Source organism: Pseudomonas sp. SCPG-7 (assembly GCF_002156405.1).
Lineage (GTDB): Bacteria > Pseudomonadota > Gammaproteobacteria > Pseudomonadales > Pseudomonadaceae > Aquipseudomonas > Aquipseudomonas parakoreensis.
Map to the genome: position 1 here is coordinate 1 of NZ_MVOO01000023.1, position 57,671 is coordinate 57,671.

The 57,671-nt window shown below is 60.4% G+C and carries 43 protein-coding genes, 1 tRNA gene and 2 pseudogenes (1 of these 46 running past the window's edge); 26 read left to right on the forward strand and 20 right to left on the reverse strand.

The window, feature by feature from the left end; genetic code table 11:
- Positions 1-45 precede the first annotated feature (45 nt).
- The 3 genes from B1722_RS26280 to proP form a co-directional block, all read right to left on the reverse strand.
- Positions 46-972 (reverse strand): alpha/beta hydrolase, encoded by a 927-nt coding sequence (locus B1722_RS26280; RefSeq protein ID WP_086794896.1) that lies wholly within the window; start codon positions 970-972, stop codon positions 46-48.
- Positions 973-1,062: 90 nt separating this feature from the next.
- Positions 1,063-2,325, reverse strand: a complete 1,263-nt coding sequence (locus tag B1722_RS26285) for an MFS transporter (RefSeq protein WP_086794870.1) — start codon at positions 2,323-2,325, stop codon at positions 1,063-1,065.
- Positions 2,326-2,461: 136 nt separating this feature from the next.
- The gene (gene proP, locus B1722_RS26290) at positions 2,462-3,964 is read right to left on the reverse strand and encodes a glycine betaine/L-proline transporter ProP (protein ID WP_041071723.1); all 1,503 of its coding nucleotides are present in this window, start codon (positions 3,962-3,964) and stop codon (positions 2,462-2,464) included.
- 230 nt (positions 3,965-4,194) lie between these two features.
- Between proP and B1722_RS26295 the strand changes: the two genes are divergently transcribed.
- A complete protein-coding gene (locus tag B1722_RS26295; protein ID WP_086794871.1) occupies positions 4,195-6,399 on the forward strand; it encodes an OsmC domain/YcaO domain-containing protein in 2,205 nt (734 codons plus the stop codon).
- Between the two features lie 116 nt (positions 6,400-6,515).
- Here the strand turns inward: B1722_RS26295 and B1722_RS26300 are convergent, their stop codons facing one another.
- Complete coding sequence (locus tag B1722_RS26300; protein ID WP_086794872.1) at positions 6,516-7,352, reverse strand: SDR family oxidoreductase; 837 nt, start codon at positions 7,350-7,352, stop codon at positions 6,516-6,518.
- A 105-nt stretch (positions 7,353-7,457) separates the two neighbouring features.
- Positions 7,458-7,739 (reverse strand): hypothetical protein, encoded by a 282-nt coding sequence (locus tag B1722_RS26305; protein ID WP_174377199.1) that lies wholly within the window; start codon positions 7,737-7,739, stop codon positions 7,458-7,460.
- 138 nt (positions 7,740-7,877) lie between these two features.
- Between B1722_RS26305 and B1722_RS29965 the strand changes: the two are divergent.
- Positions 7,878-8,038: pseudogene (locus B1722_RS29965) on the forward strand (ATP-binding protein); the annotation flags it as partial.
- A gap of 322 nt (positions 8,039-8,360) precedes the next feature.
- Complete coding sequence (locus tag B1722_RS26315; protein WP_086794874.1) at positions 8,361-10,280, forward strand: tyrosine-protein phosphatase; 1,920 nt, start codon at positions 8,361-8,363, stop codon at positions 10,278-10,280.
- 115 nt (positions 10,281-10,395) lie between these two features.
- Here the strand turns inward: B1722_RS26315 and B1722_RS26320 are convergent, their stop codons facing one another.
- The 3 genes from B1722_RS26320 to B1722_RS26330 all read right to left on the reverse strand — a co-directional run bounded on the left by B1722_RS26320 (position 10,396) and on the right by B1722_RS26330 (position 14,145).
- The gene (locus B1722_RS26320; protein ID WP_254616407.1) at positions 10,396-11,919 is read right to left on the reverse strand and encodes an EAL domain-containing protein; all 1,524 of its coding nucleotides are present in this window, start codon (positions 11,917-11,919) and stop codon (positions 10,396-10,398) included.
- A gap of 197 nt (positions 11,920-12,116) precedes the next feature.
- Complete coding sequence (locus tag B1722_RS26325; RefSeq protein WP_086794876.1) at positions 12,117-13,097, reverse strand: AraC family transcriptional regulator; 981 nt, start codon at positions 13,095-13,097, stop codon at positions 12,117-12,119.
- A 151-nt stretch (positions 13,098-13,248) separates the two neighbouring features.
- Positions 13,249-14,145 (reverse strand): AraC family transcriptional regulator, encoded by an 897-nt coding sequence (locus B1722_RS26330; RefSeq protein WP_086794877.1) that lies wholly within the window; start codon positions 14,143-14,145, stop codon positions 13,249-13,251.
- A 138-nt stretch (positions 14,146-14,283) separates the two neighbouring features.
- On the opposite strand from B1722_RS26330, the gene B1722_RS26335 reads away from it, so the two are divergent.
- The 3 genes from B1722_RS26335 to B1722_RS26345 are packed head-to-tail and all read left to right on the forward strand — an operon-like array spanning position 14,284 to position 16,437.
- The gene (locus B1722_RS26335) at positions 14,284-15,027 is read left to right on the forward strand and encodes an SDR family NAD(P)-dependent oxidoreductase (protein ID WP_041072745.1); all 744 of its coding nucleotides are present in this window, start codon (positions 14,284-14,286) and stop codon (positions 15,025-15,027) included.
- Positions 15,028-15,061: 34 nt separating this feature from the next.
- Complete coding sequence (locus tag B1722_RS26340) at positions 15,062-15,463, forward strand: VOC family protein (RefSeq protein WP_041072743.1); 402 nt, start codon at positions 15,062-15,064, stop codon at positions 15,461-15,463.
- Entirely contained in the window at positions 15,460-16,437 is a 978-nt protein-coding gene (locus tag B1722_RS26345; RefSeq protein ID WP_041072741.1) for a trans-acting enoyl reductase family protein, read from the forward strand. The genes B1722_RS26340 and B1722_RS26345 overlap by 4 nt, the downstream gene beginning before the upstream one ends.
- A 10-nt stretch (positions 16,438-16,447) precedes the next feature.
- Here the strand turns inward: B1722_RS26345 and B1722_RS26350 are convergent, their stop codons facing one another.
- Entirely contained in the window at positions 16,448-16,861 is a 414-nt protein-coding gene (locus B1722_RS26350) for a helix-turn-helix domain-containing protein (protein ID WP_041072739.1), read from the reverse strand.
- Positions 16,862-16,956: 95 nt separating this feature from the next.
- Here B1722_RS26350 and B1722_RS26355 point away from each other — a divergent pair, with 95 nt between their 5' ends.
- Complete coding sequence (locus B1722_RS26355; RefSeq protein WP_041072737.1) at positions 16,957-17,421, forward strand: nuclear transport factor 2 family protein; 465 nt, start codon at positions 16,957-16,959, stop codon at positions 17,419-17,421.
- 245 nt (positions 17,422-17,666) lie between these two features.
- Here B1722_RS26355 and B1722_RS26360 read toward each other — a convergent pair whose 3' ends face one another.
- Positions 17,667-18,029: a DUF6124 family protein gene (locus B1722_RS26360; protein WP_041072735.1), complete on the reverse strand. Its 363-nt coding sequence runs from the start codon at positions 18,027-18,029 to the stop codon at positions 17,667-17,669.
- 773 nt (positions 18,030-18,802) lie between these two features.
- Between B1722_RS26360 and B1722_RS26365 the strand changes: the two genes are divergently transcribed.
- Complete coding sequence (locus B1722_RS26365; RefSeq protein ID WP_041072733.1) at positions 18,803-19,054, forward strand: DUF2790 domain-containing protein; 252 nt, start codon at positions 18,803-18,805, stop codon at positions 19,052-19,054.
- Between the two features lie 44 nt (positions 19,055-19,098).
- Here the strand turns inward: B1722_RS26365 and B1722_RS26370 are convergent, their stop codons facing one another.
- Positions 19,099-20,043: a LysR family transcriptional regulator gene (locus B1722_RS26370; protein WP_041072731.1), complete on the reverse strand. Its 945-nt coding sequence runs from the start codon at positions 20,041-20,043 to the stop codon at positions 19,099-19,101.
- 87 nt (positions 20,044-20,130) lie between these two features.
- On the opposite strand from B1722_RS26370, the gene mug reads away from it, so the two are divergent.
- The 4 genes and pseudogenes from mug (at position 20,131) to B1722_RS26390 (ending at position 21,548) form a co-directional block, all read left to right on the forward strand.
- Positions 20,131-20,700, forward strand: coding sequence for a G/U mismatch-specific DNA glycosylase (gene mug, locus B1722_RS26375; protein WP_086794878.1), 570 nt, complete (start codon positions 20,131-20,133; stop codon positions 20,698-20,700).
- Positions 20,642-20,782, forward strand: a pseudogene (locus B1722_RS26380) (DUF1801 domain-containing protein); the annotation flags it as partial. The gene mug and the pseudogene B1722_RS26380, both read left to right, overlap by 59 nt.
- Before the next feature lie 138 nt (positions 20,783-20,920).
- Positions 20,921-20,995: transfer RNA gene (locus B1722_RS26385), tRNA-Gln, on the forward strand.
- A 172-nt stretch (positions 20,996-21,167) separates the two neighbouring features.
- Positions 21,168-21,548: a RidA family protein gene (locus B1722_RS26390; protein ID WP_025113298.1), complete on the forward strand. Its 381-nt coding sequence runs from the start codon at positions 21,168-21,170 to the stop codon at positions 21,546-21,548.
- 66 nt (positions 21,549-21,614) lie between these two features.
- Here the strand turns inward: B1722_RS26390 and B1722_RS26395 are convergent, their stop codons facing one another.
- The 4 genes from B1722_RS26395 to B1722_RS26410 form a co-directional block, all read right to left on the reverse strand.
- A complete protein-coding gene (locus B1722_RS26395; protein ID WP_086794879.1) occupies positions 21,615-22,685 on the reverse strand; it encodes an SMP-30/gluconolactonase/LRE family protein in 1,071 nt (356 codons plus the stop codon).
- Positions 22,682-23,827, reverse strand: a complete 1,146-nt coding sequence (locus B1722_RS26400; RefSeq protein ID WP_086794880.1) for an SRPBCC family protein — start codon at positions 23,825-23,827, stop codon at positions 22,682-22,684. The genes B1722_RS26395 and B1722_RS26400 overlap by 4 nt, the downstream gene beginning before the upstream one ends.
- A gap of 112 nt (positions 23,828-23,939) precedes the next feature.
- Positions 23,940-24,803, reverse strand: a complete 864-nt coding sequence (locus B1722_RS26405; protein ID WP_041072725.1) for a LysR family transcriptional regulator — start codon at positions 24,801-24,803, stop codon at positions 23,940-23,942.
- A gap of 267 nt (positions 24,804-25,070) precedes the next feature.
- A complete protein-coding gene (locus tag B1722_RS26410; protein ID WP_086794881.1) occupies positions 25,071-26,789 on the reverse strand; it encodes a hydrogenase maturation protein in 1,719 nt (572 codons plus the stop codon).
- 295 nt (positions 26,790-27,084) lie between these two features.
- On the opposite strand from B1722_RS26410, the gene B1722_RS26415 reads away from it, so the two are divergent.
- The 10 genes from B1722_RS26415 (at position 27,085) to B1722_RS26460 (ending at position 41,444) form a co-directional block, all read left to right on the forward strand.
- Positions 27,085-27,594 carry a sigma-70 family RNA polymerase sigma factor gene (locus B1722_RS26415; RefSeq protein WP_041072722.1) on the forward strand — a complete coding sequence of 170 codons (510 nt, stop codon included), beginning with the start codon at positions 27,085-27,087 and terminating at the stop codon, positions 27,592-27,594.
- Complete coding sequence (locus B1722_RS26420; RefSeq protein ID WP_086794882.1) at positions 27,591-28,538, forward strand: FecR domain-containing protein; 948 nt, start codon at positions 27,591-27,593, stop codon at positions 28,536-28,538. Before B1722_RS26415 ends, B1722_RS26420 begins: the two co-directional genes overlap by 4 nt.
- Before the next feature lie 211 nt (positions 28,539-28,749).
- The gene (locus tag B1722_RS26425; protein WP_086794883.1) at positions 28,750-31,677 is read left to right on the forward strand and encodes a TonB-dependent receptor; all 2,928 of its coding nucleotides are present in this window, start codon (positions 28,750-28,752) and stop codon (positions 31,675-31,677) included.
- Positions 31,678-31,946: 269 nt separating this feature from the next.
- Positions 31,947-32,423 (forward strand): MbcA/ParS/Xre antitoxin family protein, encoded by a 477-nt coding sequence (locus B1722_RS26430; protein ID WP_174377198.1) that lies wholly within the window; start codon positions 31,947-31,949, stop codon positions 32,421-32,423.
- Positions 32,420-32,923, forward strand: a complete 504-nt coding sequence (locus tag B1722_RS26435) for an RES family NAD+ phosphorylase (protein ID WP_086794885.1) — start codon at positions 32,420-32,422, stop codon at positions 32,921-32,923. Before B1722_RS26430 ends, B1722_RS26435 begins: the two co-directional genes overlap by 4 nt.
- A gap of 116 nt (positions 32,924-33,039) precedes the next feature.
- Entirely contained in the window at positions 33,040-35,682 is a 2,643-nt protein-coding gene (locus B1722_RS26440; protein WP_086794886.1) for a TonB-dependent receptor, read from the forward strand.
- A 226-nt stretch (positions 35,683-35,908) separates the two neighbouring features.
- Complete coding sequence (locus tag B1722_RS26445; RefSeq protein ID WP_086794887.1) at positions 35,909-37,759, forward strand: extracellular solute-binding protein; 1,851 nt, start codon at positions 35,909-35,911, stop codon at positions 37,757-37,759.
- Positions 37,746-38,810, forward strand: coding sequence for a microcin C ABC transporter permease YejB (locus B1722_RS26450; protein ID WP_086794888.1), 1,065 nt, complete (start codon positions 37,746-37,748; stop codon positions 38,808-38,810). The genes B1722_RS26445 and B1722_RS26450 overlap by 14 nt, the downstream gene beginning before the upstream one ends.
- Entirely contained in the window at positions 38,810-39,832 is a 1,023-nt protein-coding gene (locus B1722_RS26455; protein ID WP_041072706.1) for an ABC transporter permease, read from the forward strand. Before B1722_RS26450 ends, B1722_RS26455 begins: the two co-directional genes overlap by 1 nt.
- Position 39,833: 1 nt before the next feature.
- A complete protein-coding gene (locus B1722_RS26460) occupies positions 39,834-41,444 on the forward strand; it encodes an ABC transporter ATP-binding protein (protein WP_086794889.1) in 1,611 nt (536 codons plus the stop codon).
- Between the two features lie 134 nt (positions 41,445-41,578).
- Here the strand turns inward: B1722_RS26460 and B1722_RS26465 are convergent, their stop codons facing one another.
- Entirely contained in the window at positions 41,579-41,896 is a 318-nt protein-coding gene (locus B1722_RS26465) for an SCP2 sterol-binding domain-containing protein (protein ID WP_041072702.1), read from the reverse strand.
- Positions 41,897-41,945: 49 nt separating this feature from the next.
- Positions 41,946-42,656 (reverse strand): histidine phosphatase family protein, encoded by a 711-nt coding sequence (locus B1722_RS26470; RefSeq protein WP_086794890.1) that lies wholly within the window; start codon positions 42,654-42,656, stop codon positions 41,946-41,948.
- 206 nt (positions 42,657-42,862) lie between these two features.
- Here B1722_RS26470 and sohB point away from each other — a divergent pair, with 206 nt between their 5' ends.
- Positions 42,863-43,894, forward strand: coding sequence for a protease SohB (gene sohB / locus B1722_RS26475; protein WP_041072698.1), 1,032 nt, complete (start codon positions 42,863-42,865; stop codon positions 43,892-43,894).
- Positions 43,895-44,146: 252 nt separating this feature from the next.
- Positions 44,147-48,913, forward strand: coding sequence for an NEL-type E3 ubiquitin ligase domain-containing protein (locus tag B1722_RS26480; RefSeq protein WP_254616406.1), 4,767 nt, complete (start codon positions 44,147-44,149; stop codon positions 48,911-48,913).
- Positions 48,914-49,001: 88 nt separating this feature from the next.
- On the opposite strand, the gene B1722_RS26485 is transcribed toward B1722_RS26480, so the two are convergent.
- Positions 49,002-49,496, reverse strand: coding sequence for a DUF934 domain-containing protein (locus tag B1722_RS26485; RefSeq protein WP_041072696.1), 495 nt, complete (start codon positions 49,494-49,496; stop codon positions 49,002-49,004).
- The gene (locus B1722_RS26490) at positions 49,480-51,138 is read right to left on the reverse strand and encodes a nitrite/sulfite reductase (RefSeq protein ID WP_041072694.1); all 1,659 of its coding nucleotides are present in this window, start codon (positions 51,136-51,138) and stop codon (positions 49,480-49,482) included. Before B1722_RS26490 ends, B1722_RS26485 begins: the two co-directional genes overlap by 17 nt.
- Positions 51,139-51,662: 524 nt before the next feature.
- Here B1722_RS26490 and B1722_RS26495 point away from each other — a divergent pair.
- Positions 51,663-52,736, forward strand: coding sequence for an ABC transporter substrate-binding protein (locus B1722_RS26495; protein ID WP_086794892.1), 1,074 nt, complete (start codon positions 51,663-51,665; stop codon positions 52,734-52,736).
- Between the two features lie 6 nt (positions 52,737-52,742).
- Here the strand turns inward: B1722_RS26495 and B1722_RS26500 are convergent, their stop codons facing one another.
- Positions 52,743-52,961, reverse strand: coding sequence for a DUF2970 domain-containing protein (locus B1722_RS26500; protein WP_025112547.1), 219 nt, complete (start codon positions 52,959-52,961; stop codon positions 52,743-52,745).
- Positions 52,962-53,138: 177 nt separating this feature from the next.
- Here B1722_RS26500 and B1722_RS26505 point away from each other — a divergent pair, with 177 nt between their 5' ends.
- Positions 53,139-57,671: the 5' portion of an NEL-type E3 ubiquitin ligase domain-containing protein gene (locus B1722_RS26505; RefSeq protein ID WP_086794893.1), read on the forward strand. It continues 2,484 nt past the right edge of the window; the window shows 4,533 of its 7,017 coding nt (coding positions 1-4,533); it begins with the start codon at positions 53,139-53,141; the stop codon falls past the right edge of the window.

Consider the following 57,671-nt stretch of genomic DNA (forward strand, 5'->3'; position numbering starts at 1 on the left):
AGTTGGGGTTTTGTTTTGTCCGCAGGAAAGTGCTTGGCTCGCCAATTAGCCCTTAATTGCCCCGATCTGATGCGAAAGCCACGCCCGGCTGTAGTCCAGAACACGACTAGCCATGGTGGTAGGAAAATGAATAAAGCCATGGGCGGACGAGGGCAGTAGATGTACTTCAACCGGTGCCGATTGTTGCCAACGCTCAGCGAGTTCCAGCGTGTCATCGCGCAGCGGATCCAATTCGCCGGTGAACATCAACGCCGGTGGCAATCCGCTCAAATCGCCGTAAAGCGGAGACAGTGGCGCCTGCCGGCGTTCATCATCACTCAATCCTGGAGTCAGCAGGCGCAGCGCCTCAACCATGCCCGGGCCGTCGAGCACCAGCGTTTCTGCAGGTGCGGCGTGTACGCTTGGGGTGCCCGCGAGATCGTAGACGCCGTAATAGAGCAAGGCGCCGCAGACGCGCTGCAACAAACCGGGTGCTGGTTTGAGTGCCAATAACATTGCGGTTGCCAAGTGCGCACCCGCTGATTCGCCGACAACGATCACCGGCAGACCAACGAATTCCGTGCAATCGTCGCTCAGCAGCCAGCGTGCGGCGCAAAGACAATCCGCCATCAACGCCTCAACCGGTGTATTCACTGCCAACCGATAGTCAACTGACACCACTGCCACGTTGCAAGCCTTGACCGTTGCGATGTTAAGGTCATCGTTCATCTGTGCATTACCGATCACCCAGCCGCCACCGTGGTAATCAAGTACCACACCCTTGGGCTTTCCTTGTGGGCGGATGATTCGGACAGGCACTGAAGCAGCGTGCGAATGAACCACAGTGCTTTGCACTTGAAGGCCGTGTTTGACCGGTTTGTCCGCGCCGAGCATCTGACTGACGCGCAGCAATGTCTGGATCAAACGCGGCGTCAGCCGATTGCGAACGCGAAACCGCGGCAGCCAGGCGAGTTTGCGGTTGAAGCGCTGCATTTGCGCCAAATCACTCTCGCTGAACACAAGCTTGTTATCAGCCAAATCCTTCCTCCCTCGTCAGCAATTCTCACTTAACGATATAGGGTGTTACGGCGGAGCAGTGAAGGGCGCCTCACGGTCAAGAACATTCACATCATTCCCCACCTGCCGCAAGGTTTCCGGCACCGTCATCCACAACAGTACCAGCGCCACCCCGGCAATCACCGCCAGGGTCAGAAATGCCGCGTTGTAACCGGCTTCCTGCAATACAACACCCGCAACGCTGGCACTTAATGCTGCGCCCAGACCGAACACCGTCGATAGGGCACCCAGGCTGACGTTGAAGTGGCCGGTGCCCAAGGTCAGATCTTTCACTACCACCGGGAACAGCGCGCCGAAGATCCCTGCGCCGACGCCGTCGAGCATCTGTACCGGCACTAGCCAATAAGGGTCGGCGGACAAGGTGTAGAGCACACCGCGCAACGGCAGAATCAGGAAGCCCGCGAGCAGCAGCGGCTTGCGTCCCCACACATCGGCTTTGACCCCAACCAGCAGGGCGACCGGCACCATGACCAGTTGCGCGGCGACGATACAGGCCGAAGTCAGGGGCGTCGCCATTTGCAAGTTGACCTGCGCCAGCTTCTGGCTCACCAGTGGCAGCATTGCCGCGTTAGCCAAGTGGAAGAGGGCACAACAGATAGCGAACATCAGCAGCGCTTTGTTGGTCAGCAACACCGTCAATCCCGATGGCGTCTTGCCGTGGGCGGCGTCGCTTGGGTCGAGCCCACGGGCGAGATCATGGTTGATGGCGTTGCTGTCGACGAAGCTCACGGCGATCACGCTGCACAGCGCCATGACCGCCATCAGGTAGAACACCGCCACCGGCCCGAACAAGTAGGCAAACCCACCGGCCAGCAGCGCCGCGCAGGCGTTGCCAGCATGGTTGAAAGTCTCGTTGCGTCCGGTGCGCCGGGTGAACGCGCGCGGGCCGGTGATGCCCAGGGTGATCGCCGAGATGGCCGGTGCGAACACCGATGCCGCTGCGGCGCTCAGCGCTTGAGTGATCGCCACCAGACTGAAGGACGTCACGAAGGGCAATACCACGCAACTGCCGGTCACCAGCAACGCGGCAATCGCGATGACCGCTCGTTTACTGCGTGTGTTGTCGACCAGAGCACCGGCGGGTGTCTGGGTGACAAGGGCGGCGACGCCAGCGAGGGTCATCACCAGCCCAATGCTGGCCGGTTCCCAGTGATGCACGGCCAACAGGTAAATGGCCAGATACGGCCCGAGTCCGTCGCGCACATCGGCGAGGAAGAAGTTCAGGCTGTCCAGCGAGAGGTTGTTGCGACGATCGGAGTGAGTGTCCACGCTGGCACCTTCGATATCGAGGTTGCTTAGAATGGCGCAACCTTCGTCAATTCAGTGAGTGGTCGTCTACGGATTGAGTTGCACGGCGCTTATGCGGCCACTCGACTCTGTTTCGAGTGGCCGCGCTGCGAACGGCTCAGTTAATGCGCGGATGCTGCTGCACCAACTCCTTGCGTTTGGCTTCCAGTTCGGCGATTTCGGCGTCGATGTCTTCGATTTTCTGCTCGATGTGGTCGTGGTGTTCCTTGAGCAGTTCCTTGGCTTCCTCAAGGTCAGACGCCGCCGGTGCAGCACCCCGTAGCGGTTTGTTGGCGGTCTCTTTCATGGTCACGCCGGTGATCAGGCCAACCACGGCAATCACCATCAGGTAGTAGGCCGGCATGTACAGGTTGTTGGTACTTTCCACCAGCCAGGCCACGGCGGTCGGGGTCAGACCAGCGATCAGCACCGAGACGTTGAATGCAGCGGCCAGCGCGCTGTAGCGGATGTGCGTGGGGAACATCGCCGGCAGGGTCGAGGCCATGACGCCGATGAAGAAATTCAGCAACACCGCGAGGATCAGCAAACCGGAAAAGATCAGGCCGATCTTGCCGCTGTTGATCAGCATGAACGCCGGAATCGCCAGCAGAAACAGACCGATACTGCCGACAACAATGAAGGGCTTGCGGCCAATCTTGTCGCTGATAAAGCCGATCGCCGGCTGCACGAACAGCATGCCGACCATGATCGCGATGATGATCAGCACGCCACGGTTTTCGCTGTAGTGCAGGTTGTGCGACAAATAGCTCGGCATGTAGGTCAGCAGCATGTAATAGGTGACGTTAGTCACCGCCACCACGCCAATGCAGGTCATCAGGCTGCGCCAGTGCTTGGTCGCGACTTCCTTGAACGAGACTTTCGGCCCGCCCGCCAGACCTTCACGGTCGCCTTCTTCGAGTTTTTCGACGTGCTGCTGAAATGCCGGAGTTTCTTCCAGTGCATGCCGCAGATAGAGGCCGATCATACCCAGCGGCAGGGCGAGGAAGAACGGCAGGCGCCAGCCCCATTCAAGGAATTTCTCTTCGCCGATGATCGTCGAGATCAGCACCACCACGCCGGCACCGAGGACGAAGCCGGCAATCGAACCGAAGTCCAGCCAGCTGCCGAGGAAGCCGCGTTTGCGGTCGGGCGCGTATTCGGCAACGAAGATCGAGGCGCCGGTGTACTCACCGCCGACCGAAAAACCCTGAGCCATTTTCGCCAGCAACAGCAGGATCGGCGCCCAGATGCCGATCGACTCATAGGACGGTATCAGGCCGATGGCGAAGGTGCTCAGCGACATGATCACGATGGTCGCGGCCAGCACTTTCTGCCGCCCGTATTTGTCGCCCAGCGCACCGAAGAACAGCCCGCCCAGCGGACGAATCAGGAACGGCACCGAGAAGGTCGCCAGCGCTGCAATCATCTGTACACCAGGATCAGCCCCGGGGAAGAAGATCTTGCCGAGTGCATAGGCGACAAATCCGTAGACCCCGAAGTCGAACCATTCCATGGCATTGCCCAGCGCGGCGGCGGTGATCGCTTTGCGCATCTTGGCGTCGTCGACAATGGTGATGTCTTTCAATCCGATGGGATTGACCTTGTTTTTCCTTGATTTCATGCGGGTCACTCATAGCTGAACGGATTCGATGCCATTGTTTTGGTGGCATGGGTTCTTTCCGTCAGATACAAGAAGACACGAAATAATTCACTGCTCGTGGCATTTTTGTCGTCCGCAGCCGCACAGGCGCCGAACAGCCCACCCGGCGGTGATTACGCAAAAGCACAAGACGTCAGGCTGAAAACCCGGATAATGGCCGCCAATTCGTTTTTGCTCTCTGGTAAACCCGCATGGAAATCAAGGTCAACTTTCTCGACAACCTTCGACTTGAAGCCAAGTTCGACGACTTCACGGTGATCGCCGATCAGCCCATCCGCTACAAAGGCGATGGCTCGGCACCGGGGCCGTTCGACTACTTCCTGGCGTCGTCGGCCTTGTGCGCGGCTTACTTTGTGAAGCTGTATTGCGAGACGCGTAACATCCCGACCGACAATATTCGCCTGTCGCAGAACAACATCGTCGACCCGGAAAACCGCTACAACCAGATCTTCAAGATTCAGGTCGAATTGCCGGCGGACATCTCTGAAAAGGATCGCCTGGGCATTCTGCGTTCGATTGATCGCTGCACGGTGAAGAAGGTCGTGCAGACCGGTCCCGAGTTTGTGATCGAGGAAGTCGAAAACCTCGACGCCGACGCGCAGGCGCTGCTGATGCCGCATTCGACGTCGGAGGCGGGCACTTACATCGTTGGTAAAGACCTGCCGCTTGAGCAGACCATCGCCAATATGTCGGGGATTCTCGCGGATCTGGGGATGAAGATCGAGATCGCCTCGTGGCGCAATATTGTGCCTAACGTCTGGTCGCTGCACATCCGTGACGCGCACTCGCCGATGTGCTTCACCAACGGCAAGGGCGCGACCAAAGAGGGCGCACTGGCCTCGGCGCTGGGCGAGTTCATCGAGCGCCTGAACTGCAACTTCTTCTACAACGATCAATTCTGGGGCGAAGACATCGCCACCGCCGAGTTCGTGCATTACCCGAACGAGCGTTGGTTCAAGCCCGGCCCGCAAGACGAGCTGCCGGCAGAGATTCTCGACGACTACTGCCTGGACATTTACAACCGCGACGGCGAACTCAAAGGCTCGCACCTGTACGACACTAACTCCGGCAACACCCAGCGTGGCATCTGTTCGCTGCCGTTCGTGCGCCAGTCGGATGGTGAGGTGGTGTACTTCCCGTCGAATCTGATCGAAAACCTGTTCCTGAGTAACGGCATGAGCGCCGGCAACACGTTGGCTGAAGCCCAGGTGCAATGCCTGTCGGAGATCTTCGAGCGCGCGGTCAAACGCGAAATCCTCGAAGGCGAAATGGCCCTGCCGGACGTGCCGCAGGAAGTACTGGAAAAGTACCCGAGCATTCTCGCCGGGATCAAAGGCCTGGAAGAGCAGGGCTTCCCGGTGCTGGTGAAGGATGCGTCGCTGGGCGGTGAATTCCCGGTGATGTGCGTGACCCTGATGAACCCGCGCACCGGTGGCGTGTTCGCCTCGTTCGGCGCGCACCCGAGCCTGGAAGTGGCGCTGGAGCGCAGCCTGACCGAGCTGTTGCAAGGCCGCAGCTTCGAAGGCTTGAACGATTTGCCGCAACCGACGTTCTCCGGCCAGGCAGTGACCGAACCGAACAACTTCGTCGAGCACTTCATCGACTCCAGCGGTGTGGTGTCGTGGCGCTTCTTCAGTGCCAAGTCTGACTTCGAATTCGTCGAGTGGGACTTCTCGGGGCAGGGCGAAAACTCCAACGCCGAAGAAGCCGCAACGCTGTTCGGCATTCTCGAAAACCTGGGCAAAGAAGCCTACATGGCGGTCTACGACGATCTCGGCGCCAACGCTTGCCGGATCCTGGTGCCGGATTACTCGGAAATCTACCCGGTCGACGATCTGATCTGGGACAACACCAACAAAGCCCTGCAATTTCGTGCCGACATCCTCAACCTGCACAGCTTGAGCAAAGTCGGTCTGCGCAACCTCGCCCAAGGCCTGGAAAACAGCGAGCTGGATGATTACACCGACATCACCACGCTGATCGGCATCGAGTTCGACGACAACACGCCGTGGGGCAAGTTGACCATTCTGGAACTGCGCCTGCTGATCTACCTTGCCCTGCAGAAATTCGAGCAGGCCAAGGATCTGGTCGAAGCTTTCCTGCAATACAACGACAACACCGTCGAGCGCGGCTTGTTCTATCAGGCGGTGAATGTGTGTCTGGAAATGGAACTCGATGAAGACCTGGAACTGGCCGATTACGAAGCCAACTTCCGTCGCATGTTCGGCGACGAGCGCATGGACGCGGCGATTGGTTCGGTCAACGGCAGTGTGCGTTTTTACGGTCTGACACCGACCAGCATGAAGCTTGAGGGGCTGGATCGGCATCTGCGTCTGATCGACAGTTACAAGAAGCTGCACGCAGCAAGGGCGAATGCGGCGGCGTTGAAGCGCTGATAGCAGACGGTCACTTCGTAGTGAGGAGCCTGTGGCGAGGGGCTGAATCCCCTCTCCACGGTTGCGTAAACCTGTGCGGGCGGGCTTGCCAAAGAACAGGTCGTCTCAGTGAATGATTACTGCGGCGCCAGATCGCCGTACAAGTACGCCGCCGTCACACCCCCATCCATCAAGAAATCGCTACCCGTAATAAACGTGCCTTCCGGCCCCATCAGCAACGCACCGACCGCGCCGACTTCATCTGGTGTGCCACCGCGTCCGGCGGCGCTCAAGTCGATCATGCGCTGATAGCCGGGTCCACGCGGGCCGCTCAGTTCGTCTCGTGCCAGCGGGGTGAAAATGATCCCCGGGCTGATGGTATTGACCCGCGCCCCACGCTTGCCCCAACGCACCGCCTCGGCCATCACCCGCAACGAGTTACCGCGTTTGGAAATCTGGTAAGCGTGCAAGGGATCGCTGATCTGATCAGCTTGTAGCATCGGTAACGCCAACAGTTCTTCCACCGGCGTGGTGGCCAGTGCCTTGTTCTGCTCGACACTCAGAGCCGGCAGGCGATGGCCAGACTGCGAGGCGATCACCACCGCCGAGCCGCCCTTGGCGATGACATTACCGAATTCCTCCAGCACCAGCGCCGTGCCATACAGATCCACTCGAAGAATGGTCGCGACTGGCGCCTGCGAAGGGGAAACGCCAGCGGCAAGGATCACTCCGCTGATCTCGCCGATGGCGGTGGCGGTCTGCACCAGGGCCTGCACCGATTCACGAGAGGCGATGTCGACGACCGTCGCGGTGACCTCAAACCCTGCATCGAAAAGGACTCTGGCTGCTGCGTCGGCGTTCTCCTGTTTCAGGTCAGCCAGTACCACATGCTTGCCGGCACTGACCCGGCGGGCGATGGCCTGGCCAATAGAACCGGGACCGATGACGACGATCACTTGTGCAGGATTTTTCATGGTGGGCAGCTCTTTCCAAGTGTTCCGTCACCTTATAGGGCTGTTCATTGCTCAACAATACGGTTTTGATTGCTAGGGTTCATGAGCAGAACTCATCAATTGTCTTCAGCGTTTGCACTGCGCCTGCACCACCTGACAGGTGTTCGGCGTGCCTCCGGAGCGGCTCGCATAGCGCATGCAGTTATTCATCGACTTCTTGCGCGCCATGCTCAAGGTGTCGCCCCAGGCCAGACCACCTTCGCCGGAAGTAGGCACGGCTTTGGCGTAGCAGTTCGAGCCGTTGGTGGCGTAGCGTTTGCTCGAACAGCCGGCCGTCAGCGCCAGGGTGGTGGCGAGCAGGGTAAGTAGCACCCAGGACGAGCATTGGCGTGCGGTGATTGTGGTCATCTGGGTTCCTCGTTGGGTCATGCGCATCAATTGCCTCGCCGACAGGCGTTGGGCATTATCCAGCAATCGACATAAGGAAGCGTCCCCAATGCGTGCACCCACACTACACCTGATGTGCGGCAAGATCGCCTCGGGTAAAAAGTGGATGACGCCATCTGCCGTGCTCGGTTGCATGCACGCAACACGCTGGCCGAGCATGAGTTGGCGGCGTCGGAGCGGAGTTTGATTTGATCACTCGATACTTTAAGGCGCCAGACATGGGCGAGGGGCTGGAGATGGTCATGCACCGAAACCGCTAGCAGGCAAGCTCCCACTTTGGATCTCTGGCAGCTGCCAATCCTGAGCTCACCGCAAAAAAACTGTGGGAGCTGGCTTGCCAGCGATGGGGCCGTGTCAGCCACCATTATTCATGGCTGACCCACCGCCATCGCTGGCAAGGCAGCTCCCACAGGGTTCTCCGTTGCTCCGAAATTCATGCAAAAAACCGAACCCTTACGGACAAAAAACGCAGCCCACGGCCCGATCGCGCAACCATTTTCTTGCGCAGTCGTTCTGTCATATTCGGTATCAGTTGATTGCAGATAGTAGCCAGCCCAACGCTAATTCCAATGAGGCTGCACTGTGTTTCAACGTCTTGTGTGTTCGCTGTCTGTTCTGAGCCTGTCCATCGCTGCTGCCCACGCTGCCGAGACCGTCATGCTCGACACGCCGCGCCTGCAAAGCATCGACAACTTCCGTGATGTCGCCGGGCTGACCACCGCGTATTCCACGGCCCACGATGGCACGATGCGCGGTGGCGTGTTCTACCGCTCCAACGCGATCACGCCGTCGGCAGCGGATCTGGCGACCCTCAACAGCCTCGGCATCAAAGCCGTCTACGACCTGCGCACGCCGAGCGAAATCGCTGGTACGCCGGACACAATGCTGAGCGGCGCGAGCTACCAGAACATCGACATCATCGGCAGCGCCACCTCGGGCGCGAACATCACCACCGTGTCGTTCAAAAGCGCCGCCGATGCCATCGCCATGATGGAACAGACCAACCGCGCCTTCGTCAGCGACGCGGGGATGCGCGGGCAGTTCGGCAAGTTGTTCAACGAACTGGCCAGCACCGACGGCGCGCAACTGTTCCATTGCACCGCCGGCAAAGACCGCACGGGCTGGACGGCCGCCGTGCTGCAGAGCATCGCCGGAGTCGACAACGCGACCATCATGGCCAACTACCTGGCGACCAACGACTACACGGCCGCGCGCGTCGCCGCGACCCTCAAGGCGTTGCCGCCGAGCATGGCCTCGATCTATGCGCCGCTGCTTGGCGTGCAGGCCAGCTACCTGCAGGCCGGTCTTGATGAAGTCACCGCCGAATACGGCAGCATGGACAACTACCTCAAACAAGGTCTTGGCCTGTCGCAGGAAACCATCTACGTGCTGCGCGGCAAACTGGTCGAATACAACAGCCTGCCGGGGCAGGCCGGATTGGTCGGCAACGCCGCTGCCGGTGCCGAATTACTGCGTCAATTGCAGAACACCAACCTGTCTGGCACCTACAGCGCCTACAACTATTATCTGCAATCGGCGATCGACGCCGGCACCCTCGGCGGTGTCGAAGCTCAGGTCGGTGGCCAGGTTCACGCCGACGCCGCCAGCTATCTGCTGCGGCAGAACGCGTTGATCGAACAAGCCGCCGCCCCCTACGCCAGCGGCTCCGATCTGAAAGTCGGGCAATACCGGTTGTGGACCACCGCGCTCGCCGGTTACCTCGGCACCGATGGCTCGTCCCGCGCCGAGAGCAGCAACGAACACAGCCAAGGCCTGATGGTCGGCATCACCCAGCGCTTCTCCGAACAACTCAGCGCTCGCGGCGGTTTCGGTTACAGCAAAGGCACCGTCGGCGGCGCGAGTGGCGAGGCCGATACCGACTTCACCTTCTTCGACCTCGGTGCGCGCTACGGCTTCACCAGCCTGGAACGTGGGCTGTTCGTCGACGCCAATGCCAGCGCCGGCTACGTCGATTACGCCAGCAAACGCGAACTCGGCGGCGGCCTCGGCACGGCCAAGGGCGACACCCAGGGCAACCTCACCGGCGCGACCTTGGCGCTGGGTTACCGCGCTCCGGTCAACGGCATGATTCTCGAACCCAGCCTCGGTGTGCGCATCAGCCACCTCGACCTCAAAGGCTTCCAAGAGAAGGGCAGCGAACTGTCCCTCGACGTCGACGACAACACCGCCACCCGCCGCAGTGCCGTCGCCAACCTCAACGTGGCGTTCGCCCCGGTGGCGATGGGCGCGTGGCAACTGGTGCCAGGCGTGCAAGTCGGCTACGAGCGCACGCTGGGCAACAACGACGTCAACAGCCAGGGCCACCTGCTTGGCCTCGACATCGAACAACGCGCCGCCTTCGACAACCGCGACCAGTTCAGCGGCGGCGTCAACCTGATGGCCAGCCTTGGCGCTGTCAGCGTCGGCGCAGAAGTCGGTGCCAGTGGCGGTGGTGACAGCCACGGTTTCAGCGGCAGCCTCAAGGCCAGTTACGCGTTCTAAGTGATGGGATGACAATCAGGTCAAGGATGACCCCAAAACTTAGAAGCGCTCCCAAACCTGTGGCGAGGGAGCTTGCTCCCGCTGGGCTGCAAAGCGGCCCCAAAAACCAGCCTTGTCAAACACACTCAGCCAGCTCGCCGACCTGACCATTCAATTCCGCACCCGCCCCACAACGCTCCCCAACGAACCGCAAAAACTCCCCCGCAGGCATCGGCTTGGCAAACAACCAACCCTGCCCGAAATCCACCCCACGATTGCACAGATACTCCAGCTGCGCCTCTGTCTCAATCCCTTCAGCCACCACCTTCAAGCGCAAACTCTTGGCCATGTCGATGATGTGCGCCGTCACCGAACTCGCCTCTGCATCGCGCCCGATGGTGTCGACAAACGACTTGTCGATTTTCAGTACATCCAACGGCAACTGCTGCAAATGCTGCAGGCTGGAAAACCCGGTGCCGAAATCATCGATAGCTGCCAGATGCCCCAACTCGCGTGCCTGATTCATCGTTTGCCGCGCTGATTCGATCTGCACAAAACCGCGCTCCGTGGCCTCCAGCCAGATCTGGCTCGGCCACACATCAGCCTTGCTAATCGCGGACTTGAGTCGGGGCAGGAAACGGCCGCTGCTGACATCCGCCGCCGCCAGATTGATCGCCACATGCAGGTTGCGCTCTTTGACCAGAAGCGGCCTCAGATCCTGCACGACGTGATCGATCACCTGGTCGGTGATCGGCAGAATCAGCCCGCTCTCTTCGGCCAGCGGGATAAACAGATCGGGCCGCACCAGGCTGCCGTCCGGATGCCGCCAGCGCACCAGCGCTTCGGCCCCGATACAGGCGCCATCGCTCAAATCCATGATCGGCTGATAGTGCACGATGAACTCACGATTGCGCACCGCCAGCTCAAGCTCGGCCAGTGGCGACAAACGCCGGCGCGTGCGCCGCACGATCAACAGCGCAAGCATCCCGGCAATCAACCCGCCTATCGGCAGCAACAGCATCTCGCGGCGCACCAGCCCTTGCAGCAACTCATGACGCGATACCGCCGCAATCGCCACCCAGTCACCGCTGTGCACCAGCGTATACAGATAACCATCCTCCAGCGCCGAAGCAGGGCCCAGATGCACGCGACTCATGAAGCGCTCCGTCCCCGGCCGCGAAATTCCCACCAGATGCCCGGCAGCGGTACCGACCATCAAATGCACATCGTCCTCGACCAGGACCTGCAAAAACTGCTCGGGGTCGACCAGCACATTGAAGGCCGCGTACTGCAGCGCCATCATCGGCTTGGCTGGCACGATCCGCGCTTGTACGCCGAGCGACACGCGCACGCCATCAGACGTAATGAAGTCTTCTTTCCACGGCGTCACCCGATGACCCACCGGCCCCCACGAACCGCAGGCATAAACCTCTTCCTCGACATAGCCGATCGACTTCACCGCGAACGTGTTGATCGTCAGCAGACGCATCTCGTCGATGCTCTCCGGTGTACACGGCGCAAGGCTCGACGCGGCGACGCTCTTCAGCACCCCGGCGGCTTCATGGAAAGTATTGTTGGCGCGGCTGGATGCCACGGACGCCAGCGATTCGAGACGTTGCTGCGCCGCTGCCAGGTTCAACACCCAGGCGACGTAACCCATCAAAAGTACTGGAAGCAAGACACACGGAAGGCCCAGGAGAATGCTCCCCCAGACAATGCGTTTTTTGTTCATTTGACGCCACCTTGGCCCACGGCCCGTGACGTGCGGCTGCACGGCTGTTAATCAGCGTCTACAGATTAGCGCTGGCGCGATCGGCCGATCTTGCCGCAAATCAATACTCTCGTCGCCCACGCCTGTCAGCGTCGCGCGCGCGCGCCCGAACGCAAATCTGCCGGACTGACCCCATACGCCTGCTGAAAATACTGACAAAACCGCCCGACATTGCTGAAGCCAAAGCGCAGCGCCACCTCCGTCACCGACGCCGAATGCCGCAGCGCCTCGAAAGCCCGCTGCAGCCGCACCTGCCGCTGATACGCCACAATCGACATCCCGACAAACCGCCGAAACCCCTCCTGCAATGCGCGCTGACTGACATTGCTCAACCGCGCCAGCTCCACGCCGCTCACCAACTGTTCCGGGTGCGCCTGAATAAACGCCATCGCCAACTTCACATGCCGCGGCGCCACCCTCGGTGCAGGCTGGCGCAACGCCTCGGTAAAATTATGCGGCCACGCCTCCAGCACTGCATCAATCAACATCTCACGCAACCGCGATGGCATCAGCGTGCCGCTGTTGAGCAACAGATCAAACTCCGTGCCCGTCGCCAGATCAATCAACGCCTTGATCCCCCGAAACGCCGCCGTGTGCAGATCCACCACCGGCTCAAACACAATCTTCTGCACAACCGGCCGCCCCAACAACGCCGCCAACCGCTCCGTGAGCTGCGCCCGACTCACCGAAATCCCGTGCTGCGCGTGATCGTCGAGAAACCGCATCGAACGGATATCCGCTTTATCAATCGCCAACCCCACCTGGGCCACACCGACGGACTCGGTGCGGTGGTTGAACACAATCTTGCCCGCCGTGGGAATCACGAAAGTGATCTCGTCCTGCGGGTCGGGAAAGGTCACGGTGAAATCGCCGTGGTAATGCATACGCCGGAAACTCACGCCGTCGTGTCTGCCGTAGACACCGCCGATGATGATGCTGGAAGGGATTGGCGGGGAGTCGGCGTAGCGATTGCCGAAGAACCGGGAGAAGAGGGCGCCGAAGTCTTCGGCGTGGAGGTTTTCGGAGCGGAGGATGATTGTTTGGCGGGGTGGGGCGACGGAGTACACCTTGGGGCACCTTTTTTTGGGGCTCTTGGGTAAGTGGCGCAGGGGAGGTTAGCAGGTTGGGGGTGACAGGTTTGTGACGGCGATTTCGTCGGTGGAGAGAGGTCTTCTTTCGGCCAATAGCTGACACTCACAGTTTCCTGCAGTACGCCGCTCAATCGCCTCCAATGGCTCTCGCTCGCGCATGGATTCTGCTCGCATCCTGTGACGGTGGAAGCCCAAACACCTTTGCGTAGTCCCGGCTGAACTGGGTTGCGCTTTCGTACCCGACCTCGAATGCAGCGGCCATGACACTCTTTGCATTCGCCACCATCAATGTTCTGGCCTGGAGCAGGCGCACGCGTTTCTGATATTGCAACGGACTGAGGTTGGTCACGGCCTTGAAGTGGCGGTGAAACGCCGAGACGCTCATCGACGCTCGCTCGGCCAAGCTTTCGACGCCGATGGGTTGGGCAAAGTCCTGACGGATCCACTGTACCGCAAGGTTCACTCGGGCCATCGCGCTGTCGGGCGCCGCGATCTCTCGCAGCATCCAGCCCAGGGGGCCCTGAAGTACGCGGAAGATGATCTCCCGCTCGTAGACCGGGGCCAGCGCTGCGATGGCATCCGGATCGCCCATGAGTCTGAGCATGCGCACCCAGGCGTCCATGAGGTCAGTGGTCATGGATGCGACTGAAAAGCCAGGCGTGGGATCGACGCGACTGGCAGGTTTGGGCAGGTCGGCGAACAAGGTGGATAACACCGTTGGATCGAGTGTCAGGCTGACGGCCAAATAGGGCTCCCCGGTTTCGGCAGGGTGCACCGAACCCACGGCAGGCAGGTCGATGGACATGACGAAATAGGTCGCGGGGTCATACCGCAGGGTGTGGTCGCCCACGGTCATGCTTTTACTGCCTTGCAGAATCACGTTGATCATCGGGTCATAGACCGCCGCGAGCATGTGCTCAGGGATTTTGCCCTTGACCATGGCCACACGCGGAATACCGGTTTCCGTACGTCGGTTTTCCGCCTTGGCCGCGAGTGACCTGAGTTCGTTCAGTTGATTGTCCATGGTGTGCATGCTGAGGGCTGACACGGGTGCGCTGCAAGCAAAAAGCAGAAACAGGCAGGTTTCGAGGAGGAACGGATGCGCTCAGGCTTGTAAGGCTCAGTACGCTGGATCCTCATTCGAAGCACAGAGAAACAGCACATGAGCGTTATCGTCATTACAGGTGGGAGTCGCGGCATCGGTGCCAGCGCCGCCGAGCATATTGCGCAGCGCGGTATGGGTGTGATCCTGACCTACAACAGTCATCCAGAAGCAGCCGCTTCAGTCGTGGAGCGTATTGAGCATGCGGGAGGCAAGGCAGTTGCGCTCAAGCTCGATGTGGCTGACGTAGCAAGTTTCTCCGGGTTTCGCGAGTCAGTGATATTTGTCTTGCGCGAGATTTGGGGCCTCACCTCCCTCAGTGGCCTGGTCAACAATGCCGGGTATGGTCTGTTCAAACCCTTGGCCAGCGTCAGCGAAGCGCAGTTCGACGGCTTGTTCAATGTGCATCTCAAAGGCCCGTTTTTCCTAACGCAGACATTGTTGCCGCTGCTGGCGGACGGCGCGAGTATCGTCAACCTGACCAGCGCGACCACTCGTGTCGCCACAGCGGGTGTTGCGCCTTATGCGGCGTTCAAGGGCGGACTCGAAGTGCTCACCCGTTACATGGCCAAAGAATTTGGCGAACGACGGATCCGCGCCAACGCCGTCTCCCCCGGCGCGATCCGTACCGAACTTGGCGGCGGCTTGAATGACGAGTTCGAGGCTTTGCTGGCGGGGCAGACTGCGCTGGGCAGGGTGGGTGAGCCGGAGGACGTCGCGCGCGTAATTGCCTGTTTGCTGTCGCAGGACGGTAGCTGGATCAATGCCCAGACCATCGAGGTCGCTGGCGGTTACAACATCTGAGTCGCCCGCAGCTACACCATTTGAGGATTACGCAATGCTGGATCATGTCTTTTTGTCGGTAAGCGACATCACCCGTTCCATCCGTTTCTACGAAGCCGCCTTAACTCCGTTGGGCATTACCGCGCGCTTGGATTACGACGGCAAAGATGGCCCGCCGGGGCATCCTGACCTCAAAGGTTTCGGCGCCAATGGCCGGATGTTTCTCTGGCTGCGTGAGGGGATTGTTGAAGGACGTGCCGTCCATGTGGGGTTCGTCGCCAAGAGCAAGGCTGAGGTGGACGCCGCCTACGCCGCAGCCATGAAAGAGGGCGCGGTCGATAACGGCGCGCCAGGTGCACGTTTGCACTACGACCCGGATTACTATGCCGGCAATGTGTTGGACCCGGACGGGTACAGCCTTGAATTCGTCTATAAAAAATGGCAGCACGTCCAATGAGCAAACTGCTGATCTACGGCGCCACCGGCTATACCGGTCGCATGGCTGCTGAACGGGCAAAAACGCTGGGCTTGCGGTTCGAAATCGCCGGGCGCGATCACACGCGTGTGGCGGCACTCGCTGCGCATCTGGACGTGCCGTTTCGAGTGTTCGATGCCGACGCGAAGGCAGCGAGCGCGTTGTCCGGTATCTCTGTCCTGCTCAATTTCGCCGGCCCTTTTGCGTACACCGCAGAGCCGTTGATGCGTGCCTGTATCAAGGCCAATGTGGACTATCTGGACATCACCGCAGAGATCAACGTCTATCGGCTGGCCGAGCAACTGGGCGCAGAGGCCGTTTCGCAGCAGGTCATGCTCTTGCCCGGCGTAGGTTGGGACGTGGTACCGACCGATTCGCTGGCGGTGCATGTCGCCAAGCGTGTCGAACAGCCTTTTGCGCTGAGCATCGCGCTTCAGGTCCCAGGCTCGATGTCACGTGGCTCGGCCATGAGCGTCAGTGAAATCATCGGGGCAGGGGTCATGGCGAGGGTCGATGGCGAGCTGGTCGCCACGCCTGACGCCACGCTGCGTCATTTCGATTTCGGTGACGGCCCGGTTCTGTGCGCACCGCTATCGTTTGGTGATCTGGTGACGGGCTGGCACTCGACTGGCATCCCGAACATCGCGATGTTCGTGCACATTTCAGGCGATGCGTTTCCCGAAGGGGATCTCTCAACACTGCCCGATGGTCCGACGTCTGAGGAAAGGGAGGCACATCGTGCCCGAGCAGTTGTCGAGGTCATGGGTGTTGACAGAGTAATCGCTCGGTCTGTGATCGAAACCGTGAACGGCTATTCCTACACGCCTCTCGCGGCAGTGGAGGCCGCGCGTCGGGTGCTCGAAGGTGAACGTCAGGCGGGTTTCGCTACACCGGCCAAAGCCTTCGGTGGCGGGTTTGCCGAGAGTATAGAGGGGACGTTGATCACCGACTTCTGAGGCCATCTGGTCAGGCTTGCGCTGCCTCGATTTCCCGAGAATCGAATGCTGCCTGGGCCTTGATAACCGTATCCAGGTGTTCAAGGGTCCAGAGATAAAGCGCGTTGAACGGGTGCTCAAGTGTTCGGCCTAGTGGGGTGATGCTGTATTCCACTGCCACCTGAGAGGACGGGATGACGCGTCTCTGCAGAATGCCGTTGCGTTCAAGGCGGCGCAGTGCCTGGGTCAAGGCTTTTTGGGTGATGCCGTCCAGGCATCGCTTGAGCTCATTGAATCGAAGGGGCTTTTTGCACAGGGCCGCCAGGATCAACACTGACCACTTGTCAGCGATCTGGTCGAGCAGAAAGCGGCTTGAGCAATCAACGCCTCGATCTGTGGTTGTCGGGTCGCTGTTCTTTGCGGTTTGCGTGGCAGATTCGTGCATGGGTTTCCCTGGATATACCTGAGCACTTTGAAGTGCGTAATTGATATTAGGTATACACAATATACTATCGCGGCTCTACCTTTCTGGAGTTACCCATGTCATCCATTTATCAGACAGACACCGCCGATCAGCTTGCGGTCATTGATGCCCTCTACCGCTTTGCCGCTGGCATTGATTTGCGTGACGCAGCACTGCTGTCCAGCGCTTTCATGGAGTATGCAGTTTCCGACTTCGGGCCTGCCGCAGCAAAGGCAGGATTTGAATTCCCTGTGCTGGAAGGCCGAGAGGTCATTGTCGCAACGTTATTCGGCGCGTTGGGACAGGTCGATACCACTCATTCGGTCAGCAATCCCCGTGTGACGTTCGAAGGTGGAAAGGCACATCTAGATGCGTTGGTGGAGGCCCAGCACGTCCTGAAAAACGACCCGGCACGCCACTACCTCATGAAGAACCGCTATGCCGTTGAGTTGATGAGACTCGGCGCGGGCTGGGGCATCGAGCGGGTGACGGTAGACAACGTCTGGCGAACAGGCGACGCCGGTGTGCTCATAGGCGCTTAATCGGGAAGAGGACCTAATGTGTTCCGAGCGTGACTCGTGCGTCGCGCCCGGTTTCAAGAGGCTGCTCTCGGCCAGGTACGTAAGATTTAACGTGTGGGTGCAAAGCGCCAGCGATAAAGCTGCAAATGGGCCGGAATTGGTCACTTCTGAACGTCTGCTTCTGGCCGGAAGCAGACAAATCACGCAGTCAGTTTCTGACAGATCCCTCTCGGCACTCACCATTGAGCGCCAAGTGGGAATGTTCGTTAGGCCGTCGGCACAACATTATCCAGCGCCTGATTCACCGCCAATTCTCCCAGCATCACCACCTGCGCAATGCCCAGCAGCGTCTTGCGAATCGGCCCCTCCACCAGGGCGGCCACATCACCCAACATCACCGTTGCCGAACCCAGCGATTCACTGGCGTTCGCCAATAGTTCCTCGGTGGCGATTTTGGGGTTGGCGAGGAACATGGCGTTGGGTGTGTAAGGCGTCGCCATGATTGGGCTGGCGGGGTTCAGGTAGTGGTCTAGGGCGCGTTCGGCGGCTTCGCTGAGTTTTCGGGAATCGGGGGATTCGTAGGGTGAGACCGTTTCGGTTTCGGGCGGGTTTGGTGTGACCTTGAACATAGTGAAGCTCCATATGTGGCTAAGGGAACCATCACATTCGCTACCAAACGAGGGTGGTGGCCATTACGAAGGTTGGTAGACCGGCACACATGGAAAAACCGGCGTGCTCGAAAGCACCCTGCGCATGGCCACCATAAAACGCAGGCGCCAGAAGGCATCTGTGTAAGGTGACGTTTTGCGCCATGTGTGAACCGGGCTACCAAACCCGATCGCTGCTTTTCAGCGACCGAACCACGATAGAACCCGCACCCTGGGCGCACAAGCCGGCGGATTCTGGCGTAGTCGTAGGCAATGGCGCAAGGCGTTGTAGCCTGGGATGACGTAACGGCGAGTGTTTTTAAACGTGTGCGGGAAAAGGGTTAAACGTGAGGGTTTTCGGGGCTGCGCTTTTCGTGAACGGATGGTTTGGCAAAGAGGAAAGCGGGGCAGTGCGACGTTCCGCTAAATCCCCTCGCGACGGGGATAGTTGTTGTGTGGAAATCAGAGGCTTCGGAGGATTGAGCTGACTCAGGTTAATCGCTGACTGGACTGATGCCTTCGCGAGCAGGCTCGCTCCCACATGGGGTTGGCGGTGTACACCCTTGGTGTGGTCGATACGAAACCTGTGGGAACGAGGCTGCTAGCGAATGGCCTGTCCACGGTTCTCAGGTCTTATTCATCACCATTCTGGACACAGTGTTTGTCCAGCCGACCGATTTTTGCTGTGCGCTTCAACCCCTAACATCGTCTCCACTCCGTGAACAAACACGGTTCCCCACGAGACGGTGAACATCATGAAACTTGCAAAAATCGCTCTTCTTCTGGCCTTTGGCGGTATCGGCGCGCAGGCGTTTGCGGCGGATGAAACCGCGCCAGTCGAGGCGTACAACGCCGCCGCTCACGCAGACATCGCCCACGTGGTGTCGATCTCCGAGGCGGCCAATCAGTGCGGCGCGGTGCCGGTGCAGATGACTTATGAAGACTCGAACGGCGCGCAACATGTTGTGCAATACCAGGTGATGGGCAGCGGTTGTTCCAACGGTTGATGTCGGTGCCGGCGCTGGAGGGTCGACACTCCAGGTCTGCGGCATTAAGCCTTGGCGAGTTCTTTGGCCCCGGCGATGTCTTCATCGGACGCCAGCAGTTGCGGAATGGCGGTTTTCAGGAACTCCACCCAGGTCTTGATTTTGGCGTCGACGAATTTGCGCGACGGGTAAATCGCAAACAGGTTGTATTCCTCCAGGCGGTACTGCGGCAGGACTCGCACCAGCGTGCCTCCAACCAATCCTTCGACGGCTGATGCCAGCGGCTGAATGCCGATGCCCATGCCATTTCTGATCGCCGTGGCCATGCCGTCGGCGGTGTTGATGTGGAAGGGCGAGTCGGGGATATTCTGGGTTTCCATGCCCTGTGGCCCTTCGAACACCCAGTTTTCTGCGGGCATCACCGTGTTGACGATGCGCAGGCAATCGTGCGCGGCGAGGTCGGCAGGTGTAGCGGGGTGGCCGCGTTTGGCCAGGTAAGACGGCGATGCACAGAGAATGCTGTAAGTGGTGCCCAGGCGTTGCGCGACGAAACCGGAGTCCGGCAGGTCGCGGGCGAGGACGATCGACATGTCGTAGCTTTCTTCGAGCAGGTCGGGCAGGCGGTTGCTCAGGGTCAGGTCGAACATCACCGTGGGGTGAATCTCGCGGTAGCGGGCAATGGCGTTGATCACGTAGTGATTGCCGATGGCGGCCATGGCGTGGATCTTCAGACGCCCTACCGGCAAGGTCTGGGCGGTGCCGGCTTCTTCATCGGCGTCGCGCAAGTCATCAAGAATTTTTTCGGCGCGCTGCAAATAACGTACGCCGGCTTCGGTCAACGCGAGGCGGCGGGTGGTGCGGTTGATCAGGCGCGTGTGCAGCCGGGTTTCGAGGCTGGAGACGGCTTTCGATACGTTGGTCGTGGTGGTGTCGAGCACGTCGGCCGCGGCGGTGAAACTGCCGCTTTGGGCCACGGCGACGAAGCAGCGCAGGGTCTGAATAACGTCCATCGTTGTTGTTGGCTCTGTGGATGGGATGGCCATTCTAGAGTTTGCCGTGGGTGGTGTTGCAATTGTTTGCGAGCGAGGGGCGGGCGCATGGCGGGTGAAAGGCTGGAAGACATTCTGGCGTCGGGGCTTTCGGTGGTGTTCTGCGGGATCAATCCGGGGTTACTCGCGGCGGCGCAGGGGCATCATTTTGCCGGGCGCGGGAATCGCTTCTGGCGCACCTTGCATCTGGCCGGGTTTACGCCGCATGAGGTGCAGGCGGAGGACGATCAAAGCATCCTGCAATTTGGCTGCGGCTTGACGGCGGTGGTCGAGCGGCCGACGGCGCGGGCAGATCAGTTGGCGGCGCAGGAATTCGCTGCGGCGGCTCTGGGCTTTGAACAGAAGATCAGCCGCTATGCGCCGCGTTATGTGGCGTTTCTCGGCAAGGCTGCGTATGCCGCGTTGTCGGGGCAGACAGTGGTGGCGTGGGGAGCGCAGGCGAAGACTTTGGGTGGCGCGCACGTGTGGGTATTGCCTAATCCCAGTGGGCGCAATCGGGCCTTCTCTCTTGAGCAATTGGTCGCGGCCTATCAGGAATTGCATCAGGTATTGATCGCAGGCCGATCCAGCGGGGTTGTTCAACGCCAGCCTGGAGGGCAACACCCGCCGGGCGATTGATTTTCACGAGGGCGATCCGGTCGATGAGCAGGCCTTGAAAGCGCTGATTCGCGAGGCGATTGCGCTGAAGGTGTCGAAGTGAATCGTGGCGGTTGCCTTGATTCAGAAAATAACTGGCTGTTTTAAAACAAATTTTTTTGCACTCGGGGCTTCCCAGATCAAAAAAAGGTTGGTAAATTGCGGCCCATTCTCGCAGAGCTTGTTACAGAGCTTGAGATACAGGGGCGTCGCCAAGCGGTAAGGCAGCAGGTTTTGATCCTGCCATGCGTTGGTTCGAATCCAGCCGCCCCTGCCATATTCAGAAAAAACGCCAGTCCGAAAGGGCTGGCGTTTTTTTATGCGCGCGATTTTTGTCCGGCAGCGAGGGTTGCCTGAGCCGTACCGGTAGACTGTTGTAAACTGCCCCGCGAAAAGTCCCGGCGGGTTGTTGGCCGGCGACCCTCATTCTCGCCAGACAAGAGACTTACATGGCTAATCACGACCTCAGCTTCACCCCTGATCCGGATGCGGATTCGATTTCCTCGGATGTTGTCGGTTTCAACGGCATTCTGGTCTCGACCCAGATCCCGACCCGCGCCGATGGCAGCCTGGAACTGGGGGATATCACCCTGCAAAGCGAATGCACCCTGCAGGCGCTGAAAGTGGCGCTGGAGCGGGCGGGCAGTTCGATGGATCGGGTGATGCACCTGACCATTTACCTCACCGACATGGCCGACCGCGCTGCGTTCAATGAAGTCTACAAGCGCTTCTTCGCCAAGCCATGGCCGGTGCGCGCGGCGGTGGGCGTGGCGTCGCTGGCGGTGGAAGGCATGCGCGTGGAAGTCACCGCGATGGCCGCCAAGGCCTGATCAACCTGCAAAACCGTGCTGGTTGGCCAGCGATGACGCCCGGCCATCCAGCACTCGTCTGCGTACTTACTTCAGCGCATCAGCCAGCGGCAACCGCGCCATGTGCCTGGCTTTCAGTGAACCGAGGTATAACCAGTCCCCATACTCGCGCGCCGTGGTGATCGGCGAGTAATTGCCGCTGCCGGCATCCTGCAGATTGGCGATCACCTTGCCCTGCAGATCCAGCCCCAGCACAAACCCGCGTTTCTCCACCGGTTTGGGCAGCACAGTCAGTGCCCGGACGATCATCGTGCGCACCCACGGGTGCCCGGCGGTGCCGTCGAGCAAGGCACTGCGCGGTGCGTAGAGGGCGACCCAGAAGCGGTTGCTGCCATTGAACGCGAGGTTGTCCGGCAAACCGGGCAGGTTGTCGATGAACAGGTCGTGGGTGCCGGCCTTGGGGCCCGTCAGCCAGTATCGACTGATGCGGTAGGCGCCGGTTTCGTTGACCAGCACATAAGCGTCGTCCGGGCCGAGTGTTACGCCGTTGGCGAACTGCAATTTGTCCAGCAGCACGCTGGTCTTGCCGGTCTGAAAGTCGTAGCGCAGCAAACGCCCGTCACCGCCATGTTCGATGATCGCCTCACCGTCGTGCCCATAGCCCCAGCGGCTGCTGGCGTCGCTGAAATAGGCGTAGTGCCCGGACTTGTCGATCGCCACGTCGTCGGTAAAACCGAAGGGCAGGCCATTGGCCTCGGTCGTCAGAGGAATCAGTCGACCCTGCGCGTCGAGCGAGAGCAGGCCTTTGACCGCGTCGGCAATCACCAGCAGACCGTTGGGATGCCGCGCCAGCCCGAGAGGGCGGCCGCCCGTGTCGCTCAGGACTTGGCGTGTCTTGCCATCAAGGCTGGTGCGAATCAGCCGCCCGTCATGCAGGCCCGTGATCAGGAAGTCGCCTTCCAGCAGCAGCGCTTCCGGGCCGTCGATGTCGCCCGGGCCAATCTGTTCGACGGCTTTGAGTCGCTGGTTTTCGGCATATATCCCTTCGCTCAGTGACGGTGCCGCTGGCGGTTTCCACGCCACCGGTTGAACCCTGGTTGGCATCAACAGCAAGAACGCGATGACGAGGACGACCAGCAGTAACAGCAGGCGCTTCATGAATGTTGCCCCGTCAGCGTCAGGTGCTTGAGTGCCATGTCGCGCAGGGCCTGCATCGATATGGCCGATTCACGTTCGATGCGGCGCTTCAACAGCAACAGGTTGGCAACGCGCATGCCCAAGCCGTCGAAGCGATAATCCAGGGTGCGCACGAACCGTGTGCCGTCGCCTTCGGCCGTGCATTCGTAGGTCAGCCGCAACGACAGACCGTGGTCACCGCGCGCCCGCGCGCACCAGCGCCGGCCGGGCAGATACTCGGTGACCTCCCAGCGCAAATGACCGGCGCGCCCGCCGGCATGAATGTCTTCTTCGAAGCGTGCGCCGGCGTGCAGCGGGCCTTGCGGGCCGTCGATCTTCAGCGACGAGGGATGCCACTGCGGCCAGTGGTTGACGCTGGCAGCGTAGCGAAGGACGGCGATGGGTTCGCCGGCGATATCGATCTGGTGCTGCATGCGGGTCATGGCGGGTCTCGAATGGCGCAACGGGGCAGGTTGCGGCTCCCAGTCGAGGGTGCCGAACAGGTAATCCATCAGCGGGAAAACGATATTGAAATTACGTTCCTGCATGCACTCGCGACGGTGATGCAGTTCATGCAGATGACGCATCTGGCGGATCCACGGCAGGCGCGTCAGCGGATTATCCGGCGGCAGATGTTCGCAGGCATGAAACACCTCGTAGGTCAGGTAGCCCAGCACCATGCAGCCGCCGAACAGCCCGGCGACATTGGCGTTGAACTGTGCGAGCAGCCACCAGAGCGGCAGGGTGAAAACCAGTGTATGCACGACGATGAGCCAGGCCGGAAACAGAATCACCCGCCAGTCGCGAGCGCCGTCGTAAGTCATGTGGCCGGGGGTGAAAAAACTGTGGTGGTCACCGGCATGCCGCGCATAGAACAGCTTGGCGAACGTCTTTTTGTGGTGGCCGAGATGGCGATGGACCATGTACACGCCAACGTTGAACAACAGCAGCGTCAGCGGCACGCTCAACCATTCCAGTGGCTGTACCTGGCGTGCGCTGCTCCAGAAAGCGCCGATCGCCAGCACGCCGAACAGCAGCACGAAAGCGCCGTGCAGCCACGGGTTGTACAACGGATGAATGGCCGCACGGTAGCGGCTGCGGAATGCCTCGGTGGTCTGCCTCAATGCGTTCACCTGCGGGTATTGTTGTTATACCCGGCAGATTAGCCGATCGGGCCGTTTGTGCAGGCCGGACCTTGAGGTCAGTTGTGCCATGCTCCGGTGCAAAGCGGCCGACTCAGCTCAACGGGTTCCAGCGCTGCGACCAGTCGTCATCGGTCTCGATCACCTGGCGCAACAGATCGAAGGCCTGTTGCAGGGTCGCCGAGTCTCGCTCGCGGGCGTACACCAAATAAGTTGGATAGCCGAATTCCGGGGCCTTGGTCACCGCTTCCAGCGCGCCGGTTTCCAGATAACTGCGCACCACACGGGTGCGAAAGTAGCCGCTGCCGCCGTGTTCGAGGATGTATTGCAGGGCCAGCGGGCCGAGGTTGAAACTCAGCGCGGCTTTGGCCTTGTCTGGCAGTGCTGCGTCATGCTGGCGACGGAAGTCCGGCCCCCAGTCGATGTAGACGTAAGGATCCGGGCGGTTTGGCGCACGCACCAGAATCAGTTTCTCCTCCAGCACCTGCTCGACTTGCAGGCCGGGCCAATATTCCGGCTGATAGACCAGCGCGGCATCGAGCACGCCGAGTTCGAGTTGGCGCAACAGGTTTTCGCCGTCGCGGATTTCCATGCGCAGGGCATGTCCGGGGATTTTTTCGCGCAGTTCGGCGGCCCAACTGAGCATCAACGGGTTGCACAGGCTGACTTCACCGCCGATGTGCAGCACGTTGTGATAGCCGTCCAGCAGCGGCAGGTCGCGCCGCGCGGCTTCCCAGGTCTGTACCAGTTGATTGGCGTAGACCACGAAGGCCTCGCCATTGGCCGTCAGTTTCGCCCCGGCGCGGTTGCGCACGAACAGCGTGCTGCCCAGCTGACTTTCGAGCTTCTGCACCCGGGCGGTGATCGCCGTTTGTGTGACGAACAACTTCTGCGCCGCCGCGGCGAGGCTGCCGTGGCGGACGATTTCCAGAAAGGTGCGGGCGAGGTCGATGTCCATGGGCGGGCCGGTGTCTGAGGTGCGGGCATTGTAAGTGCCGGTTCGCCACCGCGTCATCGTTCATTGCGCTGCGGTTTCCATGGATTTCGTGAGTGATGCAAACCCCTGCAGGAGTGAGCCTGCTCGCGGTGGCGGAATGTCTGCCAAACCAGTGCCGCCCGAGACACCGCCATCGCTGGCAAGCCTGCTCCCACAGGTACTGTGTCGGACGCAGAACCCGATGGGCGTCTGGCTTGTCAGCGATGAGGCCGTAGTGGGCGCTGAAGCTCAATCCGCCAACTCAACCTTGCGCACCCGCGCCCAGTCTTCCACCAGCCGCGCCGGCGTGCCGCAGGCCTTGCGCTTGTAGACGAAGTGGCTGCACTTCTCGGCAAACTGGTTGCGGTTGTAGAGCATGTCTTCCTGCATTTCCTGCAGTTCGTTTTCCCGGCATTGCTCGATCAGCACCTGATCAACCCGCAATTTGCGCTCACGCACGGCGGCATAGGTCGGGTCGGTCAATGCCGCGTTGGCCCGTTGCAGCAACCATAACGAAAACTCGTCCGGGCAGCGCGGACCGATCTCCTGGACCATGCCCAGTTGCAGCGCCTGCGTGGCGCTGATTGGCAGGCAGGCCTGGGTCAGTTGTTCGGCCACCGTCGGGCCGACGGCGCGGGGCAGGCTGTAGGTCCAGTATTCCGAGCCATACAGGCCCATGCTTTTGTAATGCGGATTGAGCACGATGTCGGCCCGGGCAAACACGATGTCGGCGGCCAGTGCGAGCATCACGCCGCCGGCACCGGCATTGCCGGTCACGCCGCTGACCACCAGTTGCTGCGCGCTGAGCAGCTCGGCGCAGACATCGTCGATCGCCTGAATATTGGCCCAGGCCTCGGCGCCCGGATCCTGCGCGGCCTGGATCACGTTCAGGTGCACACCGTTGGAAAAACTGCCGCGCCCGCCCTTGATCAACAGCACGCGGGTGTCCCGCGATTTGGCCCAGCGCAGCGCCTCGACTATACGCTGACACTGTTCGGTACTCATCGCGCCGTTGTAGAACTCGAAGGTCAGCTCCCCGACATGCCCGGATTCACGGTAGCGGATCGGCTGATACGCCTCCTCATTGAACGGCTCGCGGGCGATTGACCAGTCGAGCGTCGGCACGTCGGCCAGTTGCCCGGCCAGCACGTGCCGCGCCGGTTGCTTGAAGGTTTCTTCGCCGGGCAGTGGTTTGCGCCGCAACGAGCCGATCCACAGGCTGTGATCACCGGTGGCAACCAGCACCGCGTCATCATGCACCGCGAGGATCTTGCCGGGAATGCCGGTGCGCTGATCGAGGTGCGCGTCGTACACGTAATACTGCCCGCCGGCCAGACTCGCCAGTACACCGGGCTGGCCGTCAGCGGCGTCAATGCAGCGTTTGATGAATCGCGAGCAGTCGTGCCAGCTGAAGGTGCGGTCGGCCTGCTTCATGTTCGGTTGCAGGCGGCCACGGACTTTGGGATCGCTGTAATCCAGTGCGACAGGGACAAAGCCGTCGATGAATTTTTCGACCACTTCGCGAATACAGCGGATCGCCGCATCGCTGACCCGACCGTTGTACAGCTCGGACTTGCGCAAGCCCGGCGGCAGATTGAATTCGCAGGTGGCCCAGACCGGGCCGGCGTCCATTTCCTCCACCGCTTGCAGGGCGGTCACGCCCCAACTTGTGAGTTCATTGGTGATCGCCCAGTCCAGCGCGCTGGCGCCACGATCGCCGACGATGCCCGGATGAATGATCACCACCGGTCGCCGGAGATTGCTCCACAGCGCTTGCGGCACGCGGTCCTTGAGGAACGGGCAGATCACCAGATCGGCGCCGCTGTGCTCGATCTGTTCGCACACCGAAGCCTCGTCGGTGAACACCACAACGCTGGGCGAATGCCCGGCCTGGCGCAGTTCCAGCCAGGCGCGTTGAGTCAGGCCGTTGAAGGCCGAGGACAGCAGAATAATCTTCAGTGATCGCATGGTTTTCTTCCTTGAAAGGGCTGCCGTGGGCTCCTGATGAGCCGTCCCTGGCATTCGATGGAGCGCGCAGATTAGTCAGTGCTGCAGCGCTGGCAACTGATCCGGGTCAACGTTGTGTGAGTCAATATTTCCCCGGCGATGAGGTTCCTTATTCTCAAAGGTTTGACTGTCCTGATTTTTTATTACTTCAAATGTAAGCAGCGCTATTGCACAGTCGCGCCAGATCAGGAGCCGGACGATCCCGGCAGAACGATGGTTTTTCGCAGCGGGTGGGACCCGTTTCAGGGAGCAAGACATGGGTGATGTTCAAAACCCGCATGACCGGATGATTGGGCAAATGTTCCAAAAGGACTATCGCTGGCTGTGCGCTGCCGTTGGCCGCACGCTGGGTTGCCCGCACAGTGCACAGGACATCGCCTCGGAAACTTTTCTGCGGGTATTGACCCTGGCGGACCCGACCGCGATCCGTGAACCCAGGGCGCTGTTGACCACCATCGCCCGACGGCTGATGTATGAAGGCTGGCGTCGCCAGGACCTGGAACGCGCCTATCTGGAAAGCCTGGCCCTGGCGCCGGAACCGGTGCATCCATCGCCGGAGGAACGGGCGCTGGTGATCGAAGCGCTGTTGGCGGTCGATCGCCTGCTCAATGGCTTGTCGGCCAAGGCCAAAGCGGCGTTTCTCTACCATCAGCTCGACGGTTTGACCTACAGCGAAATCGGCGAACGGCTTGGGGTTTCCACCAGTCGGGTGCAGCAATACATGGTCGAGGCGTTCAAACGCTGCTATCAGGCGATGCAGGCATGAGGCCGGACGACGCGGTGATCGATGAGGCGGCGCAGTGGATGGCGCTGTTGCAGTCCGGTGAAGCCAGCGCTGGCGAGCGTGCGGCGTTCGACGCGTGGCGGGCAGCTGACCCGCGACATCAGCGGATCATCGAGCAAATGGGCGGTGGCCTGAACCTGCTGCGCCATCCGGACTTGCGCGGGCTGCCACGCAACAGTCTGTTGCACAGCCTGAATGCGCCGTCGAGTCGTCGGCGTTTTCTCAGCGGTAGCCTGAGTGTGCTCGGGATTGCCTTGCTGGCCGGATTGCTCGGGCGCCGCTACGGCTGGCTGCCGGAAGCGGGGGAGTTGGCGACCGGCACCGGCGAGCGGCGCGACTTTACCCTGGAGGATGGCAGTGCACTGAGTCTGAATGCCCGCACGCGGGTGGTGGCGCAATTCGATGCGGTTCAGCGCCTGCTGGCATTGCGCACTGGTGAGTTATTGGTGGATGTCGCCAAGGATTGCGCTCGACCATTTGTGGTCGAGACCGAGCACGGTCGGATGCGTGCACTGGGAACGAAATTCCTCGTGCAACAACACGATGATTTCACCCGCCTGGTGATGCTGCACTCGCAGGTCGAAGTGGTCACCGCTGGCGGGGCGCGGCGACTGGTCGAGGCAGGGCAGAGCCTGTCGTTCAACGCGCAGGACATTCTGGCTCTGGAGCACAGCAACGGACAGGAAAGCGCCTGGATGCAAGGTCGCCTGGAAGTACGCGACCGGCCACTGAGCGAGGTGATCGACAGCCTGCGCCGCTATCGCCGGGGCATTCTGCACCTGAGTCCCGAAGTGGCCGATCTGCGCCTGAGCGGCCTCTATCCGCTGGACGATAGCGACCGCACTTTGCAATTGCTGGAGCGTTCGCTGCCGATTCGCGTCACATGGCACAACCCTTACTGGGTCAGCATCCAGCCTCGCCCTTAAGCCCACTGCAAACCCTGTAGGAGCTGCCGCAGGCTGCGATCCTTTGATCTTGAAAAAACAAAATCAAAAGATCGCAGCCTTCGGCAGCTCCTACACAGAGGTGCGTTTATTCCGGTTATAGGTTTATGACTTCTTGGCCTAATCGCCGCCCTATAAAAAGCGCCGGCCCGCTGCTCATTCCCTGCAGACGCCTTCAACAGGGAAGCCCTTGATGATTTCATTCAAACAACAATTACCTCGCCTGACCCTCGCCGCCGCACTGGCGATGGGGCTGGGGCTGGGGCCGATCGCGGTGTATGCGCAGGATTCTGCGGCCCAGGTCTATACCTTCGACATCGCCAGCGGCCCGCTGGATGAGGTCTTGCTGGATATCTCGCGCCAGACCGGCGTACCGATTTCCTTCAGTCAGAATCTGGTGGAGGGCAAACGCAGCAGTGCCGTGCGCGGTGCATTGGGCGGGCGTCAGGCGGTCGAGAAAGCGTTGCTCGGTAGTGGCCTGCATGTCGAGCAGAGTGCCCAGGGCCTGAGCGTGCGCGAAGGCGCGGCGAGTACGCCGGTAGCGGCCAAAGTCAGCGCCGCGGCCCCGGCCACCAGCGCCGATTACCGCATGGAAAAAGTCACCGTCACCGGCTCGCGAATCGCTCGTGCACAGAGCGATGGCGCGACCCCGGTCAATGTCATCACCCACGAAGAGATGGAAGCGCGCGGCTACAAGAACGTCTATGACGCCTTGGCGACGCAGACGCAAAACACTGGCATGACCCAGGGCGAGGACTACGGCAATACCTGGCAACCGGCGGCCAGCGCGATCAACCTGCGGGGCCTCGGCCCCAATCACACGTTGGTGCTGATCAACGGCCGGCGCGTCGCCGATTACCCGACGCCGTACGACGGCAAAGTCAACTTCACCAACCTGGCGAACATTCCTTCGGCAGTCATCGAACGCATCGAAATTCTCAGCAGCGGCGCCTCGGCGATCTACGGTTCGGACGCAATTGCCGGGGTGGTCAACATCATCCTCAAGAAGCAGATCAATGGCATCGACGTCAATCTCAAGGGCGGCACCAGCGAGCGTGGCGGTGGCGACAATCAGCGCCTGCAAATCAGCGGCGGCGGCAGTTGGGGCGACTTCGACGGCTTGTTCGGCCTGGAGCTGACCAACCGCGATCCGATCTGGGCCGACGATCGCGGCTTCATGCAAAGCGGCCCGCTGGCGGACGTCGGTTACCGTCGCGACCTGAGCAACAACCGCTACCTCGGCCCTGGTTGCGGCGCCTATCAAGGCACTTTCGACAACAAGCTGCTGAACAACGGCGGACGCTGCCGCACCGATCAGATGTACAACGATTACTGGACCATTCAGACGCAAAAGGAAAACTACGACGGCTACACCCGTGGCACTTGGCATTTCAGCGACAGCGGTCAGGTGTTTGCCGATTTGATGTATGGCCTCGATCACATTCAGAACAACACCCGTGGCCCGACGTTCACTTCGCCGGACTTCATCAACCAGAACAGCGGCAATCTGGAGCGCTGGTATCGCCGTTACGGCGAAGAGGAAATCGGTGGCCGCACCAGCAACAACAGCAAGTGGACCGACACGTCGTGGACCGGCACCCTCGGCCTCTCGGACAAGATCGCCGACACCGGCTGGCGTTACGATCTGGCGGCCAACCGCTCGGAATATCGCAGCGTCAGAACCACGCGCTACACGCCGCTGTCCTCGATTCAGGATTTCTACCTCGGCCCGCAACTGGGCACGCGTGACGGTTACCCGGTGTTCGCCCCGGACACCTCGCGGCTTGATCGTCCGCTGACGCCACAAGAGTGGGAGCAGTTTCGCAGCAACCTGACCCAGCGCAGCAAATCGGTTTCCACCAGCTACAACGCCTCGATCAATGGCGATCTGTTTGACCTGCCGGCCGGCCCGGTCGGATTTGCCGGGGTGCTGGAAGCGGGCAAGCAGGAGTATCGCGTCGACCCGGACGACGGTCTGAATGACGGCACTTTCTATGGTGTGAGCCCGGCACAAAGCTCCGGTGGTTCGCGCAAGCGTTACGCCGCCGGTGGCGAGTTCAGCATTCCGGTCACTGACACCGTGCTGGCCACTGCCGCCGGACGTTGGGACCAGTACAAATTCAGCGGCCGAAGCGAGCAGCAGAAAACCTACAACCTCGGCCTGGAATGGCGCCCGATCACCAGTCTGTTGCTGCGTGGCAGTTACGGCACCAGTTTCCGCGCGCCGGATCTGAACTACATCTACCAGTCCGACAGCAACGGTTACTACCCGGCGCAGATCGACCACTACGGTTGCAGCCAGGGCGTGCAGGGCGCGTGTGATCGCGGACGGGTCGATTACACCCAGAGCGGCACCCCGGACCTTGAGTCCGAGCGCGGCAAATCCTGGACCTACGGTTTTGTCTGGTCGCCGTCGCGCAATTTCGATTTCTCCACGGATTTCTGGCGGGTCGAGATCGATGACCTGCTGACCACCGTCGACGAAAACCGCCTGTTGCAGCAAGAGAATGAATGCCGCAACGGCACCCAGGACATCAACTCGGCCAACTGCCAGTCGACCCTGGCGCGCATCGACCGCAACCCGGGCAATGCCGCCATCGATCCGAATCAGTTGCAACGGGTGCGGGTCAACGCGATCAACGCCGCCAGCGAGCGGGTCAGTGGTCTGGACTTCAAGAGCAATATCCGCTGGGGCGCCGGCCAGTACGGTGCGTTCAGTTCGGCGCTGGGCTACACCTTGGTGCTGTCGCATTTCTACAAGGAGTCCGATGAGGCGCCAACTCAGGACTGGCGCACCTCGCGCACGAACTACGACTGGCGCAGCAAGGTCAACGCCAGCCTGACCTGGGATTACCAAAAGGCCACGGCGACGCTGATGGGCATTCGTTACGGCTCGGTGACCAATGGCGCGGGCGACGGGCGTTTGTCGCCATGGACGGTATTCAACGCCAGCGCCCGCTACAAACTCAACGACCGCGCCAGTGTCGGCCTGACCGTGAACAATTTGCTCAACCAGATCAAGCACGACGACTCCGCCGGCTGGCCGTATTACCCGACTGGCAACTACGATCCGTACGGGCGGCAGTGGTGGCTGGATGTGAGTTATCACTTCGGCAGTTGAGCACGTGGAATATGTGAGTAACGTCCTACGGAAAGGGGGGAGTTTTTTGCAGAAACGGGGATATTTCCGACGACAATCTCAGGTTGGTCGTCGGAAGCGTGATCTATAGCATCGGATATGACATTGAAGTCGTAAACGGCTTGGACGCTCAGGCCTCTGATAACGGATGGATTATGCGAACTCCCCACCTCGAATACGAAACGCCTGCTTATTCCCATCGCCTTCACTGGCGCACCGATCGTGCCAGATGCCCCATGGAGGATGTCGCGATGCCCAGCGTCAAGGTACCCCGGCTCACGGGGGTAAAGAGGGCCGAGGGCAGACCTGTCGACGTGCTCGTGAATGGCCGGAACATAGGTGACGATGCCTTTCTGATCGTTGACCTGACCGACGAAGGTTTTGAGCTGAACGATGTCGTCAACATGCTTTCAACCTCTGAGCTTTATCTGCAAGGCAACATGGTCAAACGCATCACCGGCAAGTCGGTCAGCACCGTCCGGCGGTTACTGAAGGAAGGTAAGACGGTACGGCTTGACCCGCAGCAGAGCGTCGTCGCCTACCAATATGCGTTGGTGCTGGAAAAGGCCACTCGCGCCTTCGGGAGGCAGTCACGGGCCGAGGAGTGGCTGCGCAAGCCCAGCACCTACCTGAACGGTCGCGTCCCCGCTGAGTTTATTCGGCATCCACTGGGATTTCAGATGGTGGAGCAGTATCTGGGGCAGCTGATATACGGGGTTTACACATGAATCCCTTGCCCTGGGACGAGCACTGGTATGCCTGGCGGCTGGATCCCGAGGTCTATGGCGGGACTTGGGACAGCGGGATGGGTTCAAATCTCAATGGTGGCCGATGGAACATACCCGGGCGGCGAGTCGTTTATGCATCAGTCGATCCGTCCTCGGCGATTCTGGAGGTGGCAGCCCATCACAGCTTTGATGCGCTGGACAGTGAACCTTATGTACTCACGTGTTTTGAGGTCATCAACGAAGCAAAAGTGAAAATAGTGCAGCCGGAGGAAGTGCCGAATCCTTACTGGTTGAGCCCCGCCAAGCCTTCCCCCAATCAACAACAGTTTGCCGATGCGTTATTGGCAGAACATCCGTTTGTACTGATCCCCTCGGCGGCAACCCGCCATTCGTGGAATTTGCTGGTGAGCTGCGAATTGGCGGAGGGGCAGTTCAGGATGGTTTCCCAGGAACGGTTTGGGCTGGATACAAGGTTGCTGAGGGAGATGGAGCTGGCTTGATCCACACGTGCCATTTTTTGCATAACCTCATCACCCAACGGTCTAAATCGGGCTCTATAAAACCGTTCAGTCCATTGCACATCCCTGCATAAACCAAAACGCAGGGATGGCTGTTCATGATCCATTTTTCACCCGTTAGATCCCGTTTGAGCCTGGCCTTGCTGCTGGCGATCAATACCTTGCCGGCTGTCGCTGCCGACGAACCCACGACCCAGTTGCAACGGGTGGAAGTCACCGGCACCGCGATTCGCCGGGTCGATGCGGAAACCGCGGTGCCGGTCACCATTCTGCGAGTTGAAGAACTGCGCGAGCAGGGGGTGAGCACCACCGAAGAACTGGTCAGCCGGATTTCTGCCAACCAGTCCTCGGTCGGCTCCGGTCGTTCGGTGGGTTCGAGCAGCGGCGGGGCGTCGTATGCCGATTTGCGTGGCATCGGCCCGAACAAGACGCTGGTGCTGCTCAATGGCCGGCGGCTGAGTAACAACGCGACCAACGCGATCAATGGGTCCGGGGTTGACCTGAACACCATTCCGTTCGCCGCCATTGATCGCGTCGAAGTCCTGCGTGACGGCGCTTCGGCGTTGTACGGCACCGATGCGATCGGAGGGGTGATCAACTTCATCACCAAGACCAGCCTCACCGAAGGCCAGCTCAGCACCAACTACGACACGCCGACTCATGCCGGCGGTGGTGAAAGTCGTAACTTCAGTGGCAGCTGGGGCTTTGGCGATTTGCAGAATGATCGCTTCAACGTGTTCGGTGTGGTCAGTTACGACAAGCAGCAACGCCTGGCTGCCGAGGACCGAGGTTACACCTACAACTATCAGCCCGGACGCGGTCTCGATTACACCTCCGGCACCGCATCGCCGGCCAACTGGAGTCAGGGCAGCAACGCCACCAACTCGCTGGCCAGTTCTGGCTGCAAGGCCCCGGGCCTGCTGGCGCGCAATGGTATCTGCCGCCAGAGCCTGTGGAACTACCTCGATCTGGTGCCGGAAACCGAGAAGACTTCGGCTTTCGCCAAAGCCACCGGCAAGCTCGCGGATGATCACAACGTCAGCCTCGAATATTTCTGGGCGCGCAACGAAAACCGCACGCAGATCGGCCCCGGTACGCTGATGGGCAATCAGATCAATCCCGGCACGACGTTCTATCCCGGTAACGGCATTACCCCCGGCCCCAACGGTTTCGCCCTCGACCCGACGCAACCGGTGGATGTGAACTGGCGCGAAACCGCCGTAGGCGCGCGTCAGCATGAAGACGACAACACTGGCCAGCGTTTGCTGTTGAGCTTCGATGGCAGCGTCGTCGGCTGGGACTACAACCTCGGTGCGTCGTACAACCAGAACAAAGTGGTGAATGCCATCGAGGCCGGTTACGTCAACGACCGCGCCGTCAGTGCCGGTATCGCCAATGGCATCATCAATCCGTTTGGCGCGCAGACCGCTGCCGGGCAGGCGTTGCTGGCAGCCAATGCAGTGGACGGTGATTACTCGACGGCGGTCGGTCGGGTGAAGGCCATTGACGGGCGTGTCAGCCGCGAGATTGGCGATTGGTTCGGCGCCGGCCCGTCGGCGCTGGCGCTGGGTGGCGAATACCGCAAGGAAGATTTCCACCAGGACTTCGCCCAGTTCGCCGCCGATGTGCAGAGCCTGGGTGTCGATCCGAATGCCAGCGTCGCCGGGGATCGCAGCGTCTCGGCGCAATACGCCGAGGTCAACGTGCCAGTGCTCGACAGCCTGGAATTGTCCGCCGCCGTGCGCCACGACAAGTACAGCGACTTCGGCAGCACCACCAACCCGAAGTACTCGTTCCGCTTCCAGCCGTTCAAGCAACTGGTGGTGCGTGGCGCCTACAGCGAGGGTTTCCGCGCGCCGTCGCTTTACGAGTTGTACAACCCGAACTTCACCACGTTCACCGTCGCCAACTACAACGACCCACGGCTGTGTGCCGGTGGCAATCCGAGCAACGGCGGCATCGCCAACCGCGACTGCGCCCAACAGTTTTACAGCCGCACCGGTGGCAATACTGACCTGAGCCCGGAAACCGCGCGCAACGTCACCCTCGGTTTCGTCTATCAGCCGTTCGAGCGCCTGAGCACCGGGCTGGACTTCTGGTGGATCAACATCGCCAACCAGATCGCCGAGTTCCCCGAGTCAGCGGTGTTCGAGAACCCGGAGCTGTACCCGGATCGCCTGGTACGCAAGCCTGACGGCTCCATCGATCACATCGTCACGGGGCTGGCCAACCTCGGCAAGATCAAGACCAATGGCGTCGACGTCAGCTTCGATTACCGCCTGCCGAGCACCCCGTACGGCAACTTCGGCATCGGTCTGCAAGGCACCTATGTCAGCCGCTACGAGTACCAGCAGCAGCTTAAGGGCGATTACATCGACAAGCTCGGCGATTTTCGTGGCGGCGACTTTTCCTCGGCCGGCGCCGTGGCTCGTTGGCGCCACAGCCTGACCGGCAGCTGGAACTACGGCCCCTACGGGGTGGCGCTGACCAACCGCTACACCAGCGGTTACCACGACTCCGACCGTGAGACTCACGATTACGTCGGCTCGTACAACGTCTGGGACCTGGCCGGCACCTACACCTGGCGCAAAACCCTGAGTGTGACCCTCGGTGCGAAGAACCTGTTCGACCGCGAACCACCGTTCAGCAACCAGACCTACACCTTCCAGAGCGGCTACGACCCGAAGTACGGCGACCCGTTCGGGCGGACGTTGTACACGCGGGTCAATTACAAGTTCTGAGAATGCCCAGGGGTGGCAGGTTTTAGTCACTTATTGATCTAAGCCTGCTCTATAAAAATCGCCGGCCTGTTGCACATCACAGGTAGGCAGGATGTTTGGTGATTGTTCGGGCCTCATCGCTGGCAAGCCAGCGCCCACAGGGATTTGTGAGCACACGCAAAACGTGTAGGAGCTGGCTTGCCAGCGATGAGGCCATAAACAGCGCCGTGCAAAAAAGGATCTGCCAATGCTCTCCAGGCTCATTCTGTTCAGCGCTTTTGCGCTGCTAAGCCCATTCAATTGGGCCGCTCCACAACCCGCCCTCACGGTCTACGGCGAAGCCCCCAAATACGCCCCGGACTTCCAGCACCTGGCTTACACCAATCCCGACGCTCCCAAGGGCGGGTCACTGCGCCGCTCCTCGCTGGAAAGCGGCCCGTTCGATCACCTGATTCCGTACATCGACAAAGGCACGGGCGTTGCCGACATCGACGGCTGGCTCTACGCGCCCCTGGCCTATCGCAGCAAGGACGAACCCTACAGCGTCTACGGCCTGGTGGCGCAGCAGATGGAACTGGATGCAGATCGCCGCTGGTTGCGCTTTTACCTCAATCCCAAGGCCCGGTTCGACGACGGCACGCCAATCACTGCCGAAGACGTGCGCTACACCTTCGAGCTGTTCACCACTCAGGGCAGCCTCAAATACCGCCAACAGTTTCGTGACGTCGCCGACGTCGTGGTGGAGTCGCCGACGCAAGTGCGCTTCAACTTCAAGAACAACGACAGCCGCACCTTGCCACTGGATCTGGCGACACTGCCGGTGCTGCCCGAACACTGGTGGCGCACGCGTGACTTCGCCGAGGGTGCCGGTTTCGAGATCCCGCCGGGCAGCGGCCCGTACCGCATCAGCGCGGTGGATGCCGGGCGCAGCGTGAAATTTCAGCGCGTTGCCGACTGGTGGGCCAAGGACCTGCCGATCACGTGCGGCCTGTATAACTTCGATCACTTGAGTGTGGAGTTCTTCGCCGACACCGATGTTTCACGGCAAGTGCTCAAGGCTGGCGGCTTCGACTACAACCGCGAATTTTCCGCAACCAGTTACACCATCGGCTATGCCGGGGCCGCGCTGGAACAGGGCAAATTGCTTCGCGAACATCTGGCGCCGGGTGCTGCGCAAGGTTCGCAGGGTTTCGTGTTCAACCTGCAAAAACCGCTGTTTCAGGATCGCCGGGTGCGGCAGGCGATCGCCATGCTCTGGGATTTCGAATGGAGCAACCGGCAGATGATGCGCAGCATGTACTTGCGTCAGCGCAGTTACTTCTCGCACAGCGCATTGGCGGCCACCGAGTTGCCGGACGCCGAGGAACTGAAAATCCTCGAACCGTGGCGCGGCAAGATCCCCGACGAGGTGTTTACCCAAGTCTTCGAAGCGCCGAAAACCGACGGCAGCGGCAACATTCGCGCCGAGCAGTTACAGGCCCTGAAACTGCTCGAAGCCGCCGGCTGGAAACCCCGTGGCGATCAGTTGGTGAATGCCAAAGGCGAGCCGCTGCAGTTCACCTTTCTCAACGGTCAGAAGGGTTTTGAACGGCTGCTGCTGCCGTTCAAGCGCAACCTGGCGCAGATCGGTGTCGGCTTCGATATTCGCCAAGTCGACACCGCGCAATACACCAACCGCGTGCGCAATCGCGACTACGACATGATCGTGGTCGGCTACCCGGTGAGTCAGGCGCCGGGGCGCGAGATGTTCAATTACTTCGGCTCCGACGGCGCCGACGATCCCGGCTCGAATAACTACATGGTGCTGCGTGATCCGGCGGTCGATGCCTTGCTCGAAGGGCTGGTGCAGGCCGACAACCGCGAAAGCCTGCTGCGCCATGCCCACGCCCTGGATCGGGTGTTGCAGTGGGGTTACTACTGGATTCCCAATTACTACCCGCCGGGGATTTCCACGGTGTGGTGGAACCGTTTTGGCCGCCCGGCGACAGCGCCGCTGTATGACGCCGGGCTCGATACCTGGTGGGAAATCAGCCCGACCGCGTTGACCGCCACGCAGATGCAGCAACAGCAAAAGGAGTATGCGCATGTGGGGTTATAGCCTGCGGCGTCTGCTGCTGGTCGTGCCGACCTTGCTCGCCATTCTGCTGGTCAATTTCGTGATCGTGCAGGCCGCGCCGGGTGGCCCGGTGGAACAAGCCATCGCGCGCTTGCAGGGCATCGGAGTCGGCGCAGCGGTGGGCGGCGGTCATGTCGAAACCATTGGTGGCGAATCCCGCGCGACCCGAGGCCTGGACCCGAAACTGGTGGCCGACATCGAACGTCAGTACGGCTTCGACAAACCGGCCGGTGAACGCCTGTGGCTGATGCTCAAAAGCTACGCGCAGCTGGATTTCGGTCAGAGCTTTTTCCGCGGTGCCAGCGTCACCGAGCTGATTTGGCAAAAGCTCCCGGTGACTTTGTCGCTGGGCTTGTGGGCGACGTTGATCACCTATCTGGTGTCGATTCCGCTGGGCATCCGCAAAGCGGTACACAACGGTTCGGCGTTCGATGTCTGGAGCAGCGTGGCGATCATCATCGGCTACGCAATGCCGGGGTTTCTGTTCGCACTGCTGCTGATCATCGTGTTTGCCGGCGGCAGCGCACTGGACTGGTTTCCGGTGCGCGGGCTGGTCTCGGACAACTTCGCCGAGCTGTCGCTGTGGGGCAAGGTTGCCGATTACTTCTGGCATCTGGTGCTGCCGGTCACCGCGCTGGTGATCGGCGGATTCGCCACGCTGACCATCCTCACCAAAAACAGCTTTCTCAACGAAATCTCGCGCCTGTACGTGGTGACGGCTCGGGCCAAGGGCCTCAGCCAGCGTCAGGTGTTATACGGCCACGTGTTCCGCAACGCGATGCTGCTGGTGGTCGCCGGATTACCGCAGGCACTGGTGACGGTGTTTTTCGGCGGCTCGTTGCTGATCGAAGTGATCTTCTCCCTCGATGGCCTCGGCCGTCTCAGTTACGAGGCGGCAGTGTCGCGTGACTACCCGGTGGTGTTTGGGTCGTTGTTCATCTTCACCCTGTTCGGCCTGCTGATAAAACTGCTCGGCGACCTCTGCTACACGCTGGTCGACCCGCGCATCGACTTCACCGCGAGGACTGCCTGATGCTGACCTTATCTCCCATCGGACAGCGGCGCTGGGCGCGGTTCAAGGCGCATCGGCGTGGCTGGTGGTCGTTGTGGCTGTTTTTGCTGCTGTTCGGTCTGAGCCTGGGCGGCGAGCTGATCGCCAACGATAAACCGCTGCTGGTCGAGTATCAGGGCCAATGGTATTTCCCGGCGTTCAAACGCTACACCGAGCAGGATTTTGCCGGCGAACTGCCGTTCCAGCCGGACTATCGCAGCGCGCAGGTGCGGCAACTGATCGAAGAGCAGGGCGGACGGATGTGGTTTGCGCCGATCCCGTTCGGTTTCGATACGGTGAATTACGACCTGAGCGAGCCGGCACCGAGCCCGCCGAGCGCCGAGAACTGGCTGGGCACCGACGATCAGGCGCGGGATGTGCTCGCGCGGGTGATCTTCGGTACGCGGGTGTCGTTGCTGTTTGCCTTGGCGCTGACCGCTGCCAGTGCGCTGATCGGCATCGCTGCCGGCGCCTTGCAAGGCTATTACGGCGGTTGGGTCGATCTGCTTGGGCAGCGGTTGCTGGAGGTATGGTCGGGGCTGCCGGTGTTGTACCTGTTGATCATTCTGTCCGGATTTGTCGAGCCGAATTTCTGGTGGCTGCTGGGAATCATGGCGCTGTTTTCCTGGCTGAGTCTGGTGGATGTGGTGCGCGCCGAGTTTCTGCGCAGCCGCGGTCTGGAATACGTGAAAGCCGCGCGGGCGTTGGGCGTTGGCGATGTGCAGGTGATCTGTCGGCACATCCTGCCCAATGCGATGAGCGCGACCCTGACCTATCTGCCGTTCATTCTCACCGGGGCGATTGCGACCTTGTCGGCGCTGGATTTCCTCGGTTTCGGCATGCCCGCCGGCAGCGCCTCGCTGGGCGAACTGATCGGCCAAGGCAAGAGCAATCTGCAAGCGCCGTGGTTGGGGCTGACGGCGTTTTTTGCCCTGGCGCTGATTCTTTCTCTGTTGGTGTTCATCGGTGAGGCTTGCCGAGATGCTTATGATCCAAGGACTTGAGATGAGCGAAAATCTGATCGAAATACGTAACCTGCGTGTGGCATTCAACGGCCAGCCTGTGGTGCATGGCATCGACCTCGATATTCGTCCGGGCGAATGCCTGGCACTGGTCGGCGAGTCCGGCTCGGGCAAATCGGTGACCGCTCACAGCATCCTGCAATTGCTCGACCCGAACATCACGCGGCTCGATGGCAGCATTCGTTATGCCGGCGAAGAGCTGCTCGGCGTGCATGAGCGTTATCTGCGCCAGTTACGCGGCAACCGTATCGCGATGATTTTTCAGGAGCCGATGAGTTCGCTGAACCCACTGCATACGATCGAGCGGCAACTCGGTGAGAGCCTGGCGCTGCACAAAGGCCTGGCGGGCGCGCAGGCCCGTGAACGGATGCTTGAACTGCTCGAACTGGTCGGCATTCAGAACCCGCGCGAACGGCTCAAGGCCTATCCGCATCAACTCTCCGGCGGCCAGCGTCAACGGGTGATGATCGCCATGGCGCTGGCCTGTGAGCCGCAATTGTTGATCGCCGACGAACCCACCACTGCGCTGGACGTGACGGTGCAGCGCAGGATTCTGTTGTTGCTCAAGAAATTGCAGCAGCGTCTGGGCATGGCGCTGCTGATCATCAGCCATGACCTCAATCTCGTGCGCACCCTCGCGCAGCGGGTGGCGGTGATGCGCGGTGGACGGATCGTCGAACAGGCGCCGTGCGAGCAGTTGTTCAGTGCGCCGCAGCATCCTTACAGCATTGAATTGCTGAATGCCGAGCCGGGCGGGCATGCCTTGTGTCTCGACGCGACAGAGGACTTGTTGCAGGTGCGCGGTCTGAAGGTGCGTTTTCGTCTGAGCGGCGGTTGGCTGCGGCGCAAAACCTGGCTGGACGCGGTGAAGGGCATTGATCTGAACCTGCAGCGCGGCAAGACGCTGGGGATTGTCGGCGAGTCGGGCTCGGGCAAGTCGACCTTGGGTCAGGCGATTTTACGCCTGATTGACGCCGAGGGCAGCATTCACTTTGCCGGTGAGGCGCTGCAACAGTTGAGCGGCAAGCAGCTGCGGCCACTGCGCAAGCGCCTGCAAGTGGTGTTTCAGGATCCGTTCGGCAGTCTCAGCCCACGCCTGTGTGTGGAGCAGATCATTGCCGAGGGGCTGCAGGTGCACAGCGATTTGAACGCTGCCGAGCGCGAACAGACGGTGATCGACGCGCTGCGCGAGGTCGGCCTCGATCCGGCAACCCGACATCGTTATCCGCACGAATTTTCCGGCGGACAACGCCAACGGATTGCAATCGCCCGGGCGCTGGTGCTCAAACCGGATCTGATCTTGCTCGATGAGCCGACCTCGGCGCTGGATCGCACGGTACAGAAGCAGATCGTTGCTTTATTGCGGCGACTGCAGGAAGAGCATGGGCTGACTTATCTGTTCATCAGTCATGACCTGGCGGTGGTGCGGGCGTTGGCCCATGATTTGATTGTGATGAAGGAGGGGGAGGTGGTGGAGCGGGGGGAGACCAGTGCGCTGTTCAGTGCGGCGCAACATCCCTACACGCAGGAGTTGCTGGCGGCATCCATTGTGGAGGCGAGGCTGGCGCGAAATCCTGTAGGAGCTGTCGAGTGAAACGAGGCTGCGATCTTTTGATCTTGATCTTTAAAAGCAAGATCAAAAGATCGCAGCGTGCCGCAGCTCCTACAGGGGCCAGACGCAAAAATCCCGCCACAGGGGCGGGATTTTCTTCAAACCGAACGCAAGTCTTACGACGGGAACAGCTCGGACAGCTTCATCGACAGCATCATGTCGCCTTCAACGCGCAGCTTGCCGCCCATGAACGCTTGCATGCCGTCGGTTTCACCGCTGACGATGTCTTTCAGCGTTGCACTGTCCAGTACCAGCGTGCAGTTGGCGTTGGCGTTTTCGCCTTCCTGAATGTCGCAAGTACCGTCTTTGACGATCAGCGCGTAGTGCTTGTCTTCGTCGGTGATGTTGAAACCGAAGACCAGATCCAGACCGGCAGCGGCGGCTGGGTTGAACTTGGCTTGCATCGCTTTTACGGCATCAGCTACGGAGGTCATGGTTCGATCCTTTATGGGTTGATTGCAGCAGGGTCACAGTAATCCGGACTCAACGGTAAGTGATGAGTTCCGGGGCCTTCAGCAGTTGCAGGTGCGCGTGACTGTTGAAGGAAGCCAGAGTCACCTCGCGACCGCGGAATTTCAGCTGGTTGAGCGAGGTGTTGACGATTTGCCAATTCAGTTCAAAGGCCTGCCTGGCCGGTATTTGGGTAATCAGGTGGAGCAGGGCGGTAATGGTGCCGCCGGAGGTGAATACGGCGATTTTCTGATTGCCGTCGGCTTGTTCGAGGATGCGGTGGAGCCCCCCCTGAACCCGTTCGACGAAACCCAGCCAGCTTTCCAGCCCCGGGGTGTCATGGGTGCCGGCCAGCCAGCGCTCGATGACCAGCGCGAAGATGCGCTGGAACTCGGCGCGGTTCTGCGCGGCGTTGCGCAGGATGTCGATGGCTTCCGGCTCGTCCTCCAGCATGGCGGGGATCAGGGCACGAATCACTGCGTCGGCGTCGAACTCGTTGAACGCAGAGTCGGTCTCCAGCGTCGGTACCGACAGGCCCTTGGCGCTGAATTGCTCCAGCGCGCTGCTGGCCGTGTGTTGCTGGCGGCGCAGGTCGCCCGCCAGGCAGCGATCGAAACGGATTCCCAACTCGGCCAGGTGCTGGCCGAGGATTTCTGCCTGGCGCACACCGATGGGCGACAGGACGTCATAGTCGTCTGCACCAAAGGAGGCCTGGCCATGTCGAATCAGATAGATGCTGCCCACGTCCGCGTCATCCCGGTACGTTGAAGGTTGTGGCGAGGTTATGAGGATGATGAAGTGCTGTCAATGAAAAAACATACGCTTGTTTGAAATGCCCGTTACAGGCCTGTTGCCAGAGGTTTCACGGCTGGCCGAGGAGGCGGCGCATGGGTATGCTGGAACCATCCCGCGCGTGTTTTTGCATCCGCGCATCGTTTTAAGGAGTCTCTGTGGAGTTTTTCACCGAATACGCCAGCTTCCTGGCCAAGACCGTAACGCTGGTGGTCGCCATTCTGGTGGTGCTCGCCAGTTTTGCTGCATTGCGCAGCAAGGGCCGGCGCAAGTCGTCCGGGCAGTTGCAGGTCAGCAAGCTCAACGATTTCTATAAAGGCTTGCGTGAGCGCCTGGAGCAGACCCTGCTCGACAAGGATCAGCTCAAGGCCCTGCGCAAGGGTCAGGCCAAATCGGAGAAGTCCGAGAAGAAGCAAAAGAACAAACCCGAGGCCAAATCCCGAGTGTTCGTGCTGGATTTCGACGGTGATATCAAGGCCTCGGCCACCGAGAGCCTGCGTCACGAAATCACTGCATTGCTGACCCTCGCCACGCCGAAGGACGAAGTGGTGCTGCGCCTGGAAAGTGGCGGTGGCATGGTGCACAGCTACGGTCTGGCCTCATCGCAACTGGCGCGGATCCGTGAGGCCGGCGTGCCGTTGACCGTGTGCATCGACAAGGTCGCGGCCAGCGGCGGCTACATGATGGCGTGCATCGGCGAGAAGATCATCAGCGCTCCATTCGCGATTCTCGGCTCGATCGGGGTTGTCGCCCAGCTGCCCAACGTCAATCGGCTGCTGAAAAAGCACGACATCGATTTCGAAGTGCTGACCGCGGGTGAGTACAAACGCACCCTCACCGTATTTGGCGAAAACACCGAGAAGGGCCGCGAGAAGTTTCAGGAAGACTTGGACATCACCCACCAGTTGTTCAAGAACTTCGTGGCTCGTTATCGGCCACAACTGGCCATCGATGAAGTGGCTACCGGAGAAGTCTGGCTGGGCGTCGCGGCGCTGGACAAACAATTGGTCGATGAACTCAAGACCAGCGACGAATACCTGGCCGACAAGGCGAAGAAAGCCGAGGTCTACCACCTGCATTACGCCGAGCGCAAAAGCCTGCCGGAACGCATCGGCATGGCCGCCAGTGGTTCGGTGGAGCGCGTGTTGGTGAACGGCTGGAGTCGCCTGACCCAGCAACGCTTCTGGTAAGCCACTTGCATAAAAGGCCCTTCATTGTTCTGCAATGAAGGGCCTTTTTTATTGAGGTGGTATATATGTATTTTTTAAGTTTGAAATGTTGATTGTGCGACCTTTAGTTTGATCTGTTATTCGCGCTTTTATAAAGAGTTCGGCTCGTTAAGCTGATGACTCCTTTAAGTGCTTGAGATCATCATGTCCTCGTTACCCGATATAACTACGCCAGTCACGCCAACTTCAGAACAGAAAGGCCTCTTTTTTGATTTGATCAAAAAGAATGCACCGTCCTGGATATTGGCGGCTCCCGAGGCGTTGCGCCGTGAACTCTACGACAGCCTCATTGAAAGTCATCGCACGCGCAGTACCGCAGGCGAACTCCTGAACAAACTGCAGTCGCCCGAGCAGTTTTGCTCGCCCTTGCTGGCCAAGGCCATGTCCGACAAGCTGTCCATGCCACTGGACGTGACCGGCGTGGTCTTTCAACACGTGCGTTCAACGTCGAGCCTGCTGGGACTGCGCAAAAAACTGGTGCTGCCGATCAATCGCGATCTGCTGGTCGCCGCGTGCGAGAACTTCGAATCCCGCGAAACCGAGGCGAATAACTACAGCGACACTTCACTGATCTATATCCCGCAGGAACTGAACGGTGGCGTGGCTTCGATATTGCCGATACAACCCCATGAGTTTGCACAATTGTGCCGGACACTGGACCTGGGCAAGCAATATCAGACTCATCTTGAATCGGTATTTGAACTTAACGTCGAATCGAGCAATGTGCTTAGCCAGTGCGCTGCCCATGTGCGAAGTTGTTTTGATGTGGATCGGCATATTGCGCTGATGAGAAAACATATCAGCACGTCGGTTCATCAAATGTTGAAGTCCGTGAAGGACGGCGACAGCACGATCAAACTGGGGAAAAACACCCTGGGCTATCAGAGTCTGGAAATGTTCAACATGGCCCTGCATGGCCCACTGTTCATCGGACCTGTCAGTGAGCACGCCGACGATGATTATCGCTGTGTCGTTTACCTGCCGGGCGATCCGCTGCATCCGCTGAAAGAATATGCGTCGTTCACCGACTTTGAGGTCGAGTTGAGCAGACGCCTGAAAAAACCGGCGTTCAAGGCGTTTTTCATGGGTTTCCTGAAGATGAGCGAGCGCGCGGCCTTTCAACAGGAGCTGAACATTCGCTTGTACCCCGGTGGCAGTTCACTCCTGACGAGCACGGGCACCTACGTGACGTTGACGGGTGTCGATATCGAGGGCGATCCCTTTACCTGTATACACCGTCAGCAGGTTGCGCGGACCGTGGCCGACGCCCGGCTTCTGGTGGTTCCCACGGATGATGAAGACGAGAAAACCCGCCTCGCACGCCTGGAAACTTTCAAGGAAATCGGTATCAATCTGTTGCTGGTCGCGGCCTCGTTTTTGCCCGGAGTGGGTGAAGTGCTGTTGACGCTGGGCACTCTGCAGCTGCTGTCGCACGTGTATGAAGGCATCGCAAGTTGGACCCGTGGCGAGCAGGAGCAGGCCACGGATCACCTGTTCGATGTTATCGAAAACATCATTCTGATGGCTGCTTTCGCTGCCGGGACGAAAGCCATCGGGGCAGCCTATAGAACCGTCAGGTCGTCGGCCTTCATCGAACGTTTGATTGCGGTCAATCCGGGCGGTGGACGCTTGCGTCTGTGGAAGTCGGATCTCAACGCTTATCGTCAGCATCGGCGGTTGCCCAGAGGATTGCCCGTCGACGCCCGCGGACTGCGTTGGTTCGAGGGACAGGCTTACGTCACCCTCGACACCGTTCGGTACGCGGTGCATCAACAACCTGAAACCGAATTGTGGGAAGTGCTGCCTCCACCGGGCGCAGCAGAAGACTACCGTCCGTTGCTCGAAACCAATGACCGCGGCGCCTGGCGCCATGACTCGGAGCGGGTGCAGGAGTGGGGGCGGCTGACGTTGTTTCGTCGTTTCGGCTACGCCAGAGAAGCGATCCCGGACGCCGTGGCGACGCGTGTTCTGGCGGTCAGTGGGCTTGATGACAGCGTGTTGCGGCAGGTGCATATCGATCAGGTGCAGACCCCGGCACTGCTGGTCGATACCGTGCAGCGTTTCATGGCGGACGCTGCAGTCAGGGCGTTTATCGAACAGTTGCAGGCGCCGAGTGCTGCAGCGTTGGCCGATCCTGATCTGCAGTTGCATGTGCTCACCGCCGCCGTGAAATGGCCATCCGATAACGCAATCAGCGTGGTCAACGCGTTGGATTACCCAGTCAACCGTTACGGTTCGCAAACCGCCAGGAGCGTTATCCGGCTGACTGAGGACGCGTTGCACAAAGGTCAGTTACACCATTCGCTGCTGTCGAAGCTCTCGCGCAATCAGCGAGAAAGCCTGCTCGGCAACGCGTCGACAAACACTGAAGTGCAAGCACAGGAACTGGCGCGGATCATTGCCGAACAGGCTCAAACCGCGCGCCCCGATTTGTTCCGGCGGGTATACCAGCGTAGCCAAGTCCCAAGCCATCCCCGTGTCGCGGTACTGATGCAACACTTTTCCGAGCTGCCCGCCAGTGCCGCCGAAGAGTTGGTGAACAATGCGTTCAGTGGTGAATGGCGCGAGCTGGACGCGAAACGCGTGCCCTTGCGGCTGGCGGAGGAGGCGCGGCGTTATCAGCAGATGATCCGTGTCTGTCGCGCCTACGAAGGTTTGTACCTCGACGGGGCGGGAGGGCAGTACACCAATCGACTGGTGCTCGATGCACTCAAACACCTCCCGGGCTGGTCCGACGCTGCGTTCGTGCAAATACTCGAATGGACCGCGACCGATGATTCGGTAGCCGCAATTGGACCGGCGACAGCGAGCGAGCGCACGGTGGTCAGCGTGTTCGAGGATCGAATCAACGTTATCCAGGGCACCGACGCACCGCTTGTCACATTCACCAGGCGCACCCGTGAACACTATTTTCGGGCGCTCTGGATGGGGCTTTCGACACAGCGCAGGACGGCGCTGGGCGTACAGGCGGAAAAGGGTGCCGCCATGCTGCAGGAAAAAATTACCCGAGTGGCGCAGGAACGACGGACTATCTTCGCGCAGACCATTGGCGGGGGGCTCGGAGAGCTGTCACCCATGGGACTGGCCGAGCGTCCTGCCATTGTGTCGAGTGCGGCCTCCGGCGAAGTCACCAACGTCATGGTGCGCCGGGCCCTGGAGCTTTATCCGATGCACACCCCTGCGCAGATTCATCGCTTGCTCAACGCCTTGGGCACTAACGAAATCAAGGTGCTGATGAAGCTCGAAGCACTGCGGCTGGAGTTTTTCGCGCTCAGGGAAACCTTGAGTCGCTGGGTCAGCCGTCAGACTTGGCACCTGAGCGCCGATGGCACACGGCAGCCGACTTCCCGTGGCAGCAAGCTGCGCGCCATGCGCGCGATCATTCGCAGTTGGCGCAAGGAGCCGGGGAATGTGGCTGCAGACCAAAGTTTATATGGCACCTTACGGTTCGCGCCGGAGCCTTTGGGGGAGCTGCCGCCGGTGGTGGCCGATTTCAGCCACGTCGGGCGGGTCATCATGGACGGTGTAATGCCCGATGCCGGACTAGACGATTTTCTGCGCAACTTCAGCCAGTTGCGCAGTCTGTCGCTGAGCGACAATCAGCTCAGCCAGTTGCCCGAGTCGCTGGAGCGGATACGCTGGCTGACGCATCTTGACCTGAGCAGCAATCGCCTGCAGTCCTCTGAAGCATCGCTTGCTCAATTGGGGCGGATGAAAGACCTGCGGGTGCTGCACCTTGATTTCAACCCGAACCTGGCGCAGTTGCCCGATCTCGGTGGGCTGGCGCATCTTGAGCAGTTGACCGTGCGCGCAAACCGGATGACACACTGGCCACAGCGCCTGTCCGGGCTGCGTCGATTGCAGTTGCTGGATCTGCGCGACAACCGGATTGAAACCCTGCCAGCGCAGGCGTTCGACACTACCCAATTGCCGCAGATGATTCGCTTGCACGGTAATCCGTTGTCCTCCGACACGCTGAAAAACATCGCGACTTATCAGCAGACCTTCAGTGGTCGTTTCGGTGTGACGGCCATGGAGGGGCGCAAATCTCCACTGCAAACCGTGGCGCGGGAAGATCAAAGCGTGCAGTGGCTGGCTGGGGAAAGTGCCAGCGTGGCGTCGTCCCGGCGCGAGGTATGGGAGGCGCTGCGCGCGTTACCCGAGTCCACGGATTTTTTCCAAGTGCTGTTGCAACTGGTGCACACCGCAGAATTCACCCGCGTGTATCCGCATTTGCGTCAGCGTGTCTGGGATGTGGTGGACGCGGCTGCTGGCGATCAGCGCCTGCGCCGGTCATTATTCAGTGCGGCGCGCAGTGCCAGGGTCAGTGTCGACGGGTACAGCGCGTTGTTCAGCGAAATGGAAGTACTGGTCTTGTGTTTCCGTGCGAGGGCGGCAGCTACCGCCGGTGTGCAGGCGCTGGAAGAGCAACTGGTGAGTCTGCTCAGGGGCCTGTTCCGTTTGCACGAAGTGGAAAGCCTGGCGCTGGCGGACATCAGCGCACGTTTCCACACCGCGCCGATGGACTACGATCAGGCGTTGCAAGTCAGCCTGGCCTATCGGGTGGGTCTGGCGCAACGCTTGAACCTGCCGGCGCAGCCGCGAACGCTGAGCAGCCCCTTGACTGTCGAGGTGTCGCCGACCGTTCTGGATCAGGCCTTTCAACAGGTGCTCAAGACCGAGAGCAGCGGCGCGTTACGCGACTGGAGCATGGCGCAGACGTTCTGGGTCGAGTATCTGGAGTCGGCTCACGGTGATCGGTTTTCCGTGGTGAACGAACAGACGTCGCGGGCGATGGCGCAATTGGAAGGGCAGATCGAACTGACGCGCGAGGCGGCCTCGACGCAGATGAATGCGATCCTCGACAACTTCAGTAATCAGCGCCGGGAATTGATCGGGCAACTGACGGATCAGGCATTGGCACGCCACGCCGAACCTGACGTGTCAAAGGCCGCGACGGCTGAAATGATGGAGGCTTGATGAGGCGTCGCTTGCACGCAACGCTTGGCGTTAACGCCCGGAATGAACAACGCCTTGAGCCCGATTGCAGGCTCAAGGCGTTTTTCGATCAGCGACGACGGAACAGCGGCAGCGGTTCGTCGGTGGCGGCCTGATAAGTGACCGAGAAGTCCTTCAGGCTTTCCAGTGCTTCGTACGGGTCTTTGTCGGCGCGCAAGGCGAACGCGTCGAAACCGCAGCGGTGCATGTAGAACAACTGGTCACGCAGCACATCGCCAATCGCCCGCAGTTCGCCTTTGAAACCGTAACGGTCGCGCAGCAGGCGGGCGTTGGAGTAATTGCGGCCGTCGGTGAAGGCCGGGAAGTTCAGGGCAATCACCTGGAACTGCGCGACGTCGTCACCGATTTCCTCGGCTTCTTCATCGGCGTCCAGCCACACACCCAGTCCGCCGTCGCGGGCCTTGAGCATGCGGCTGTGTTCACGCCAAAGCTGCAAAGGAACGATCAGATCGTCGCAATTGCTGATGTCGTCGATGTTGAAATCTTTCGGCAGCAGGTGCCAGGTTTCGTCGACGACTTCGTTGTTCTTAATGATTCGCTGCATAGACGCGTTCCTTGAAGAGGTCGATGCCAATACGCTGGTAGGTGTCGATGAAGCGCTCGTCCTCGGTACGTTGTTCAACGTACACATCGATCAGCTTCGAGATCACGTCCGGCATGTCGTCCTGAGCAAAGGACGGGCCGAGAATCTTGCCCAGGCTCGCGTCACGGCTGGCGCTGCCACCGAGGGATACCTGGTAGAACTCTTCACCTTTCTTGTCCACTCCGAGAATGCCGATGTGACCGACGTGGTGGTGACCACAGGCGTTCATGCAGCCGGAGATGTTCAGGTCCAGCTCACCGATGTCGAACAGGTAATCCAGGTCGTCGAAACGGCGCTGGATCGATTCGGCGATCGGGATCGACTTGGCGTTGGCCAGCGAGCAGAAATCACCGCCCGGGCAGCAGATGATGTCGGTCAGCAGGCCGATGTTTGGCGTGGCGAAACCGCTTTCACGCAGTTCGCCCCACAGGGTGAACAACTGGCTCTGCTCGACGTCGGCCAGAATGATGTTCTGCTCGTGGGACGTGCGTAGCTGACCGAAACTGTAGCGCTCGGCCAGATCGGCGACGGCGTCCAGCTGCTTGTCGGTGATGTCGCCCGGCGCAACGCCGGTCGGCTTCAGCGACAGGGTTACGGCGACATAGCCCGGCTTCTTGTGCGCCAGGGTGTTGCGCGAGCGCCAGCGGGCGAAACCCGGATGCTCCTTGTCGAGTTCGGCCAGGGCGGCAGTCTGGTTCTCCAGCGCCTTGTAGTCCGGATCAACGAAGTGTTTGGCGACGCGATGCAGCTCGGCTTCGGTCAGTGTGGTCTGGCCGCCGCGCAGGTGCTCCATCTCGGCATCGACTTTTTGCGCGAAGACTTCGGGGGTCAGCGCCTTGACGAGGATCTTGATCCGCGCCTTGTATTTGTTGTCGCGACGGCCATAGCGGTTGTACACACGCAGGATGGCGTCGAGGTAGCTCAACAGGTCCTGCCACGGCAGGAACTCGTTGATGAAGGCGCCGACCACCGGAGTACGGCCCAGGCCACCGCCGACCAGTACACGGAAACCCAGTTCGCCGGCGGCGTTGTGGACCGGCTCCAGGCCGATGTCGTGAACTTCGATGGCGGCACGGTCAGCGGTCGAACCGTTGACGGCAATCTTGAATTTGCGTGGCAGGTAGGCGAATTCCGGGTGGAATGTAGTCCACTGACGGACGATTTCGCACCATGGGCGCGGGTCGATCACCTCATCGGCGGCGACACCGGCGAACTGGTCGGTGGTGACGTTGCGCAGGCAGTTGCCGCTGGTCTGGATCGCGTGCATTTGCACGGTGGCCAGTTCCGCGAGGATGTCCGGAATGTCTTCCACCGCCGGCCAGTTGAACTGCACGTTCTGCCGGGTACTGATGTGGGCGTAGCCCTTGTCGTAGTCACGGGCAATCTTCGCCATCATGCGCACCTGACGGGAAGTCAGTTGGCCGTAAGGCACCGCCACGCGCAACATCGGCGCAAAACGCTGGATGTACAGGCCATTTTGCAGGCGCAGGGGGCGGAATTCTTCTTCGCTCAGCTCACCTGCCAGATAGCGTCGGGTCTGATCACGGAACTGCTTGACGCGGTCCTCGATGATCCGCTGATCGTACTCGTCGTATACGTACATATAAGTCCTGTTCTCAGGCTTTGGGCTACTCGGAAAACGCTGCGTTTTCGCTTGCTGGAGTCCGATGGTGCCTCTGCAATTACGCGCGCACGGCCGCGCACTCCCTAACGGAGCCGGGGCAATATACCCGTTTGCAGTTATGCGCAAAAGTGATGTTTGAGTATATGTAAAGAACCAGATCGCCTAACGAGAATAGTTGTTGATTAACCCACATTTGTCGCGGGGACAATCATCGTCTTAACTGTGATCGAGTCTTTCTGCAATCACCGATAAAACCGACAAGAGGCGATGCAATGAGCAATCCGACCAAGGCAAAGAAAAGCGATAGCAGTGTCGATGCATGGGCCATTCTGTTCCTGATTATTCTGGTCGTAGGGACAGCGGTATTCTGGGTCAGCCATCAGTAAACGACCGATCCGGGTCCGCTTCCGACGATTGTCGGACAAAAAACGGGATCAGGCGTCAATAGCCGCTGATTCGGGGGCTATAATGCGCGGCCATTTTTCCTTGGGCCCGGGTCTTTCATGTTGAAGTTTTTCTGCCTCAGCCTCCTGCTGTTCGGTGCGGTTTTCGGATCCGCAGCCCGGGCCGAGTCGGTGCTGTTCCTCAACCCGGGTACGACTCAGGAAGCGTTCTGGGTCAGCTATTCGCAATTCATGCAAGCGGCGGCCCACGACCTTGGCGTCGATTTGCAGATCCTCTATTCCCGACGCCAGCCCGAACTCACCGTGGCCCAGGCCAGGATTGCCCTGCAGGGACCGAACCGTCCCGACTACCTGATGTTCGTCAACGAGCAGTACGTTGCACCACAGATCCTGCGCCTGGCGGAAGGCAGCGGGGTCAAGCTGTTCATGGTCAACGCGGTGCTGACCGCCGATCAGCAGGCGCTGGTCGGCGAGCGTGCCGATCGCATTGGCAGCCTGGTGCCCAATGATGAGGAGGGCGGCTACCTGATGATGAAAGAGTTGATTCGCTTGCATCCGCCAGTGGCGCGAGACGAGCCGATCGAGGTGTTGGCGTTTTCCGGCCTGAAGATCACGCCATCGGCGCAATTGCGCGAGCGCGGCATGCAGCGTGCCTTGGCCGAACATCCTCAGGTGCGCCTGCGACAACTGGTGTACAGCGGCTGGACACGGCAGCGCGCCTACGAACAGGCGCGGCAACTGGTCAGCCGGTATCCGAAGGTGTCACTGGTGTGGTCGGCGAATGACGAGATGGCGTTCGGCGCCATGCGCGCGTTTGCCGAAGCGGGCAAGGTGCCGGGCAAGGACGTGCTGTTCAGTGCGGTCAATACCTCATCCGAGGCGTTGCAGGCCGTGATCGATGGACGCCTGAGCGCACTGGTGGGCGGTCATTTCACCCTCGGTGGCTGGGCACTGGTGGAATTGCATGACTATGACCAGGGCGTCGACCTGGCCCGCTACGGCGGTCGCGATCGCCAGTTGCCGTTGCTGCAACTGATTGACAGGCATCAGGCCCGGCAGATTCTGGCCATGGGCTCGACACCGGGTTACGGGGTGAGCTTTCGCAAGCTGTCCGCCAAGGGGCGTCCGGCCTCGTATCGTTACCCGTTCGAGCTGCAGACCCTGATGCACTGACAGCCCTCAGACCCCGGCGAAATGCAGCACCAGTTTGACGATGGCAAACAGGGTAAGGGCGAACACGGCGGTGAAACCTATCCCCAGGATCACGAAATGGCTGGGCTTGCCATGGGTGAAGTCCCTTGCCCGATTCTTCCCGCTTTGCACGCCAAATGCCGCCGCCATCACGCTGTGCAGCATCTGCCAGAAGCTCGGTGGTTTGTTGTCGACTGGATCGTCCATAAATCCCCCGTCCGAAAGGCTGTCCCGACAGCATAGTCAATCCTGTGGGTTGTGCCGTGGTCGCACGGGGGATCCTGACGTGTCCTGACATAGGTCCAAGGCCATGCGATAACTATGTACCGCAGGTCACTGCGGCGGACATGGTGTTCTGTGCTCCCATTATTCAGGAGAGACAGGATGTCCCATCATTCCCCGACGTTGCCCCGTACACCCGTCAGCGCCAGCGTCCACGGCAGGTTGCTTGAGCATATGATCCCCGATTGGCTGATTGCCGCCTCGCCAGCCCGGCGAGCCGCGATGAAAGCGGTCAGCACCCGTCCACCGCCCGGCTATCACGAATTCCCGCAGGAACAGCAACAAGTCTTGAAAGACCAGGTCACGGCTGCCTTTGTCGCCCAGACCCGACTCGACAAGACCATGGCCGGCCTCGAAAGCGTCGAGGCATTTGCCCAAACATTGCTTGGCGAGGCACTCAAGGATCAGTTCAACGTCACGGTCGATCTCGGCAAGACCTTGTTGTGTCTCAGAAGGCCCCTCGAACTCGGAGTGCTGGAGGTGGAAGTGTCCACCTTCGAAGTGTTGAAACTGCCATTGCTGCAAGCGGCACTGCACAACTTCGAGGCCTGGGAGTGTGAAGCAGGGGCCTATCACGCCAAATCCGGTTTCGTGGTCGAGACAGCGACCCCCGGCGAGTTTCAGGCCGCAGAAATCGGCATCTCGGTCAGTCAGTTTCTGACGCTGTGTCGTTCACTCGACGTCGGTTCGCGTTATCAGACACGGATCAAAGCGTTTTTCGAGAACAACGACACCTTGCGTGGACAGTTCATTGCCAGTCAGAAAGCCGCGCTGCGTGCCGCCGCGCAATGGGCGCTGCTGAAAAAGGACATCGAGCCTGCCGACTACCGGATGATTCTGTCGGTGGTGGACGGTCAGATCCACCCGCAACTCGGCGGCAAGGCCGTGTGGTTTCGCGATCTGAGCCTGATGAAGCGGCGGATGACCGGTTGCGTCGTGTTCAGCATCAGCGAGCGCTACCGCTACACCAACGAATTCATCGTCTACATTCCCCATGACCCGCAACACCCGCTCAAGCGTTACAGCAGCGCGCAGATGCGGGAGGTGTTCAAACGCAAATTCACGGCGACCGACACTACGGCTACCGGACAAGGACCGACCGCTTACCAGCAGTTTTTCAGTCAGTTCGTGGCCTACGCCGACCGTCCTTACTATTTCAGTCAGTTCACCCAAAAGGCTGCGGACGCCCCGAGTGATCCGTTGCATTCGATCTGGGTCAAGGTCGCACAGCTGATACCGCCGCTGTCCACTATCGTGCAGATCAAGGAGTTGCCACCCGAAGTCCCCGGCAAGCGCGAGCCGCAGCCTGACCCGTATCTCGACCCGTTTGCCATCACGCGCCAGGACGTTGCCGGGATCTGGGGCGCCAACACCGATTTGTGGCAATACCTTTACGAACAGCACCGGGCCAAATTCATCGCCGACGCGCGCGCCCATGCCGTCCCGACGGCGGATGTCGATGCCCGGGTCCGCGCAGCCAAACTCAGTCATTTGCTCGAACTCGGCATGCTGGGGTTGAACATGGTGTCGATGTTCGTCCCGGTGCTGGGCGAAATCATGATGACCGTGATGGCGGGGCAACTGCTCTACGAGTCCTTCGAAGGCGCCATCGAATGGTCGGAAGGCGATCGTCAGGCTGCCAAGGCGCATCTGGTCGATGTGGCGCAGAACCTGGCGCTGATTGGCGTAATGGGCGCTGTGGGCAAGGGCGTAAGCCGACTGCGCCCAGCCTCCGCCGAACCCGTGATCGAGCACCTGCAACCGGTCGAGCGGCCCGACGGCTCGGTTCGCCTGTGGAAACCCGACCTCGATACCTACGCCAGCGATATTGTCCTGCCTGCGACTGCCGGGCCCGACGCGCAAGGCGTGTATCGGTTCGACGGCAAGACGTTCATTCGCCAGCAGGGCAAGCTCTATCAGACGCACTACGATGAGAACCTGAATAACTGGCGCATCCTCCACCCGCAGGATCCGGCGGCGTATCAACCGATCCTCGAGCACAATCGACTGGGCGCCTGGCGCCACACCCACGAGCGGCCGCTGCACTGGGATCGACTGACCTTGCTGCGGCGCATCGGTCACTCGACTGACGCATTTTCGGATGAGCAATTGCTCGAAATCGCCGACCTCAGTGGTGTCAGTGATGATGCCCTGCGCCAGATGCACCTCGATCACCAGCCGGCGCCACTGGCCCTGGCCGATACCTTGCGCCTGTATGAGGCGAATCAGCAGGTCGGGCGTTTGATCGATCAGGTCGAACGAGGAACCAAGCTTGACGATTCGTACCTGCTGACGCTGCCCATGCTTACGCAAATGCCGCGCTGGCCGAGCGGGCAGATGCTGGAAGTCTTCGATGGACCGCAGTTGTCCGGGCCCAGCCGTCTGTTCGGCGCGCAGTCAGGTGCAATCGAGGGCCCGACGCGTGCGCCGATCCGGATCACCCGCGCCGACGTGCTCGACGGCCAACTGCCTGAGCGCATTCTGGCAACGCTGGATGAGCCGCAAACCGTTTGGCTGCTGGGTGCCGAGTCGGCGCGGGTCATGGAATCCCGGCCGCTGGAGTTGCGCAAACAGATCGCCGATTACCTGCGAAACCGGCAGCCGGCGATGTTCGACCGGCTGTATGACGAACCCGCGTTGAACGACCCGCGAATCGCCAGGCTACAAGCCGCCACGCCGGGGCTGGGCAGTTCGGCGGCAATCCGTGTGTTGCTCGAGGCGAACGCCGAGGAACTGACGCGTCTGCAGAACGGTGGGCGGGTACCGTTGCGGCTGCTGGAGATCTCCCGTGAATATGCCCGGCAGCGGCGCTTCAACCATGCGATTGCCGGTCTGCACATGGAAAATTCGGCCGGCGGCGACAGCCAATGGCTGGCCTTGCGCGCTTTGGAGCGGCTGCCGGGCTGGTCGGACGAAGTGCGTCTGGAAGTACGCGAAGGCAGTGTCGACGGGCCGTTGATCGACAGCATCGGCAGCGAAAGCGCCAGTAAGACCCAGTATCTGGTCAAGCGCGGGCCGGTCTATCAGGCGTACAACGCGCAGGGGGAAGCGCTCAACGGCGTCCCGCGCCGCGGGGACAACTTTTTTGCCTCGGTCCTCCATGCGTTGCCCGATCAGACGCGACAGGCTCTGGGCTTTGCCGAGGTTTCGCGTAGAGCCGGACTGCGCCGGGCACTGATCGAGTATGCGGCCCGCCATCGCACCGAACTGGCTCGGCTGGCGAGCAGGCGCCATGGCCACAAGCAACGCTTCAAGGCGCCGGTGCGGGTGCGCCAGCATGGCCTGGGTTATTACGCCAGCGGTCGCGGCGAAGGCGTGAACCCGCTGCTGGTGACGCGCGTGCAGGACGTGTATCCGGCGCTCACCGATCAGCAGGCGGGCGGGTTCATCCTCAAGCAATTGGCCGCCGGGCGGACTGACGCGCAGATCTACGAGATGTTGCAACGGCGCCTGCGTGAATGGCAGGCGCTCGAATCGACACTGGCGCAATGGGAAGGTGTGCCTTCTCCGGAGCCGACGCTGCAATCGATGATCGGCGGCAAATCCAGCGTCGTGCGCAGCCTCAAGCAGAGCTGGCGCCATGCGCCGCTGGCTGAGAGTCAGGCGAGTGCCGCACGCCTCGATCTGACGTGCGACGAGCCGTTGCCGGAGCTGACGGCAGATTTCTCGCATGTGCGCGACCTGCGCATCAGAGGGCGTTGCATCACCGATGCCAACGGCGATGCACTGTTGAGCCGTTTCCCCAGGCTCAAGGCGCTGCGCATCAATGGCACCGCAGAAACATTTACCAACGTGCCGACGGTGCTGCAGAACATGCCGGAACTGACTGACCTGACGCTCTACGGCGCGATGCCCTATGCCGCCGACATGCCGGCACGCCTGGCTCAATTGACCCGACTTGAAGCATTGAGTGTCAGTACCTCGAGTTACCAGTCACTGGCGTTCGACGTCAGCGGCATGCGCAATTTGCGCAGCCTGGACATCGTCGCCTATTCATTGTTCGACTGGCCTGCGGGTGCGCTGGAGTTACCGGCCCTGGAGCGTCTGAACCTCAGGGATACAAGCATCAGCACCGTGCCCGCCGAGCTGCTGCAGGGGCATGAAAAACTCTGGTCGGGGCTGTCGCTGGACTGGTCAAGATTTTCCCGGGAAAACTTCGCTGGCGTGTACGAATACGTCAAAACCTTGCCGGAACACCTGATCGATCGCGAGACGATGGTCAGGGATTATTGTCGCGGCGAGTTGCGGCGCCTGGGCGAGGGTGTGCATCAATCCACCGAGGGCATATTCCATCGTTTCTTTGAGCAATGGCCGGATGAGCAACAGCGCTTCACCGCCATCAATGCCTTGAGCGATCAATATGCTGCGCTGGAACGTGAACTCAGTCAGTGGCAGCAGCGCCTGGTGGTGTCGGCAGAGTCGCTGTCCGAACTGATCGCGCGATCAAACCTGGCGCATGTTCTCAAAGCCAGTTGGCGCAACGGACTGTTCAAGCGCTATGGCGCAACGATCAGCGCCTCGACCGTGGATTTGTCGGGGTTGAGGCTCAGCGAACTTCCGGTGTTGCCGGCAGACGCCTTTGCGCATGTACGCACGCTGCTGCTCAATGGCCAGCGGGTTGCCGGTGCGCAGATG

Coding starts and splice junctions, on each gene's coding strand:
- B1722_RS26280 (WP_086794896.1), bottom strand. CDS start 972: ATGCAGCGCTTCAACCGCAAACTCGCCTGGCTGCCGCGGTTTCGCGTT.
- proP (WP_041071723.1), bottom strand. CDS start 3,964: ATGAAATCAAGGAAAAACAAGGTCAATCCCATCGGATTGAAAGACATC.
- B1722_RS26295 (WP_086794871.1), top strand. CDS start 4,195: ATGGAAATCAAGGTCAACTTTCTCGACAACCTTCGACTTGAAGCCAAG.
- B1722_RS26300 (WP_086794872.1), bottom strand. CDS start 7,352: ATGAAAAATCCTGCACAAGTGATCGTCGTCATCGGTCCCGGTTCTATT.
- B1722_RS26305 (WP_174377199.1), bottom strand. CDS start 7,739: ATGACCACAATCACCGCACGCCAATGCTCGTCCTGGGTGCTACTTACC.
- B1722_RS26320 (WP_254616407.1), bottom strand. CDS start 11,919: ATGGGTTACGTCGCCTGGGTGTTGAACCTGGCAGCGGCGCAGCAACGT.
- B1722_RS26330 (WP_086794877.1), bottom strand. CDS start 14,145: ATGGACAATCAACTGAACGAACTCAGGTCACTCGCGGCCAAGGCGGAA.
- B1722_RS26335 (WP_041072745.1), top strand. CDS start 14,284: ATGAGCGTTATCGTCATTACAGGTGGGAGTCGCGGCATCGGTGCCAGC.
- B1722_RS26340 (WP_041072743.1), top strand. CDS start 15,062: ATGCTGGATCATGTCTTTTTGTCGGTAAGCGACATCACCCGTTCCATC.
- B1722_RS26345 (WP_041072741.1), top strand. CDS start 15,460: ATGAGCAAACTGCTGATCTACGGCGCCACCGGCTATACCGGTCGCATG.
- B1722_RS26350 (WP_041072739.1), bottom strand. CDS start 16,861: ATGCACGAATCTGCCACGCAAACCGCAAAGAACAGCGACCCGACAACC.
- B1722_RS26355 (WP_041072737.1), top strand. CDS start 16,957: ATGTCATCCATTTATCAGACAGACACCGCCGATCAGCTTGCGGTCATT.
- B1722_RS26360 (WP_041072735.1), bottom strand. CDS start 18,029: ATGTTCAAGGTCACACCAAACCCGCCCGAAACCGAAACGGTCTCACCC.
- B1722_RS26365 (WP_041072733.1), top strand. CDS start 18,803: ATGAAACTTGCAAAAATCGCTCTTCTTCTGGCCTTTGGCGGTATCGGC.
- B1722_RS26370 (WP_041072731.1), bottom strand. CDS start 20,043: ATGGACGTTATTCAGACCCTGCGCTGCTTCGTCGCCGTGGCCCAAAGC.
- mug (WP_086794878.1), top strand. CDS start 20,131: ATGGCGGGTGAAAGGCTGGAAGACATTCTGGCGTCGGGGCTTTCGGTG.
- B1722_RS26390 (WP_025113298.1), top strand. CDS start 21,168: ATGGCTAATCACGACCTCAGCTTCACCCCTGATCCGGATGCGGATTCG.
- B1722_RS26395 (WP_086794879.1), bottom strand. CDS start 22,685: ATGAAGCGCCTGCTGTTACTGCTGGTCGTCCTCGTCATCGCGTTCTTG.
- B1722_RS26405 (WP_041072725.1), bottom strand. CDS start 24,803: ATGGACATCGACCTCGCCCGCACCTTTCTGGAAATCGTCCGCCACGGC.
- B1722_RS26410 (WP_086794881.1), bottom strand. CDS start 26,789: ATGCGATCACTGAAGATTATTCTGCTGTCCTCGGCCTTCAACGGCCTG.
- B1722_RS26415 (WP_041072722.1), top strand. CDS start 27,085: ATGGGTGATGTTCAAAACCCGCATGACCGGATGATTGGGCAAATGTTC.
- B1722_RS26420 (WP_086794882.1), top strand. CDS start 27,591: ATGAGGCCGGACGACGCGGTGATCGATGAGGCGGCGCAGTGGATGGCG.
- B1722_RS26425 (WP_086794883.1), top strand. CDS start 28,750: ATGATTTCATTCAAACAACAATTACCTCGCCTGACCCTCGCCGCCGCA.
- B1722_RS26430 (WP_174377198.1), top strand. CDS start 31,947: ATGCCCAGCGTCAAGGTACCCCGGCTCACGGGGGTAAAGAGGGCCGAG.
- B1722_RS26435 (WP_086794885.1), top strand. CDS start 32,420: ATGAATCCCTTGCCCTGGGACGAGCACTGGTATGCCTGGCGGCTGGAT.
- B1722_RS26440 (WP_086794886.1), top strand. CDS start 33,040: ATGATCCATTTTTCACCCGTTAGATCCCGTTTGAGCCTGGCCTTGCTG.
- B1722_RS26445 (WP_086794887.1), top strand. CDS start 35,909: ATGCTCTCCAGGCTCATTCTGTTCAGCGCTTTTGCGCTGCTAAGCCCA.
- B1722_RS26450 (WP_086794888.1), top strand. CDS start 37,746: ATGTGGGGTTATAGCCTGCGGCGTCTGCTGCTGGTCGTGCCGACCTTG.
- B1722_RS26455 (WP_041072706.1), top strand. CDS start 38,810: ATGCTGACCTTATCTCCCATCGGACAGCGGCGCTGGGCGCGGTTCAAG.
- B1722_RS26460 (WP_086794889.1), top strand. CDS start 39,834: ATGAGCGAAAATCTGATCGAAATACGTAACCTGCGTGTGGCATTCAAC.
- B1722_RS26465 (WP_041072702.1), bottom strand. CDS start 41,896: ATGACCTCCGTAGCTGATGCCGTAAAAGCGATGCAAGCCAAGTTCAAC.
- B1722_RS26485 (WP_041072696.1), bottom strand. CDS start 49,496: ATGCAGCGAATCATTAAGAACAACGAAGTCGTCGACGAAACCTGGCAC.
- B1722_RS26490 (WP_041072694.1), bottom strand. CDS start 51,138: ATGTACGTATACGACGAGTACGATCAGCGGATCATCGAGGACCGCGTC.
- B1722_RS26495 (WP_086794892.1), top strand. CDS start 51,663: ATGTTGAAGTTTTTCTGCCTCAGCCTCCTGCTGTTCGGTGCGGTTTTC.
- B1722_RS26500 (WP_025112547.1), bottom strand. CDS start 52,961: ATGGACGATCCAGTCGACAACAAACCACCGAGCTTCTGGCAGATGCTG.